Here is a 55,918-nt window from a genome sequence, read left to right as displayed (position 1 = left end):
GGTCACCACCGTAGGCGCCGTCGTAGGCGTTGCATCGGGCAGCACCCCTGCTGCCGACGACAACAACTTCGAGGCGACCGCAGCCGACACCACGCTGCTCGCAGACATCCCCGCGGGCCAGCAGGCCCAGGTCCAGACCGCTTCGCTGACGCAGCAGGCCGACGCCCAGGCGTCCGCCGCCGACGCCGCCGCGAAGAAGTCCGCCGAGGAGACCGCCCGCGTCCAGGCCGCCAAGGACGCCAAGTCCAAGAAGCAGGCCGCCGAGGACAGGCTGGAGCGCGAGCGCCAGGAGAAGAAGGAGCGCGCGGAGCGCCAGGAGCGCGAGGAGCACGCCAGCCGCTCCGAGGTCCGCTCCACCGCCTCCTTCGCCGTGCAGAGCTCGTACACCGTGGCCGAGGTGCAGGCCATGGCGCGGCAGATCGTGCCGGCCGACCAGTTCCAGTGCTTCAGCAACATCGTGAACCACGAGTCGAGCTGGAACTACCGCGCGAGCAACCCGGGCTCCGGTGCCTACGGTCTCGTCCAGGCCCTGCCCGGCTCCAAGATGGCCTCGGCCGGCGCCGACTGGATGACCAACCCGGCCACCCAGATCAAGTGGGGCCTCAGCTACATGAACGGCCGCTACCAGAGCCCCTGCGGCGCCTGGTCCTTCTGGCAGGCCAACCACTGGTACTAGAACCAGGGTTCACCGCTCGACCTCGTGAAGCCCCTCGCCGTCTGCGGTGAGGGGCTTCACGCGTGTACGGTCGTGCGGGACCGCTCCCGGGGGAGTGGTGGGGAGAGCGGACGGGGGTAGAGGAACCGTTATGTCGAAACTGCCGGGGTGGCTCGGACAACTGGGTGCTGAACTGAGCAGGCTGAGCGAGCGTCTCGATGAACGGCGGGCCGAGACGGAGGCCGACGACCTCCTGCCCGGAGACCCGCCCGCTGCGGCCCCGGCGGGGCTCGGCAAGGAGGGCACGCCCTCCGTCGACCGGGTACCCGCCCCGCCCACGTACGCGCCCACCGTCGCCGCGCGGCCCGACCCGGTCGCGGCGATCCCGTGGGGGATGCGGGTCGCCGCCGAGGCGGGCTGGCGGCTCCTGGTACTGGCGGGGACCCTGTGGGTGCTGATGCGGGTCATCAGCGCGGTCGAGCTGGTGGTGCTGGCCTTCGTCGCCGCGCTCCTGGTGACCGCGCTGCTCCAGCCGACCGTCGCCCGGCTGCGGCGCCACGGGCTGCCCAGGGGCCTGGCCACCGCCGTCACCGCGGTCTCCGGCTTCGTCATCATGGGCCTGGTCGGCTGGTTCGTGGTGTGGCAGGTCATGGACAACATCGACACCCTGTCGGACAAGGTGACGAAGGGGATCGACGACCTCAAGAACTGGCTCCTGGACAGCCCGTTCCATGTGACCGACAAGCAGATCAACGACATCGCGAAGAACCTCAGCGACACCGTCGGCACCAACACCGAGGCGATCACCACCGCCGGCCTCCAGGGCGTCACCGTGGTCGTCGAGTTCATGACCGGCGCGCTGCTCGCGATGTTCTCGACGCTCTTCCTGCTCTACGACGGCGCGCGCATCTGGCAGTGGGTGCTCAAGCTGGTGCCCGCCCAGGCGAGGCCCGGCGTCGCCGGCGCCGGGCCTCGCGCCTGGCGGACGCTGACCGCCTATGTGCGCGGCACGGTCATCGTCGCCCTGATCGACGCGATCTTCATCGGGCTCGGGATCTACTTCCTCAACGTGCCGATGGCGGTGCCGCTGGCCGTCTTCATCTTCCTGTTCGCCTTCATCCCGCTCGTCGGCGCGGTGGTCTCCGGGGCGCTGGCGGTGGTCGTCGCCCTGGTCACCGAGGGCGTCTTCACCGCGCTGATGGTGCTGGCCGTGGTCCTCGCGGTGCAGCAGATCGAGGGCCACGTCCTGCAGCCGTTCATCCTGGGCCGCGCGGTGCGGGTGCACCCGCTGGCCGTGGTGCTCTCGGTCGCCGCGGGCGGCATGATCGCCGGGATCGGCGGTGCGGTCGTGGCGGTGCCGCTGGTCGCGGTGACCAACACGGTCGTCGGCTATCTGCGGTCCTACGGGCAGGAGGAGTCGCGCCGCCACTCGCCGCCGCCGCACGGGGCGACCTCGCTGGACGCGGCGCCGACCCCGGCCCCCGGCGCCCCGCCCGAGCGGGTCGAGGAGCCGTCCCCGGACGCCTCGTAACGCGTACGAAGAGAAGAAGGGCCCCTCGGACGGTCGGTCGTCCTCGGGGCCCTTCTCGTATCAGGGTACTGCGGTGCCTACTCGGCGAGCACGGCCTCGGCGTCGAGGGTCACACCCACCGCCTGGATCACCGAGGCGATCTTGACGGCTTCCTGGATGGTCTCACGGTCCACGCCGGCCTTGCGCAGCACCTGCTCGTGGGAGTCCAGGCACTGGCCGCAGCCGTTGATCGCGGAGACGGCGAGCGACCACAGCTCGAAGTCGATCTTCTCCACGCCCGGGTTGCCGATGACGTTCATCCGCAGGCCCGCGCGCAGGTTCCCGTACTCGGGGTCCGAGAGCAGGTGGCGGGTCCGGTAGAAGACGTTGTTCATCGCCATGACGGCGGCGGCCGACTTCGCGGCGGCGTACGCCTCCGCGGAGAGGTTGGCCTTCGCCTCCGGCTCCAGCTCGCGCAGCACCTTCGGCGAGCGCGAGGCGATCGCGCAGGCCAGGACGGTGCCCCAGAGCTGCTGCTGCGGGAGCTCGCTGTTGCCGATGACCGAACCGAGGTTCAGCTTCAGGTCCTTGGCGAAGTCCGGTACGGCGGACTTCAGTTCGTCGAGTGCCATGGTGGTGTCAGCTCACTCGCCCGCGAGGAGCGCGACCGGGTCCAGGGTGTTCTCGCCCTTGGTCCAGTTGCACGGGCACAGCTCGTCGGTCTGCAGGGCGTCGAGGACCCGCAGGACCTCCTTGGGGTTACGGCCCACGGAACCGGCGGTCACCATCGTGAACTGGATCTCGTTGTTCGGGTCGACGATGAAGACGGCGCGCTGCGCGAAGCCGTCCTCGCCCTCGATGCCGAGGTCACGCATGAGCTCGTGCTTCGAGTCGGCCATCATCGGGAAGGGCAGGTCGGTCAGGTCCGGGTGGTCCTTGCGCCAGGCGTGGTGCACGAACTCGGAGTCACCGGAGAAGCCGAGGATCTGGGCGTCACGGTCGGCGAACTCGTCGTTCAGCTTCCCGAAAGCGGCGATCTCGGTGGGGCACACGAAGGTGAAGTCCTTCGGCCACGCGAAGACCACCTTCCACTGACCCTCGTAGGTCTTGTGGTTGATCTGCTCGAACTCCTTGCCGCTCTCCAGCGACACGCAGGCGGTCAGGTCGAACTCGGGGAACTTGTCACCGACAGTGAGCACGCGCTCTCCTTGCAGCTAGGTCCTCCCCTTTTGAGGGAGTTCCTGGGGGTTGGACGATCTCCACCATGGCACAGAGTGCATTGATCGCGGAAATAGCTACACTCGGCCGTGATGATCGGAGGTGCCTATCAGTGGCGCAGAGCAATCCGGGTAACCGGCCCAAACAGCCCAGCCTCTCGCAGCTGCGCGCCTTCGCCGCGGTCGCCGAGCATCTGCACTTCCGGGACGCGGCGGCCGCGATCGGGATGAGTCAGCCCGCCCTCTCCGGGGCCGTGTCCGCGCTGGAGGAGGCACTGGGTGTCCAGCTCATCGAGCGGACGACGCGCAAAGTGCTGCTCTCGCCCGCCGGGGAACGGCTCGCGGTGCGGGCCCGCGTCGTGCTCGAAGCCGTCGGCGAGCTGATGGAGGAGGCCGACGCGGTCCGCGCGCCGTTCACCGGGGTGCTCCGGCTCGGCGTGATCCCGACCGTCGCCCCGTATCTGCTGCCGGCCGTGCTGCGGCTGGTCCACGAGCGCTATCCGGCCCTCGACCTCCAGGTGCACGAGGAGCAGACCTCCTCGCTGCTGGAGGGGCTGGCCGCCGGGCGGCTCGACCTGCTGCTGCTCGCGGTGCCGCTCGGGGTTCCCGGGGTCAGCGAGCTCCCGCTCTTCGACGAGGACTTCGTGCTGGTCATGGACCGCGGCCACCGGCTCGGCGGGCGGGCCGACATCCCCCGCGACGCGCTGCGCGAGCTGCCGCTGCTGCTGCTCGACGAGGGGCACTGCCTGCGGGACCAGGCGCTCGACATCTGCCGCGAGGCCGGACGTACGGAGGGCGCACCGGTCACCACGACCGCGGCCGGCCTCTCCACGCTGGTGCAGCTGGTGGCCGGCGGGCTCGGGGTGACGCTGCTGCCGCGCACCGCGGTCACCGTCGAGACCGCCCGCAACGAGGCGCTGACCACGGGGTACTTCGTGGACCCGGCCCCCAGCCGGCGGGTGGCGCTGGCCATGCGGACCGGGGCGGCCCGGCAGGAGGAGTTCGAGGAGTTCGCGGCGGCGCTGCGCGAGGCGATGCGGGCGCTGCCGGTCCGCGTGACGGCGGGCGGCCGGGCCTGACCGTACGGCTGTACGGACCCGGCCCGGCCGCCCGCCGGGGCGCTACTCGCTGCGCAGCCCGTCCGGGCGCATCATGCGCCACAGCGGCGGCAGGGACAGCAGGGTGACCAGGAGGATCAGCGCCCCGCCCGCTCCCGCCAGGGGCAGGAACGCCAGCCAGTCGGTCACCTGCTTGTCGACCATCCAGCACAGTGCGGCGCCCAGCGCGAGGCCGCCGGCCACCGCGACCGCGAGGCCGATGACCACCGGGACCGCGGTCTGCCAGAGCACCGACCAGCCGAGGGTGACCCGCCGGGTGCCGAAGGCGACCAGCACCGAGAGCAGCCGCTTGCGCTCGCGCAGCTGTTCCAACTGGGAGACCAGCATGGACGCCGCGATCAGCAGCAGCGTGAGGGTGGCGCCGACCTGGAGGCCGGTCTGGACGCTGGCGTACTGGCGGTCGCGTTCGACGGACTGCAGGGTGACCATGCGCATGCCGGGGTCGATCCGGGCGGCCGTGTTGCGTACGTACTCGGCGGCGTCCGGGACGCTGTCGTCGATGCGGATCTGCGAGACGGTGATCGCGCCGGGCAGGGTGGTCGCGTCGATCGCGCCGGGGGTGACCATGATTCCCCAGCGTTCCTCGCCGACCGGGTCCTTGCGGCCGACCACGGTCCTGGCGTCGGCCGGCAGCGTCCAGCGGAGCTTCTCGCCGCCGCCCGAGTCGAACTCGACCTCCTTGCCCTTGCGGGCGGTCCGGTCCATCCAGCCCGCCATGTCCTTGTCGTTCGCGGGGTGCACGACGAAGCTGTCGCCGTCCTCGCAGGAGTCGATGCGGGCGACCTCGCGCAGGGTGGCGCAGTCGCCGACGTCGAAGGAGGTGGTGGGCTGGATCTCCTCGTCGGTGTACTTCCCGGGCTTGCTGGCGTACGCCTCGACCATCCCGATGACGTGGGTGACGCCCTTGGTGGCGCGGAACTCCTTGATGGTCTCCACGGCGGCGTTGCCGCTCACCTGCCCCGACACGGCGTAGAACTGGGCGCGCCTGGGGTCCTGCCCGGTGGCCTTGTTGAAGTCGGCGTTCATCGAGGCGAAGAGCATCTGCACGGCCACCGCGCCGGCCACCGCCACGGTGACGCCGCTGACCGCGCGGGAGGCGGCCCCGCTGTTCAGCTGGAGCCTGCGGGTGGCGAGCTGCCAGGGCACCGGGCCGCCGCGCAGCCGGTTCACGCACGCCTCGACCAGCCACGGCAGCAGCAGGGCGAGCCCGACGAGGACCAGGACCGCGCCGGCGGCGATGGCGTAGGGGTTGGCGACCTCGTACTCGCCGGTCTGGCCGGTGAGCGCGAACACGCCGAGCCCCGCGATCGGGAGGGTCAGCCGCCACCAGAGGCGGCGCTCGCGGGGCCGGCTGTCGCGTACGACGCCGAGCGGTTCGATGACCACGGAGCGCATCGCGCCCAGCGTGACGAGGACCGCGGTCAGCGGGACGGCGACCGCGATGAGCAGGCACAGCAGCGGGGCGGGGGCGAGGTCGGCGGGGAAGGCGCTGACGTCCCAGATCTCGATGAGGCCCACGAAGCGGCGTCCCACCAGGAAGAGGACGAGGCCGATGAGCAGGCCGAGCACGGAGCCGAAGAGGGCCTCGCCCGCCGCGATCCGGCGGGTCGACCGGATGTCCGTGCCGACCAGGCGCAGGGCGGCCAGACGGCGGTCGCGGCGGTCGCCGCCGAAGCGTACGGCGGTGGCGATGAAGATGGCGACGGGGGCGAGCAGCACCACGCAGACCATGATCACCAGCACGATGAGCAGCGGGGCGAGCGGCGGGGTGGAGCCGGGGTCGCCGTATCCGGTGATCCGGTGGCCGCCCGAGGCCGTGCTCAGGGTGTCGCTGCCGGCGTAGAACCACAGTTCACCGGGTGAGCGCAGTCCCTCGTCCGCGATGGTGCCGGTCACCTTGTACGGGTAACGCTCCTTGAGCAGGGCGTTGTCCGGGGAGTCGAGGAGGTCCTTCAGGGCGGGGGAGACCACCATCTCGCCGGCGGCGGGGAGGGAGTCGATGCCCGGCGGGAGCACCGGGTGGTCGCCGTCGGCCCGCATCAGATAGCCGTTGATGGTGCGGTCGTGGTACTCGGTGTCCGCCGCGATCCGCAGGACCGAGGTGTCGGACTTCTTCCCCTGGGCGTCGGGGTTCTCGGAGATCTTGGTCTCGCTGCGGGCCTGTTCGCGGGCGCTGCGCGCGTCGAGGGCGTGCGGCACGGAGGCGGCGAGGAACAGGAGCGTCACGCCGAGGCCGACGCCGACGGCGGTGAGCAGCGTGCGGGTCCAGCCCTCGCGGCCGCCGCCGGCGGCGAACCGGATGCCGAGGGCGAGGTCGCGCAGCCAGGGTGCGGTACGGGAGGGGCGGGCCGGCGGCGCGGGTGCGGGGGCCGGGGTCCGCTTCTCGTCGAGCAGGGTCATATGGCGTGCTCCATGTCACGGGCCCGGCCGTCGCGCACGGTGACGTCGCGGTCGGAGTAGGCGGCCACGCGGGCCTCGTGGGTCACCAGGACCACGGCGACGTTGGCGGAGCGGGCGGCCTCGGTGAGCAGGTGCATGACCCGCTCGCCGTTGAGGGAGTCCAGGGCGCCGGTCGGCTCGTCCGCGAAGACCACCTTCGGTGAGGCGGCGAGCGCGCGGGCCACGGCGACGCGCTGGCCCTGGCCGCCGGAGACCTCGCCGGGACGCTTGGCGCCGATGTCCTCGACTTCGAGGCGCTCCATCCAGGCGCGGGCGGTGCGCTCGGCGTCCTTGCGGCGGGTGCCGTTCAGCCGGAGCGGCAGGGCGACGTTCTCCACGCAGGTGAGTTCCGGGACGAGCTGGCCGAACTGGAAGACGAAGCCGAAGTCGCTGCGGCGCAGGGCGCTGCGCTCCGCGTCGGACATGGCGGACAGCTCGCGGCCGTCGTAGGTGATGGTGCCGGAGTCCGGGGTGATGATCCCGGCGAGGCAGTGCAGCAGCGTGGACTTGCCGGAGCCGGAGGGGCCCATCACGGCGACGACCTCGCCGGGGTGGACGGAGAACGAGGCGCCGTCGAGCGCGGGGGTCGACCCGTAGGTCTTGTGCAGGTCGTGCGCGGAGAGGAGGGAGCCGGCGGGGGTCACGGGGCAACCACTTTCTGGAGCTGGCCGAGGCGGGCGGCGGTCAGTTCCAGCCACCGCAGATCGGCTTCGAGGTGGAACAGCGCGTGGTCGCAGATCAGCTGGTCGGCGAGGTCGCCGCGCCGCTTGCGATCGGTGAGGACGCGCATCAGGCGCAGGTGCTCGGAGCGCTGGGCGTCCAGCACGTCCGAGGCGTTGCGGCCGGTGAGCATGGCGAGGACGACCTTGGTGTACAGGGTCGACTGGAGGTACGGCTCGGGCTTCTCGGGCTGCGCGAGCCAGGTGGTGACGTCGGTGATGCCGGCGTCGGTGATCGCGTAGCGCTTGCGCTCGGGGCCGCCGCCGCTCTCCACACCGTCGACCTCGACGAGGCCGTTCTTCAGGAGTCGGGACATCGTCGAGTAGACCTGCCCGTAGTGCAGGGGGCGGTCGTGCCCGAACTTCTCGTCGAACGTCCGCTTGAGGTCGTAGCCGTGACGTGGACCGGACTCCAGGAGCCCGAGCAAGGTGTGGCCGATAGACATGCCGCACACTCTACATGGTGTGTATACATGCCGTGTATACATGAGGGCCGTCCGGGCGGACGGTTCACGCGTACGGCCCACCCCGCGAGGGGGCGGGCCGTACGGTCACTCGTCGCCCGGCGGCCGGGGCGCGGACCCGGGTGGGCGCCCCCGGCGGGGGATCGGTGCCGCGCCGCCGGGCAGCCGGCCGGCCTCGGCGAGCGCCCGCCGCAGCAGGAACTCGATCTGCGCGTTCGCGCTGCGCAGCTCGTCCGACGCCCAGCGGGCCAGCGCGTCGTGCACGGCGGGGTCCAGCCGCAGCAGCATCTGCTTGCGCTGCCGCGGCCGGGCGCGGGGCGCTTCCCCCGGGTTCTCCTCGGTCACTGGTAGAGCGTGCCCGTGTTGAGGACCGGCTGGGCGGCGCGGTCGCCGCACAGGACCACCATCAGGTTGCTCACCATGGCGGCCTTGCGCTCCGAGTCCAGCTCGACGATGTCCTGCTCGGCGATCCGGGTCAGCGCCATCTCGACCATGCCGACCGCGCCCTCGACGATCTGCTGACGGGCCGCGACGACCGCGCCGGCCTGCTGGCGCTGGAGCATCGCGGAGGCGATCTCGGGGGCGTACGCGAGGTGGCTGAAGCGGGACTCGATGATCCGCACCCCCGCCGCCTGCACCCGGGCGGTCAGCTCCACGGCCAGCTTCTCGGTGATCTCCTCGGCGTTGCCCCGCAGCGACAGGCCGCCCTCCTCGTGGGCGTCGTACGGGTACTCGATGGCGATGTGCCGGACGGCGGACTCGGTCTGGGTGGCGACGAACTCCAGGAAGTCGTCGACCTCGAAGAGGGCCTGCGCGGTGTCCTCGACCTTCCAGACGACGATCGCGGCCAGCTCGATGGGGTTGCCGTAGGCGTCGTTGACCTTGAGGACGGCGGTCTCGTGGTTGCGGACCCGGGTGGAGATCTTCCGGCTGGAGGTCAGCGGGTTCACCCAGCGCAGCCCGTCGGTGCGGATGGTGCCCACGTACCGGCCGAACAGCTGGATGACCCGGGCCTCGCCCGGTGCGACCATCTTCACGCCGCCCATGCAGAAGAACGAGGCGAGGGCGAGCAGGACGCCCAGGACGCAGAGGGGTATGCCCACGGCGTTGTTCCCGCCCGAGCCGATGACGCCTCCGACGATGGCGAGCGCGATGCCGGCGATCGCGCCGAGCACGGTCAGCAGCAGGCCGAGGCCGCCGGCGATGCTGTGCGCCTTCGTCTCGCGGACCTGCGGTTCCGGCATCTCCGGGGTGTCCGGGGTGAGGTCGGCGGGCGGCTGGGCGGCGGTGTTCCCGTCATGCGGATCGGTCATGGTTCCCCCCTTGTGGTGAGCTAGCCGGTCGCTAGCAATGTGATTACACATTAATGGTTCTCACAACCTTGTGCACCCCTCGGGAGTCGGTTCCATCGGGGACGGGTGCTGATTCTCACGTCCGTAAAACGTCGGATCGCCTGCTTTTTGGCCTTGCCAACGGTGTTAGCTGGCAGGTCTGAGCTGATCCGGCCGAGCAGAGAAACGGGAGCGACCAAGCGATGGGTCGAGCGGAAGCGCGACGAGCCCAGCGACGGGCTGCGAAGAGCGGCGGCATACGCCGGCTCTTCACCTGGCGCAAACTACTGGGCACGGCCTTCGGGCTGATCCTCCTGGGCATGGGCGCCTTCGCCGTGCTCTACATGCTCGTGGACGTGCCCGAGGGCAACCGCAAGGCGGAGTTGCAGGCGAACGTCTACAAGTACGCCGACGGCAGCCTGCTGGCCAGGACCGGCTCCGTCAACCGCGAGATCGTGAGCCTCGCCGAGGTGCCCAAGAAGGTCCAGGACACCTTCGTGGCCGCCGAGAACAAGTCCTTCTACAAGGACCACGGCGTCGACTTCAAGGGCACCGCGCGCGGCCTGATCAACACGCTCTCCGGCAAGGGCAAGCAGGGTGGCTCGACCATCACCCAGCAGTACGTCAAGAACTACTACCTCGACCAGGACCAGACGGTCAGCCGGAAGCTCAAAGAGCTGGTCATCTCGCTGAAGCTGGACCAGAAGAAGACCAAGAAGGACATCCTCGCCGGGTACATCAACACCAGCTACTACGGCCGCGGTGCCTACGGCATCCAGGCCGCGGCGCAGGCGTACTACGGCGTGGACGCCAAGGACCTGGACGTCTCCCAGGGCGCCTACCTCGCCGCGCTGCTCCAGGCGCCGAGCCAGTACGACTGGGCCGTCGCGGGTCCGAACGGCAAGCGGCTCGTCAAGGCGCGCTGGGCGTACACGCTGAACAACATGGTCGAGGAGGGCTGGCTCGACTCCGCCGAGCGGCAGAAGCTCACGTTCCCGAAGCCGCACGACCCCAAGCCGCTCAACGGGACGGCCGGCCAGAAGGGCTACATCGTCGACGCGGCCCGCAAGGCGGTGCTCAAGGAGACGGGCATCAGCGAGGACCAGTTCGACCTCGGCGGCTGGACGATCACCGTCAACATCGACAAGAAGAAGCAGCAGCAGCTGGAGAAGTCGGTCGAGACCAAGCTGATCGACAAGCTGGACACCGAGAAGCGCAAGCTCGACCAGGACATCCAGGCCGGCGCCGCCTCCGTCGACCCGAAGACCGGCGCCGTGGTCGCCCTGTACGGCGGCCGCGGCCAGAACGAGCACTGGACGTCCAACGCCTCCCGGCGCGACTACCAGCCCGCCTCCACCTTCAAGCCGGTCATCCTCGCCGCCGCCCTCGACCAGGAGTCGAAGACGCAGGACGGCGAGCGGATCACCGCGAACACCCGCTACGACGGCACCAGCAAGCGCCCGGTCGTCGGCGGCGACCGGTACTTCGCGCCGGAGAACGAGGACGACCGCGACTACGGTCCGATCACCGTCCAGACCGCGATGAACCAGTCCGTGAACTCCGTCTTCGCGCAGATGGGCGTGGACGTCGGCATGGACGAGGTGATGGCGACCGCCGGCGAGCTCGGCATGAACGTGAAGGGCCTGGAAGCCGCACCCGCGATGACCCTCGGCTCCATGGGCGCGAGCCCGCTGGAGATGGCCGGGGTCTACGCCACGCTCGACAACCACGGCAAGAAGGTCACCCCGCAGATCGTGAAGTCGGCCGTGCACCAGGGCGACGCCCCGCTCGACCTGCCCGAGGCGGTCGGCGACCGGGTGATCTCCCGCCAGGCCGCGGACTCCGTCACCTCCGTACTGACCGGTGTGGTCGACGACGGTACGGCCCGCGGGTCGGTCCGCAACGCGGAGGGGCTCTCCGACAAGGACATCGCCGGCAAGACCGGCACCTCCGACGACAACAAGTCGGCCTGGTTCACCGGATACACCTCCAACCTGGTCACCTCGGTCGGCCTGTTCGGCGAGGCCGCCTTCGACCGCACCACCGACGACGGCAAGAAGGTGAAGAAGTACGCGCAGGTGACCCTCCAGGGCGCCGGCGGCGGCGGCCGCGTCAACGGCGGCGGCTTCCCCGCCGAGATCTGGGCCGACTACATGGGGCACTCCGTCGGCAAGGCCCGCGACTTCGACCTCGACACCGAGATGGGCGCCGCGGTCAGCCCGCCGCCCACCTCCCACGCGCCGAGCCCGAGCACCTCGCCGTCCGAGAAGCCCACGCCCTCCGCGACGCCGTCCAGCCAGTCGCCGTCCTCCGAGCCCCCGCCGGTCAGCGAGTCCCCCGAGAGCTCCCCGCCCGCCTCGCCGTCGGGCGAGGCGTCGAGCGAGCCGCCCCCCGGCCCGTCGACCGAGCCGGGCCCCTCGGCCTCGGTCGACCTGCCGGACATCTCCGGGGACAAGGGGCCGGACGACGACGAGCGGTGACACCCTGACGTCCGGCACCTGAAACCGCGAACGGGCGGGGTACGAGGCTTCTCCTCGTACCCCGCCCGTTCGCGTGTCCCGCGCAGCGCTACCCGCGCACCGGCATCTCGAACCACACCACCTTGCCCGTCGACAGGCGGGTCGCCCCCCACCGCCGGGCCAGCCGGTTGACCAGGAACAGGCCGCGCCCGTTCTCGTCCATGTCGCGGGCGCGGCGCTGCCGGGGCAGCTGCGGGGAGTCGTCGCCGACCTCGCAGCGCAGGGTGCTGGTGCGCAGCAGGCGCAGGGTCACCGGACGCTCCGCGTACCGCACGGCGTTGGTGACCACCTCGCTGACCAGGAGCTCCACCGAGTCCGAGAGCTCGTCCAGACCCCACCGGCCGAGCGCCCTGCGGGCCAGCCTGCGGGCCCGGCCGGGGGCCGAGTCGTCCGGCTCCAGGAACCAGTACGCGACGTCGCTCGGCGCGATCCCGTCGAAGCGGGCGGCCAGCAGCGCGATGTCGTCGTCGCGGTCACCGGGGCCGAGCATGTCCAGTACGTCGTCGCACAGGGCCTCCAGCGGCGGCGAGTGGTCCGGGCCGGTCAGCCGGGCGGTCGCGGCGAGCCGTTCGCGCAGCTGCTCGATGCCCGTCCACACGTCCCGCAGCCGCGACTCGACCAGGCCGTCGGTGTACAGCAGCAGCGTCGCGCCGGCCGGTGCGTCCAGCTCGACGGCCTCGAAGTCCACTCCGCCGACGCCGATCGGGGCGCCCGGAGGCACCCGCAGCACCTCCGCGCGGCCGCCCAGGTGGAGCAGGACGGGCGGCGGGTGGCCGGCGTTGGCGACGGTGATGCGGTGCGCGACGGGGTCGTACACCGCGTACAGGCAGGTGGCCATGCGGTCGCTGCCGAGCCGCTGCGCCTGCTCGTCGAGGTGGTGCAGCACCTCCTGCGGGGGGAGGTCGAGCCCGGCCAGGGTCTGCGCGGTGGTGCGGAGCTGGCCCATGATCGCGGCGGACGTCATGGAGTGGCCCATGACGTCACCGACGACCAGGGCGACCCGGCTGCCGGGGAGCGGGATCGCGTCGTACCAGTCGCCGCCGACCCGGGCCGTCTCGGCGGCCGGAAGGTAGCGCGAGGCGAGTTTCACACCGGTCGGCTGGGGAAGCGAGTCGGGCAGCATCGTGCGCTGCAGCTCGTCCGCGATGTACGCCTCGCGCCCGTAGAGCACGGCCTTGTCGATGCCGAGGGCGGTGTGCGTCGCCAGCTGGGCGGCGACCAGGAGGTCGTTGGCCTCGAACGGGGGGCGTTCGGCGCCGCGCTGGAAGACCGCCGCCCCGATCACCCGCCGCCGACCGCGCAGCGGGGCCAGGATCACCCGGTGCCCGGACGGCACCGTGCGGTCCGCGCCCAGCAGCTCGGGCAGCGCGACGCGGGCCGCCGCGGAGTCGCCGAAGACCGGCCGCACCCCGCGCAGCACCTCGGCGAGCGCGCTCCCGGCCTGCACCTCGCACAGCTCGGCCGCGGGCATCAGATCGGCCTGCGGGTCGACGGCGGGCAGCCGCAGCCGCTCCGTCTCCGACAGGCTCTCGGGCTCCTCGTCGGTCAGCCGCAGCCGGTCCGAACGGCGCAGCCGCAGCACGAACGGGTTGACCGGCCGCTCGTCGCCGACGGGCAGCGGGTCGCGGAGGTAGACGAGTATGGCGTCGGAGAACGTCGGCACGCTCGCCCGGCACAGCCCCAGCACGATCTCGTCCAGGTCTATGCCCCGGGCGATCCGCCGGGTCGCGGCGCCCACGAAGCGCAGCCGGTCGCCCTCGCGCCGCGTCGCCGCCTGGGGGTCGGGGGCCGCGGGGGCGGGACCCTTGGCGGGGGCCGGGATCGCCGTGGCGGCAGCGGCGGCCGCCACGGCGGCGTCCCGCTGCCGCGGCCGGGTGCGTTCCTGCGGCCGGGCGGCGAGAGGCTGCCGGCCTTCGTGGGAGGTGGGATGCTCCGTCACGCGTGGGATTCCGTCCGTCCGGGCCGGTGGTATGAGGCGATCACCATGGGGGGCGCTACTGTGCCCCGCCAGGAGCGGCAATGACAACGGCTGACATCGCCTTCCCCGTCGCGCGGGGCCGAAACCGTATGCCCGCTGGGAATGCCGGTGACAACGTTTCCGAGGGGGCGGCAGCGGACAGCGGCCACGTCTCCACCCCCCTCGTAGTGGCTCATGAGATGCGGGTAACTCGGGACGCCGGTGCGACCCGTGAGGCCGCGGTCTGTGCGACGAGCCGATGACTTGTGGTCAGGTCCTTCGCCCCGCCTGCCGGTTGGGGTCGACCCTCTCCTCGGGACGATCCTACGTTTGCCCCCCTGGGGTTGTGAACTGCCACGGGCCGAGGGCGCCTGCGTGAGCCGGAGTGCGTGGGGGCGGGTGAAGGGGGAACGCGGCTGCCGCTGGAGGGAAACGGTCTCACGACGGCATGGCGGAAGCCGGACGGTCCGAACCGTCCGGGCGCCGGTCCCAGTCGTCCGGCAGTTCGGGCACCCGCCACGCCGGGTCGGGCCGCCAGTTCTCCCAGCCGTCCCGGAACGGCGTCCCCCACTCGCGGATCAGCCCGACCGCCGCGCGCCCCGCCGCCCGCACCCGGCGCGCCACGTCCGGCGTGAGCAGGCCCACCCGCTGGGCCTGCTCGAACTCGTCCTCGTCGCGCCAGAGCCAGCTGCGGTCCGGGTAGACGGAGATGTCGAGGAAGTGGTCCTCGGAGTCGACGCCGCCGGCCCAGCGGGTGCGCGGTTCCTCCAGGTTCACGTACCAGCTGCGGAACTGCCAGCCGCGCTCCCAGAACAGCCATACGGACCAGGGGTCGCCGGGTCTGGCCAGCTTCAGCACCCCGTTGCCCAGCCAGGGCGAACGGGCCGTCGTGCGCGGGGCGGTGTACCGGGTGGCGAGCGGCTCGGCGTGCACGTCGGTGCCGTCCGCCAGGACCGGCTTGACGCATTCGGTGCCGGGCGCCACCCACACCGCGAGCAGCTCGTCGGTGTCCTGCACGACCGTGACCGGGCGGCAGATGTGGAACGTATGAGCGGCGGAATCCGGCCGCCGGGGGCCGTTTCCGCGGTAGCGCCACAGGATCTGGTCACCCGGCGCCCAGCGCTCGGTCCCTCCGGTACCTGTCATGGAGGGATCCTACGGAGCGCGCCGCACCCGCCCGACGGCGCCCGTCACGGGCGGGTCATGCGCAGCACGTCCAGGGCCTCGTCGAGCTGCCGCTCGGTCAGGTCCCCCCGCTCCACGTAGCCCGATTCGAGGACCACTTCACGGATGGTCCGGCGCTCCGCGAGCGACTTCTTGGCGACCTTGGCCGCCTCCTCGTAGCCGATGTACTTGTTCAGCGGGGTGACGACGGACGGCGAGGACTCGGCGTACTCCCTGGCCCGCTCCACGTGTGCGGTGATCCCGTCGACCGTACGGTCGGCGAGCAGCCGGGAGGCGTTGGTGAGCAGCCGGACGGACTCCAGCAGGTTCTTCGCGATGACCGGGAGCATCACGTTCAGCTCGAAGTTCCCGGCGGCACCCGCCGCGGCGACCGTGGCGTCGTTCCCCGTCACCTGGGCGGCGACCATGAGCACCGCCTCGGGGATGACCGGGTTGACCTTGCCCGGCATGATCGAGGAGCCGGGCTGGAGGTCGGGCAGGGAGATCTCGGCGAGCCCGGTGCGCGGGCCCGACGCCATCCAGCGCAGGTCGTTGCAGATCTTGGTGAGCGAGACCGCGATGGTGCGCAGCTGGCCCGAGGTCTCCACCAGCCCGTCCCGCGCGCCCTGCGCCTCGAAGTGGTCCCGTGCCTCGGTGAGCGGCAGCCCGGTGACGCGGGCCACCTCCGCGATGACGGCGGCGGAGAAGCCGGGCGGGGTGTTGATGCCGGTGCCCACGGCCGTGCCGCCGAGGGGGAGTTCGGCGAGGCGGGGGAGCGAGGACCTCAGCCGCTCGACGCCGTAGCGGATCTGGGCGGCGTACCCGCCGAACTCCTGGCCGAGGGTGACGGGCGTGGCGTCCATCAGATGGGTGCGCCCGGACTTCACGACCGTCGCGAACTCCTCCGCCTTGCGCTCCAGGGCGGCGGCCAGGTGGTCCAGGGCGGGGATCAGGTCGGCGGTGACCGCGGCGGTCGCGGCGATGTGGATGGAGGAGGGGAAGACGTCGTTGGAGGACTGCGAGGCGTTGACGTGGTCGTTGGGGTGGACCTCGCGGCCGAGGCGTTCGGTGGCGAGGGTGGCCACGACCTCGTTGGTGTTCATGTTCGACGAGGTGCCCGAGCCGGTCTGGAAGACGTCGACCGGGAAGTGCGCGTCCCAGCGCCCCTCGGCGACCTCGTCCGCCGCCTCCTGGACCGCCCGCGCGATGTCCGGATCGAGGACCTTCAGCTCGGCGTTGACCTTGGCCGCGGCGGCCTTGATGCGGGCCAGGGCCTCGATGTGGGCCCGTTCCAGGCGCTGGCCGGAGACCGGGAAGTTCTCCACGGCCCGCTGCGTCTGGGCCCGCCATTTCGCGTCCGCGGGGACCCTGACCTCGCCCATCGAGTCGTGCTCGACGCGGTAGCCCTCGCCCGTTCCCTGATCCGTCATCGTTCAATCTCCTTGAAGTCGCCCGAAAAGATGAGCACTTGTCTCGTTCTGTGTATTCCCCCTCGCCTACCGGCCAGTAAATACCGCGGGCAACCCCACCGGGGGACGGGGCGATGAGGCGCACCGGGCACGGACTCCGTCGGGCCGGCGCGGTCGCCGCGGCCCTCGCGGCGGCGTTCGGCGGGATGACCGCGGCCGCGGCACCGGTAGCCGGGCGGCCCGGTACCACCAGTACCGCATCGACGTCCCTGCCGCCCGAACCGGAGGCCGTCCGCGCCGCGGCGGCCACCCGGCTGCAGGGCGAGCCGGCCGCGCGACCGGCGCAGGACCGGGCTCATCCCGCTCGGCGACGGCGAGATCTCCGGCGAGGGCGTCGGCACGTCCCACGCCTCGTGCTCCGGCGCGTGGCGGGGACCGGCGTCACGCGGGGTCCGCCCTTCCGGCCTTCCGGAGCGAGGCGGTGCGGTCGTACGGGCGCGGGCGGCCGGCCGGTGGGGCAGAGTTTCGTGGTCCCGTACGCACGGCGGTCGTACGGGTGCGGGCGGCCGTACGGCGAGGGCCGGCGCCGGAGCCCGGGCGGGAGCCGGCGGCCCGGGTCGGTCGCTCCCGGGCCCCGGCCCCGGCGGGCGCCGCCCCGGCGCATCCGAGGAATTGGCTGAATCCCGCTGTACGGGCATCCGTGCGGCGCGGTGTCCGGTTCCCGCCCCGCTCGCCCCTCACGGTGCCGACGCGGCCGTGCGCGGGCGGCGCGGCCCCGCCGTGCGGATCAGGAACACCACCGCGACGGCGAGGGCCGCGCCGTGCGACCAGCCGACCACCGCCAGGGGGCTGAAGTGCTCCAGGGCCGCCGCCACGGCGATCATCCCGGCCCCGAAGCGTCGCGGACAGCCCGAAGGCGTGCGCGCGGGGCCCGGCCGGCAGGGTCTGGAGGTGCGAGGTGTACGACACCCCCGTCAGCCCGCGCCCGACCGGGCTGTCCGGTCGGGCGCGGGCCGCTCGACGGCTGGACGCCGCTGGAGGGACGGGTCCCTCCGGCGGCGCGGAAATCAGCCCAGGCCCGGGCCGCGCACCGGGATGCTGGTGAACGTGGGGGCGGGGGCGGGCTCGGTGAAGAAGTCGTTGCCCTTGTCGTCGACGACGACGAACGCCGGGAAGTCCTCCACCTCGATCCTCCAGACCGCCTCCATGCCGAGCTCCTCGTACTCGACGACCTCGACCTTCTTGATGCAGTCCTGCGCGAGCCGGGCCGCCGGGCCGCCGATCGAGCCGAGGTAGAAACCGCCGTGCTCGCCGCACGCGTCGGTGACCTGCTGGGAGCGGTTGCCCTTCGCCAGCATCACCTTGGAGCCGCCCGCCGCCTGGAACTGCGCCACGTAGCTGTCCATCCGGCCGGCCGTCGTCGGGCCGAAGGAGCCGGAGGCGTAACCCTCCGGGGTCTTCGCCGGGCCCGCGTAGTACACCGGGTGGTCCTTCAGGTACTGCGGCATCTCCTCGCCCGCGTCCAGGCGTTCCTTGATCTTGGCGTGCGCGATGTCGCGCGCCACGACCAGCGGACCGGTCAGCGAGAGCCGGGTCTTGACCGGGTACTTGGTCAGCTCCGCGAGGATCTCGTCCATCGGCCGGTTCAGATCGATGCGGACGACGTCGCCCTCGCTCTCCAGGTGCTCGTCCGTGGTGTCCGGCAGGAAGCGGGCCGGGTCCTTCTCCAGCTGCTCCAGGAAGACGCCCTCGGCGGTGATCTTCGCGGTGGCCTGGCGGTCCGCCGAGCAGGACACGGCGATCGCGACGGGCAGCGAGGCGCCGTGCCGGGGCAGGCGCACCACGCGCACGTCGTGGCAGAAGTACTTGCCGCCGAACTGCGCCCCGATGCCGATCTTCTGCGTCAGCTCGAAGACCTTCTCCTCCAGCTCCTTGTCGCGGAAGCCGTGCCCGGTCGGGGAGCCCTCGGCGGGCAGCTCGTCCAGGTAGTGCGCGGAGGCGTACTTCGCGGTCTTCAGCGCGAACTCGGCGGACGTGCCGCCGACGACGATCGCCAGGTGGTACGGCGGGCAGGCCGCGGTCCCCAGCGAACGGATCTTCTCCTCCAGGAACTTCATCATGGAGGCCTCGTTGAGGACCGCCTTGGTCTCCTGGAAGAGGAACGACTTGTTGGCCGAGCCGCCGCCCTTGGCCATGAAGAGGAACTTGTACGCGCCGCCGTCGGTGGCGTACAGCTCGATCTGCGCCGGGAGGTTGGAGCCGGTGTTCTTCTCCTCCCACATGGTCAGCGGGGCCATCTGCGAGTAGCGCAGGTTGAGCTTGGTGTACGCGTCGAAGATGCCCCGCGACAGGGCCTCCTCGTCACCGCCCTCGGTGAGCACGTTCTGCCCGCGCTTGCCCATGACGATCGCCGTGCCGGTGTCCTGGCACATGGGCAGGACGCCCGCGGCGGCGATGTTCGCGTTCTTCAGCAGGTCGAGCGCGACGAACTTGTCGTTGGACGACGCCTCCGGGTCGTCCACGATCCGCCGCAGCTGCGCCAGGTGCGCGGGCCGCAGGTAGTGCGAGATGTCGTGCATGGCCTCGGCGGCCAGGGTGCGCAGCGCCTCCGGCTCGACCTTGAGGAACGTACGTCCGTCGGCCTCGAAGGTGGACACACCCTCGGCGGTGACCAGGCGGTACGGAGTGGTGTCCTCTCCCAGGGGGAGCAGATCGGAGTACGCAAACTCTGGCATTACGGCCATTCCTCACTCGGCAGACAGCGACCGGCCACCCTTGGCCGGCGCACCCACCAGAGTAGGACGCGCCGGGGGTGCCGGGCTTGTGAGGTAGGGCTCACCGTCCGGGGCCGGTCCGGGGTCGGTCCGGGGTCCTCGGGGGTGCGCCGCCCGCCGCGCGGCACCGCCGCCCCCTGTCGCGATCTATCGCGTTTCGGTACGCTGGGACGGTGGACCTCGAGAAGCAGCCCCAGCAGCCCACCGCGCCGGCGGACACCGACGTCATCCGCGCCTCCGACGCGGACCGCGACCGGATCGCGGACATCCTGCGGGAAGCGCTGGCCGAGGGCCGGCTGACCGCCGACGAGCACGCGGAGCGGATCGATTCCGTCTACCGCGCCAAGACCGTCGGCGAGCTCGAACCGCTCGTACGGGACCTGCCGGCGCCGGGCGGAGAGCCCGGGGCCGCCCCCGGCGCCCCGTACGCCCGCGGCCCCGAGCCGGCCGCCGGGCCGGCCGAGAACCTGGTGGCGATCTTCAGCAGTTCGACCCGCAGGGGCCGCTGGCGGGTGGGCCCCCGTACGAACGCCTTCTCGCTGTTCGGCAGTGTGGAAATCGACCTGACAGAGGCGCTTTTCGGCCAGCGTCTCACCGTGATCAACGCGACCTCCGTCTTCGGCAGCGTGGAGATCAGGGTGCCCGAGAACATCTCGCTGCGCGGCAGCGGGACGGGTGTTTTCGGCAGTTTCGAAGTCCGCACCCTGGAATCCGCGGATCCCGAGGCGCCCGTGGTCGTCGTCAACGGGTATTCGGTGTTCGGCAGCGTCGAGGCGAAGCCGAAACGCGGCGCGTTCATCGCGGATCTCCAGGACCGGCTGCGTAAACACCTCGGCCACTGACGGCGTCCGGCAGCGCGCCTCGACGGGGATTCCCCCCGGCCGAAAAGGGACTCGACCGCAATTGCGCGGAACGGACCTGAGTGCCACTCAGTGCATAGGCGTGCGCACAGCGGGTAGGGACTTCTGCATCGTCTCTCGCTCGCGAAGCCGTCGTCAGGAGTGGACCGTGCTGCAACTGCCGCATCAGCCCCTGCAGGTCGCCGCCGTTCCCCCGCAGCGGGTCCCCGCTCGGGAGGACCAGGCAGGCCCCTGGCACTCGGAGGCGGTGTGCCGCCGGGACGAAGCCGGGCTGTTCTTCGCCCCGTCGAAGGAGCCGACTGCCGCCCGCCTCTCGCGCGAGGAGTCCGCGAAGCGGGTCTGCGCGCGCTGTCCCGTGATGGTGGAGTGCCGCGAGCACGCCCTGATGCAGCCCGAGCCCTACGGGGTGTGGGGCGGCCTCACGGCCGCCGAGCGCCGGGTCGCGCTCGCCCGGCGCAGGCGGCGCGAGGTGGAGCTGAAGGCCGCGGGCGCGGCCGGCCGGGTCGCGGCGGCGGGCTGACCGGGCCGCGGCCCCCTGCCCGCCCGTACGAAGAGGCGCCCCCACCGCACATGGGGGGCGCCTCTTCGTACGGGCGCGCGGTGCTACTTCGCGCGGTCGAAGTCGATGGCGCTGTAGGCGCGCAGCTTCGACAGCCGGTGGGTGGAGTTGATCGTCCGGATCGTGCCGGACTTGGACCGCATGACGATGGACTCGGTGGTCGCCGTCTCCGAGCGGTAGCGCACCCCGCGCATCAGCTCGCCGTCCGTGATCCCGGTCGCCACGAAGAACACGTTGTCCCCGCTGACCAGGTCGTCCGTGGACAGCACCCGGTCCAGGTCGTGCCCGGCGTCCAGGGCGCGCTGCCGCTCGGCCTCGTCCTTCGGCCAGAGCTTGCCCTGGATGACGCCGCCGAGGCACTTTATGGCGCAGGCCGAGATGATGCCCTCCGGGGTGCCGCCGATGCCCATGAGCAGGTCCACGCCGGTGCCCTCGCGGGCGGCCATGATCGACCCGGCCACGTCGCCGTCGGAGATGAACTTGATGCGGGCGCCGGTCTCCCGGATCTCCTTGACGATGCCGTCGTGGCGCGGGCGGTCCAGGACGACGACCGTGACGTCCTCGGGCGTGGAGTTCTTCGCCCGGGCGACCCGGCGGATGTTCACCGAGACGGGGGCGTTGATGTCCACGAAGTCGGCCGCCTCCGGGCCGGTGACCAGCTTGTCCATGTAGAAGACCGCGGACGGGTCGAACATCGCGCCCCGGTCTGCGGCGGCCAGGACGGCGATCGCGTTCGGCATGCCCTTGGCGTTCAGGGTCGTGCCGTCGATCGGGTCCACGGCGATGTCGACCTCGGGCCCGGTGCCGTCCCCCACGTGCTCGCCGTTGAACAGCATGGGGGCCTCGTCCTTCTCGCCCTCACCGATGACGACGACGCCGTTCATGGACACGGTGGAGACGAGGGTCCGCATGGCGTTCACCGCGGCACCGTCGGCCCCGGTCTTGTCCCCGCGGCCGACCCAGCGCCCGGCGGCCATGGCGGCGGCCTCGGTGACCCGGACCAGCTCCAGGGCGAGGTTGCGGTCGGGGGCCTCCGGGGAGACCTCCAGCTGGGACGGCAGATGATGCTCGGGCATCGGAGCGCACCTTTCTGTACGGCGACGACCGGATGAGGGTGGTCTGACTCTATCGCCAGGCCGATAAAATGAGCAGACCGGGTCACGTATGAGCGGGACGGCCCCCGATTCGGGCGCGCGGGGGCTGATGCGACGATGGACCCGTGGCAAGCAAGCGAGGCAAGCAGACCGTGCGGGACATGATCCTGTCGTTGTTGGCGATCGCCGCCGTGGCGGGTGTCGTCTACATCTTCATCCCGCACGACGACAAGGCCGATCCGATCAAGGCGGTCGACTACCGCGTCGAACTCCTGACCGCGCGGCGCGCCGCCCCGTACCCGGTGGCGGCCCCCAGCGGCCTGCCCGAGGGCTGGAAGCCCACCTCGGTCACGTACGACCGGGACTCGGGCGACAGCTGGCACCTGGGCTTCCTCGACCCGGACGGCAAGTACGTCGCGGTCGAGCAGTCCACGTCCCCGGCGAAGCTCTACATCAGCCAGGTGAGCCAGAAGGCCGAGGACACCGGGCGCACGCAGGAGGTCGCGGGGCGGACCTGGCGGCGCTGGAAGGGCCCGAAGTACGACGCGCTGGTGCGCGAGGAGAAGGGCGCGACGACGGTGGTGACCGGCTCGGCCCCGGCGGAGCGGCTGGCGGAGATGGCGGCGGCGCTCAGGACGTCCTGACGGCCGCGTACGGATGACGGACACGGGGAAGGCCCCGGAGCGACTGCTCCGGGGCCTTCCCCGTGTCCACCGGCCCGAAAGGCCGTGACTCAGACGGTCTGGACGACCTCGTCGAACGCGAGGCGCGGCAGACGCGGGAACCAGGCGTCCTCGCCCGGCTTGCCGATGTTGACGACCATCAGGACGCTGTGGTCGGCGTCCAGGAACTCCTTCTCGATGCCCGCGGCGTCGTAACCGGTCATCGGGCCGGCGGCCAGGCCGGCGGCGCGGACGCCGATGATGAAGTACGCGGCCTGCAGGGCGGCGTTCAGCGAGGCGGCCGACTCACGGACCGGGCGCTCCGAGAAGAACATGTCCTTGGCCTGCGGGAAGTGCGGCAGCAGGCCCGGCAGCTCCTCGTGGAACTCGTTGTCCGCGGCCAGGATCGCGACCAGCGGGGCGCTCGAGGTCTTGGGCTGGTTGCCCTCGGCCATGTGCTGCACGAGACGCGCGCGGGCCTCGTCCGAACGCACCAGCACGACGCGCAGCGGCGACTGGTTGAAGGCGGTCGGGCCGTACTTGACCAGGTCGTAGATGGCCTGGACCTGCTCGTCGGTCACCGGCTCGTCGGTGAACGTGTTGGCGGTACGGGCCTCGCGGAAGAGGAGGTCCTGGGCGGCGGAGTCGAGAACGAGAGACATCGTGCGTATTACCTTCCGGACGTACACGGGGGATCGAGCGGCGATCCGCGGGGGACCGAGCCACGACGATCACCGTACGGGGAAAGTGCGTTAACATTCAACTAAATCGGAAGTGGGGAGACTCACCCCGATCCGTGGAATACGAACCGGGGCGCGTCCCGCCTCAGCCCGCGTCCGCGTCCGCCGCCGGACCCGAGGCGTCCGGCCCCTCGCCGTCCGGCGGGCCCGCCAGTGCGGCGTCGAGCCTGGCCCGGGCGCCCTCCAGCCAGTGGCGGCACACCTTCGCCAGCTCCTCGCCGCGCTCCCAGAGCGCGAGGGAGTCCTCCAGCGAGGTCCCGCCCGCCTCCAGGCGGCGTACGACCTCGATCAGCTCGTCGCGCGCCTGCTCGTAACCGAGCGTCCCCGTCGCGGCGGCGGCCGCCGTCCCGTCGTCCGTCATGTGATCAACCCTATGCGTCGGCATGTGCCGGTCCGTGCCGGCCTGTACGTCCATCCCCGCGGGGTCACGGGGGCCCGAGCCCTGTGACCCCCGGCCCTACTCCGCGACCCGCACCGCGAACTCGCCCCCCGAGACCCGGGCCCGCAGCGTCTCCCCGGCCCCGCCCGCGTCGGCGGGATCGCGGACCACGTGCCCGTCGGCGCGCTGGAGCACCGCGTAGCCGCGCTCCAGGGTCGCGGCGGGCGACAGGGCGAGCACCCGGGCCCGGGTGTGGGCCAGCTCCGAGTCCGCCCGGTCCAGCAGATGGCCCAGCACCCGGCGGGCCCGCCCGGCCAGCGCCTCGACGTCCGCCGCGCGCTCGTCCACCATCCGCCGCGGATGCTCCATGCAGGGCCGCCCCAGCGCGTGGGCCAGGCCCCGCTCCTCCCGGTCGAGCAGTCCCCGTACCGCCCGCAGGGACCGGTCCCGCAGCTGCCGCACCCGGTCCAGCTCCTCGCTCACATCCGGCACGACCTTCTTCGCCGCGTCCGTCGGCGTGGACGCCCGTACGTCCGCGACGAGGTCGAGCAGCGGGGAGTCCGGCTCGTGCCCGATCGCCGAGACCACCGGCGTCCGGCAGGCCGCGACCGTACGGATCAGCTCCTCGTCCGAGAACGGCAGCAGGTCCTCGACGCTGCCGCCGCCGCGCGCCACGACGATCACGTCGACGTCCGGGACGCCGTCCAGCTCCTTGACGGCCCGCACGACCTGGCTGACCGCGTGCACCCCCTGCACGGCCGTGTTGCGGACCTCGAAGCGGACGGCGGGCCACCGGCGGCGGGCGTTCTCCAGTACATCGCGTTCGGCCGCCGACGCCCGTCCGCAGACCAGGCCGATCAGCTGGGGCAGGAAGGGCAGCGGCTTCTTGCGGTCGAGGGCGAACAGCCCCTCGGCGGCCAGGGACTTCCTCAGCTGCTCCAGCCGCACCAGCAGCTCACCGATGCCGACCGGCCGTATCTCCGTCGCGCGCAGCGAGAGCTGCCCCCGGGGCGCGTACCACTCGGGCTTGGCGAGCACGACGACCCGCGCGCCCTCCGACACGACATCGGCGATCCGGTCGAAGACCTGCCGGAAGCACGTCACGCTCACCGAGATGTCGTGCGACGGGTCGCGCAGCGTCAGGAACACCACCCCGGCGCCCGGCCGCCGGGACAGCTGGGTGATCTGGCCCTCGACCCAGACCGAACCGAGCCGGTCGATCCAGCCGCCGATGAGCCGCGACACGTCACCGACGGGCAGCGGCGCTTCCGGGGAAGTGTTCAGAGCCATGCGAGCGAGCGTAACGGCCGGGACCGACAACGGCCCCTCCCCGCCCGGCGGACCGCGCGCCCCCGCCCCGGTTCACCGCACCCCACCCCGCCGCCCCCGCTGCACCAGCAGCACCACGAGCCCCACCGCCAGCCAGCAGGCCCCCACCACCTGGGCGCTCGCCGTCGCCTCCACGATCACCGCGATCAGCACCCCGGCACCCACCACCGGCACCAGCAGATGCCGCCACCAGTCCGGCGTCCCCTCCATCCGCCGCACCACGAACCAGCCGACCACCGACGCGTGCAGCAGCACGAACGCCGTCAGCGCCCCGATGTCCACGACCGAGACCAGATGGTCGAGCCCGTCGTCGCGCCGGGCCGCCCACACCGCCGCCACCAGCGTCACGACGGCCGCGAGCAGGATCGCCACCCGGGGCACCCCGGAACGGGCGTCGATCCGGGACAGCAGCGCCGGCAGCCGCCGCTCGCGGGCCATCGCGAACAGCAGCCGGCCGGCCGCCGCCTGCCCCGCCAGCGCCGCGAACGCCGCCCCGATCGCCTTGCTCACGGCCACCAGATCGTGCAGCCAGGTCCCCACCGCGGCGTCCACCGTGTCGTAGAAGGCCGAACCCTGCGCCCCCGGATCGGCGGTCAGCTCCGCCGAGGTCATCGGCTCCAGCAGCGCGGCGAGATACGCCTGCGCCACGAACAGCACCCCCGTGAGCACCAGGCAGAACAGCACCGCCCGCGCCACCTGCGCCGAGCCGCCCGTCACCTCCTCCGCGAACGAGGCGATGGCGTCGAACCCGAGGTACGAGAGCACCGCCACGGACACCGCGCCCAGCACCGCCGCCGTGGAGAAACCCGCATCCCCGGTGAGCGGCGTCAGCCAGCCGCGCTGCGCCCCGTCCCGTACGAGCACCACCACCGCGGACACCACGAACACCAGCAGCACCACGATCTCCATCGCGAGCACCGCGAAACCCACCCGGGCGGCGGCGCGCACGCCCCACAGGTTGAGCAGGGTCGTCACGACCACCGCGAGCGCCGTCCACACCCACCGCGAGACCTCCGGAACCAGCGAGTTCATCGCGATCCCGGAGAAGAGGTACGCCACGGCGGGGATCAGCAGGTAGTCCAGCATCGCCATCCACCCGGCGATGAAGCCGGGCCCCTCGCCGAGCCCCTTGCGGGCGTACGCGAACACCGAACCGGCCATCGGCGCGACCCGCACCATCTGGGCGTAACTGAACGCGGTGAACGCCATCACGACGGTCGCGGCGACGTACACCAGCGCGACCGCCCCGTCCGACTTCGCGTCGAGTGTCCCGAACACCCCCACGGGGGCCATCGGGGCGATGAACAGCAACCCGTAGACCACCAGGTCCCGGAACCCGAGGGTCCGCCGCAGCCCGGCCGTCCCCGCGGTGCTGCCGCCGCTCCCGCTGCCGGGTCCCGTACCGCTGTCGGCCATGAGCCGCCCTCCGTCGGTCGCGTGAAGATCGGATCCCCCTCGCTCGAAGATCAGTCTCCAGACCCGCCGCCCCCCGCGCCTGTTCGGTACGGCCTTACGATGGGACGCATGACTGCTACGACCCCCCGACGCGTCCTCCTCGCCGCTCCCCGTGGCTACTGCGCGGGCGTGGACCGTGCCGTGATCGCCGTGGAGAAGGCCCTGGAGCAGTACGGCTCCCCGGTCTACGTGCGCCACGAGATCGTCCACAACAAGTACGTCGTGCAGACCCTGGAGAAGAAGGGCGCGATCTTCGTCGAGGAGACGGCGGAGGTCCCCGAGGGCTCGATCGTGATGTTCTCCGCGCACGGCGTCGCCCCGACCGTGCACCAGGAGGCGGCCGAGCGGAAGCTCGCCACCATCGACGCGACCTGCCCGCTGGTCACCAAGGTCCACAAGGAGGCCGTGCGCTTCGCGCAGGAGGACTTCGACATCCTCCTCATCGGCCACGAGGGCCACGAGGAGGTCATCGGCACCTCCGGCGAGGCCCCCGACCACATCACCCTGGTCGACGGCCCCGAGGACGTGGAGAACGTCGAGGTGCGCGACCCGTCGAAGGTCGTCTGGCTCTCCCAGACCACGCTCTCGGTCGACGAGACGATGGAGACGGTCGGCGCGCTCAAGGAGAAGTTCCCGCTGCTGATCTCGCCCCCCAGCGACGACATCTGCTACGCCACGCAGAACCGCCAGACCGCGGTGAAGCAGATGGGCTCCGACGCCGACCTGGTGATCGTCGTCGGCTCGAAGAACTCCTCCAACTCGGTCCGCCTGGTCGAGGTCGCCCTCGGTGCGGGCGCCGGCGCCTCCCACCTGGTCGACGGCGCCGACGAGATCGACGAGGCCTGGCTGGACGGCGTCTCCACGGTCGGCGTCACCTCCGGCGCGTCCGTGCCCGAGGTGCTGGTCGACGGTGTGCTGGCGTGGCTGGCCGAGCGGGGTTTCGAGGACGTCGAGATCGTGAAGGCGGCCGAGGAGTCGATCGTCTTCTCCCTTCCGAAGGAACTGCGCCGCGACCTGCGCGCGGAGGCGGCGGCCCTGAAGGGCGAGTAGCGGGCGCCTTTGGGCGGCGTTCCGGGAGTGATCGCGCACGGGTGCCCGTACGGTGGATCACATGGAGATCTTCGGCGTGGACATCGGCGGATCCGGGATCAAGGGTGCTCCCGTGGACCTGGACCGCGGAGACCTGGCGCAGGAGCGCCGCAAAGTACTGACACCGCACCCGGCCACCCCCGGTGACGTGGCCGGGTGCGTGGCCGAGGTGGTCGGCCACTTCGACTGGAAGGGCCCGGTGGGGATCACCTTCCCGGGCGTCGTCACGGGCGGCCTCACCCGCACCGCGGCCAACGTCGACAAGGGCTGGATCGACCTGGACGCCGGCACCCTGCTCGGCGACAGGCTGGGCCTCCCGGTCACCGTGCTCAACGACGCGGACGCGGCGGGCATCGCCGAGATGACGTTCGGCGCGGGCCGGGGCCGCAAGGGCACGGTGGTCGTACTGACGTTCGGTACGGGGATCGGCAGCGCGCTCTTCATCGACGGCAGGCTCGTACCGAACACGGAGCTCGGCCACCTGGAGCTGAACGGCCACGACGCGGAGAAGCACGCCTCCACGAAGGCCAAGGAGGACGAGGACCTGGGCTGGCACCACTGGGCCCGCCGGGTGCAGAAGTACCTGGTGCACGTGGAGATGCTGTTCTCGCCCGAACTGTTCATCATCGGCGGCGGCATCAGCCGCAAGGCCGACAAGTTCCTGCCGCTGATCGAGCGCGTACGGGCCGAGATGGTCCCGGCGGAGCTCCAGAACAACGCGGGGATCGTGGGAGCGGCGATGGCGGCGGCCGAGGCCGCGTCGAAGTAGCCGGGCCCGGCCGGGAGGGACCCCTCCCGGCCGGGCGGGCGCCCGCGGAGGCGGCGGAAGCCCGCCGGACGCGGTCTAACGCCGGGAGGGCCTGCGCGGGGCGCGTCCCGCCGGGCGGGCGGCCGGTGACGGCGGCGCGGCGGCGGGGCGGGCGGTCTGCGCGGCCAGCATCATGCGCCGCTGCCGGGCCCGCATCAGCCGGACCTTCCGTACGGAGGCGATGAGGCCGGCGACGAGGGTGCCGCCGTACAGCCAGCCGGCGTGCACGGCGAGCGCGGTGACGACGGCCATGGCCTGGCCGCCGAAGCCGCCGGCGCCGCCGGAGATGGGCGCGACGCCGACGGCGAAGGCGATGGGCACGCTGATCGGCGCGGTCACCAGGTCCGCCGGCCGTACCCAGAGCGCGGTCAGCGCGCTGACCGGCAGGAACAGCACACCGAACACGGCGGCGGAGTCGTCGAACAGCAACCGGTCCAGGCACCCGACGAGGAACATCGCGGCGGCCGCGAAGAGCCCGGCGCCGATTCCGGTGAGCCGGGGATTGGGCAGCCGGCGCAGGGCGAGCACGGCGGGCGAGACGGGCCGCCCGGCGGGGGCGCTCATCACCCGGTGACCGAGGGCCCCCGCGCCGTCGGCCTTCCTGGCTCCCTTGGCCGCCCCCAGCGGGGACGACGGGGCCTGCCGGGTCTGCCTGCGCTGCGGGGGACGTGTCCTGTGCTGCTCCACCGGGACAACGTAGGTCGCCGGGAGGCGGGAACCGGGTGCGGGACACGCCCTTTGGCCGACCTTGGGGATGAGTTCGATGCCACACGGCGCAACGGGAACCGGTCCGGGACGGCCCTTAGACTCGTCCGCATGGTCCGGTCGTCCCGCGGTGAGGTGAGCCCGGGGCTGTGGCGGCGCGAGGCGGGCACGGTGCTGCGGCGGGCCGGGGCGCTCCCGGAGCGGTCGCCGGCCTCCGGTGCCGTCGTCGCGGAGTTCCGGATCGTCCCCGCCCCCACGGAGTGGGCGCGGCACGCGCACCGGCTGCACGAGCTCGTCTGGGTGCGCGGCGGGACGCTGACGTCCCGGGTGGGCGACCGCGTCTTCACCGTGTTCGAGGGGCACGGGCTCTGGATGCCCGCCGGGGTGGTGCACGTGGGCCGGGCGACGGAGGGCGCGCGGTTCCACAGCGCCTTCTTCGCACCCGACCGCACGCCGTTCGCGTTCGGGGAACCCAAGGCGATCGCCATGACTCCGTTGCTCGTATCGCTGCTGACCCATCTCTCGCGCACGGATCTCGGCGAGGCGGCCCGGCTGCGGGCGGAGGCCGTCGTGTTCGACGTGATCGAGCCCTCGGAGCACCAGCTGGCGCTGCGGCTGCCCGGCGATCCCCGGATCGACGCGATCGCCGAAGCCCTGCTGGACGATCCCGCCGACGGACGCTCACTGGAGGAGTGGGCGCGGTGGCTGGGGACCAGCGACCGCACGATCACCCGTGCGTTCCGCCGGTCGACCGGGCTCTCCTTCGCGCAGTGGCGGCAGATGCTGCGGGTGCACCGGGCGCTGACGCTCCTGTCCGACGGCTTCGATGTGAGGTCCGTCTCCGAGCACCTCGGCTACGCGCAGCCCAGCTCCTTCATCGCCGCCTTCCGGCGCGTCATGGGAACCACGCCCGGCGCGTTCTTCGGGGCGGTGGCAGCCTCCGGGGATGTCCGGAATCCCGTATCGGGTGGCGAGAACGCCGGATTGTCTGCATGACAAGCGGAATATAGTCTTCTTCGAGTTAGGTAACCCTTAGTTGTTGCTCGCCGTGCTCAGTGCTGCCCGCGTGCGGGAGAGCGCGCGGCCCGGCCGGTGAAGGCCGGGCGGGGGGTGCCCCACTCCGCGCCCCTCCGATCACCCGGACCTCCTCATGTTCACAAGCCCCTTCCGCCGTGCCGGAAGACTCCCGGCCGGCCCCGCCGGACCGGCAGCCGCGCTCCACGGACGCGACCTGGTACTGCGCTACGGCGGCGAGCCGGTCGTCCACGGCGTCTCGGTCACCCTGGAACCCGGCCGCGCGACCGCCCTCGTGGGGCCGAACGGCAGCGGCAAGTCCACGCTGCTGCGCGCGCTCTCCCGGCTGCACCAGGTGGACGGCGGCCGGGTGACCCTCGGGGCCCCCGACGGAGCGGACGAGCGGGACGCGGCCCTGCTCAGCCCCCGGGGGTTCGCCCGCGAAGTCACCCTGTTCTCCCAGTCGCGGCCCGCGCCCCAGGGGCTGACGGTCGCGGAGGTGGTGGCGTTCGGGCGCCACCCCTACCGGCGCGGCTTCGCCGGACCGACCGCCGAGGACGGTGCCGCCGTCGACCGCGCCATGGGCGTCACCGGTGTACGGGACATGGCGGACCGGCAGGTCGGGGAGCTCTCCGGCGGAGAGATGCAGCGCGTCTGGCTTGCGGCCTGCCTCGCCCAGGACACCGGTGTCGTGCTGCTGGACGAACCGACCAACCACCTGGACCTGCGCTATCAGTTCGAGACGCTCGACCTGGTGCGGGACCTCGTGGAGCGGCACGGCCTCGCCGTCGGGATCGTGCTGCACGACCTCGACCAGGCGTCCCGGGTCGCGGACACGCTGGTCCTCATGCACGCAGGCCGTATCCACGCGGCGGGCGCACCGGCCGACGTGCTCACCGCCGAGAACATCGGCCTGGTCTACGACATCCGCGTCGACGTCGCCCTTGACCCGCGTACGGACCGGCTGCGCATCGACCCCCTCGGGCGCCACCTCTCCTGACGAGGACGCCACCCCTTCCGGAGCAGCCGTGCCGCGCTCCGGCGCACCCTTCGAGAATTTTCCAGAAAGAGGACCCTCCATGAACCGCGCCAGCCGCCTGACGGCCGCAGCCACGACCGGGCTCGCCCTTTTCGCCCTCACCTCCTGCGGTACGACCGACGCCGACGACGTCACGGCCAAGAGCAGCGCCAGTGCCGCCCCCGCGTCGAAGAGCTGCGCCGACGACACCACCACCACGTCGACCGGGCCGGTCTCCCTCACGGACGGCGTCGGCCGGCAGGTGAAGCTCGACAAGCCCGCCAAGCGCATCGCGGTCCTGGAGTGGCAGCAGGTCGAGGACGCGCTGACGCTGTGCGTCACCCCCGCCGCCGTCTCCGACGCGAAGGGCTACAGCACCTGGGTCAGCGCGGAGAAGCTGCCCGGCGGGGTGACCGACATCGGCACCCGCGAGGAGCCCGACCTCGACACCCTGTACGCGGCCGAGCCCGACCTCATCGTCGTGGAGGCGTTCGACGCCAAGGACGAGATGATCAAGAAGCTGGAGAAGCGGGGCGTCCCCGTGCTCGCCACGCGCGGCGCGAACCCGAAGGACCCGATCGGGAACATGCGCCAGGTCTTCAGCATGATCGGCGAGGCCACGGGGCGCACCGAGCGCGCCGACCAGGTGCTCAAGGAGTTCGACGCCCACCTCGCGAAGGCGAAGCAGCAGGTCACCGACGCCGACCTGCCGACGAAGGACTTCGTGTTCTTCGACGGCTGGCTGGAAGGTAACAACCTCACCGTCCGCCCCTACAGCGACGGCGCCCTCTTCACCGAGCTGGGCAAGGAGCTCGGCCTGAAGCCGGCGTGGACCAGCAGCGTCAACAAGGAGCACGGTGACGGGGGAGTCGACCCCGCCTACGGCCTCGCGCAGACGGACGTCGAGGGACTTGTCGCGGTCGGCGACGCGAACCTCTTCTACGCCAACGACGAGGGCGCCGGCGGCTACGTCGCCGCGCTGCAGAAGAACCCGATCTGGAAGAAGCTCCCGGCCGTCGAGGAAGGCCGCGCCCACGCCTTCCCGGCGCGGGTGTGGGGCGCCGGCGGCCCCCGCTCCAACGAGCAGGCGATCGACGCCTACGTCGACGTACTCGAGAAGAAGTGAGCGCCGTACCCACCGAGGGAGCGTCCACGCGTCCGCTCAAGGACCGCGGCGGCGCTCCCGCCGGGGCGGCCGTCCTGGCGGTCCTCCTCGCCGCGACCGTCCTGGTGGGCCTGTGGCACCTGACCCAGGGCACCTCGGGCGTCGGCGTCGGCGACCTGGTGCGCCACCTCGCCGGGGAACGGGACGGCGCCGACGGCGCACCGGTGGGCGAGATCCTCACCGGCTCCCGACTGCCACGCCTGTTCGCGGGCGTCGCGGTGGGCTTCGCCCTCGGCTGCGCCGGCACGCTGCTCCAGTCCGTCACGCACAACGCGCTGGCCTCGCCCGACACCCTCGCGGTCTCGGCCGGGTCCTACTTCGCCGTCTCGCTCGTCGCCGCCTTCGGCCTCGCCGTACCGCTGTGGGCCTCGGGCGTCGTCGCCTTCGCCGGCGGCCTGGCCGCGGCGGCGCTCGTGCTGCTCCTCGCGGGCCGGGCGGCGGGCACCTCGGGCACCCGCCTCATCCTCGCCGGATCGGCGCTGGCGATGGCCCTGGACTCCGCGACCGGGATGCTCCTCATCCTGTTCAAGCAGAACACCACCGGCCTCTACGCCTGGGGGAGCGGCTCGCTCTCGCAGCTGAACATCGACGCGTCGCTGCGCGCCGTCCCCCTCGTCGTCCTGGTGCTCTGCGCCGCCCTGGCGCTGTCCCGGCGGCTGGACGTGATGAACCTGGGCGACGACACAGCGGCCACCCTCGGCGTGCCGATCCGGAGCACCCGGGTGGCCGCCGTGGTCTGCGCGGTCCTCCTGACCAGCACCTCGGTCACCCTCGCGGGCCCGATGGCGTTCGTCGGCCTCGGCGCGCCCGTCCTGGCCCGCCTGATCGCCGGGCGGGTCCGCGCGCTGCGTCGGCACCTGCTCCTGATCCCCGCGGCCGGCCTGGTCGGCGCGCTGCTCATCCTGCTCGCGGACGCGGTCCTGCGCGCGGTGCAGGGCGCGGACGGGGCGGCCTCCATCCCCACCGGGGTGCCGACCGCGCTGCTCGGCTCCGTCGTGATCGTGGTCCTCGCGCTGCGGCTGCGCGACACGGGCCGGATCCAGCAGCCGCCACGGGCCCGGGTCGCCGCACGCTCCCGGCGCGCCTACCTCCTCGTCGTGACCGGCGCGGCGGCCCTGCTGGCCGCGGCCGCTCTCGTCGGGACCCTGGCCGGGAGCCTCTGGCTGAAGACCGGGGACCTCGCCCTCTGGATGCAGGGCACCGCCCCCGACCTGATCGGGGCCGCCCTGGACGACCGGGTGCCCCGGGTCACCGCCGCGGTCCTCGCCGGCATGGCGCTCGGACTCGCCGGATGCGTGGTGCAGGGCACCGTACGCAACCCGCTCGCGGAGCCGGGGATCCTCGGCATCACCGCGGGCGCCGGGCTGGGCGCCGCGGGCGTCGTCACCTCGGGGCTCGGCGGCGGACGGACGGTGCTCGTCGCGGTCGCCGTGGCGGCCGGGCTCGCCACCTTCGCGGTGATCGCCCTGCTGGCCTGGCGCGGGGGCTTCCTGCCCGACCGGTTCGTGCTGATCGGCATCGGCGTCGGGTACGGCCTCAGCGCCGTGACCACCTTCCTCCTGCTGCGCGCCGACCCGTACAACACGCCCCGCATCTTCACCTGGCTCTCCGGCACGACCTACGGCCGTACGTTCTCCGACACCGTCCCGGTCGCCGTGGGCCTGGCCCTCGCCCTTCCCGTACTGCTGTCCATGCGCGAACGGCTCGACCTGCTCGCCGTCGACGAGGACACCCCGCGCATCGTCGGCGTCAGGGTGGAGCGCACCCGCTTCGCGGCCCTGGCGATCGCCGCCGTGCTCGCCGCGCTCAGCGTGATCGCCATCGGTGTCGTCGGCTTCGTGGGGCTCGTCGCCCCGCACCTCGCCCGTTCCCTGGTGGGCGCCCGGCAGGCCCGGGCGATCCCGGTCGCGATGCTGCTCGGCGGGCTGCTGGTGTGCGTGGCGGACGCGCTGGGCCGCACTGTCGCGGCCCCTTCCCAGGTGCCGGCGGGGCTGATGATCGCGCTGGTCGGCGCACCGTACTTCGTGTGGGTGCTGAGGCAGTCCCGCGCGTGATGTTTTCCGGAGTACTCACATGCCGATCCCACAGTCCCGACAGGAAGGGCCCGTGCCGTCCGTGAACAGCATCGTCATGCCGTACGAACCCGGCACCGCGCCGGCCCCGCTCGTCCACCCGGAGGTGGCGGAGCGCTGGGGCGCGGTCGACCGCTCCGCCCACGCCCCGCGCATCGTCGCCGTGCGCGGTGACGGCGAGGAGTGGAGGGGTGCCGCGCTCGTGACCGCCCGCCCGGACACGGCGTATCTGAAGATCGTGGATGCCGTCGGCGACGTACCGGCCGTCATCGAGGCCGTCGCCGCCCACGCCCGCGGCCGGGGGCTCGTCCAGCTGAAGTGGGAGGGGTGGACGGTCACACCGGAGGAGGCCGCCGCCGCGGGCTTCGCCGCCCTGGAACCACCGCTCTCGCAGTCGGAGGGTGCGAACGGCCCGGCCACCGGTTACGTCCGCTGGCTGAACGACGACGCGGTGACCGCGCCTCCGTACTACGGGCAGACCACCCACTTCAGCTGCGGCGCCGTCACCGGCCTCGTCGCGCAGGTGCACGCGGGCGTCCTGCCGCGCGAGGCGCTGGACCGCCGGGCGGAGCTGACGCTGTGGCGGGACGCGACCAACTTCATGGCCTGCGAGCCCGTCGGCCTGGGCGTCGCCCTGCGCCGGGCACGGCCGTCGTCCGGGGTGACGGTCCACCTCGACACGGACCGGCCGGTCATGCTCGACCACCTCGCCCCGGGCGACCAGGAGTGGCGCGCGCTGCTGCAGAGCGTGTCCCGTACGGAGGCCGAGCGCATCGGCGTCCCGGTCGACCCGGGCCACTTCCCCCTGAGCGCGGTCCGGGACGTGATCGGCCGGCGGGATCACGTACTCCTGCTGCTCTCGCTCGCCGCGATGCAGGGGTTCGAGGTCCCGCACTGGGTGCTCTGCCACGGCGTCGTGCCCGGTGCCGTGGTGATCGATGACCCCTGGGCCAACGGCGCGACCGGAGACACCTGGGTCGACGCCCACCTCCTGCCGGTGCCGGACGCGTCGCTGGACGCGATGTCGAGGATGGCGCCGGGGGGCTTTCGCGGGGCGGTGACCCTGCGCTCCGCCCACGAGTAGCCCGGCGCGACCGGCTCGGGACCCGGCCGCTCCCCGTACGCTGTGCCCCGTTCCGACTCCCGACTCCCGATTCCCGACTCCCGAATCCCGAAGAGAAAGCGGCAGTGATGGAGATCCGTCCCACGACCGATGAGGACCTGGAGGTCTTTGTCGAGACCGTCCACACGGCCTTCGGGCAATTCCCGGAGACCCCGATCGCGGACGGCGGACGCTGGTGGTCGGCGCTGGAGATGGACCGCGGCCTGCTCGCCGTGGCACCGGACGGAAAGCCCGTGGGCACCGCCGCCGCGCACTCCTTCGAGCTCACCCTGCCCGGCGGGAAGCCCGTCCCGGCCGCCGGAGTGACGGCCGTCGGTGTCCTGCCCTCGCACCGGCGACGCGGCGTGCTCAGCGCGATGATGCGCCACCAGCTCGCCGAGGTGCGGGAGCGGGGCGAGTTCCTGGCGGTGCTGCTGGCCTCGGAGGCGCGGATCTACGGCCGGTTCGGGTACGGCCCCGCGACGTCGACGGCGCGGCTGACGGTGGCGCGGCACAGGGCGGAGGCGGCGGAGCCGCGGGGGGCGGGAGCGCCGGAGGGAGGCGGCCCCGGTGCTCCGGACACCCCCGGCACCGGTTCCGTCGAGGTGCTGCGGCGGGCCGAGTGCGGCGAGATCCTCGAAGCGGTCTACGACCGGTACCGCCGCGCCCAGCCCGGCGCGCTGTCCCGGCCGCACCGCTGGTGGGACCTCGGCGCGGGCCAGCCGCCGGTTTCCCGGGCACCTCGCCACGTCGCCGTCCACCGGAACGCGGACGGCGACGCGGACGGGTACGCCAGCTACTCCATCGGCCCCGTCGGCGACCAGAACACCCTGACGGTCGACGAGACCATCGCCGTCGACGACGCGGCCTTCACCGCCCTGGCCCGGTACGCCCTCGGGCACGACCTGGTCTCCCAGGTCGTGTTCCGGCACGTCCAGCCCGAGCATCCGCTGCGCTGGCAGCTCGCGGACGTCCGGGCCGGTGAGGTCGGCGGCCACACCGACTGGCTCTGGGTACGCCTCCTCGACGTACCGCGTGCCCTGACGGCGCGCGGCTGGTTCACGGAGGGGGAACTCGTGCTGGAAGTCGACGACCCCTTCCTGGGCGAGCAGGGCCGCTACCTGCTGACCGTCCGCGACGGCGGGGCGGAGTGCGTGCCCACGGACCGGCAGCCCGACCTGTCCCTGGACGTACGGGACCTGGGCTCGGTCTACCTCGGCGGTACCCGCCCGAGCACGCTGGTGCGCGCCGGACACATCCGGGCGCACCGCCCGGGCGCCGCTATGCTCGCGGACGCGCTGTTCGGGAGCGACCTCTCCCCGCACTGCCTGCACTGGTTCTGACCGCTTCCGGCCGCCTCGGCGGCAGAGGCCGGATGTGTCGATCGGGAGTTCGAAGGAGATCTACTCGCCCGTGTCCCTGTACCGTGATACGCGCACGTGGACGATGGCGCGCTCGGGCTGCCGTGCGAACGGGAAGCCGGTGAGCGTGCCAGGAGTCGCGGCCGACCCCACCCTTCTTGATCCTGAGCGGACGTTTGTGGCATGAGTACTAGTATCGGAATCGTCGGACTGCCGAATGTCGGCAAGTCGACCCTGTTCAACGCCCTGACCAAGAACGACGTGCTGGCGGCCAACTACCCGTTCGCCACGATCGAGCCGAACGTCGGCGTGGTCGGCGTCCCGGACCACCGTCTGGAAGCCCTGGCGAAGATCTTCGGCTCGCAGAAGGTGCTGCCGGCGACGGTGGACTTCGTCGACATCGCGGGGATCGTGCGCGGCGCGAGCGAGGGCGAGGGCCTGGGCAACAAGTTCCTCGCGAACATCCGCGAGTCGGACGCGATCTGCCAGGTCATCCGCGCGTTCAAGGACGAGAACGTCGTGCACGTCGACGGCAAGGTCTCGCCGAAGGACGACATCGAGACGATCAACACGGAGCTGATCCTCGCGGACCTCCAGTCCGTCGAGAAGGCGGTCCCGCGCCTCCAGAAGGAGTCCCGCCTCCAGAAGGAGAAGGTCGCGGTCCTGGCCGCGGTCGAGGAGGCGCAGAAGATCCTCGAAGCGGGCGACACCCTCTTCCACGCGGGCATCACGGCCTCCACGGAGAAGGGCCGCCTCCTCCACGAGCTGCACCTCCTCACGACCAAGCCCTTCATCTACGTGTTCAACGTCGACGAGGACGAACTGGTCGACGAGGACTTCAAGAACGAACAGCGCGCCCTGGTCGCCCCGGCCGAGGCGATCTTCCTGAACGCCAAGATCGAGTCCGAGCTGATCGAGCTGGACGACGACGAGGCCCTGGAACTCCTCCAGTCCATGGGCCAGGAGGAACCCGGCCTCGCCACCCTCGGCCGCGTCGGCTTCGACACCCTGGGCCTCCAGACGTACCTCACGGCAGGCCCCAAGGAAACCCGCGCCTGGACGATCAAGAAGGGCGCCACGGCCCCCGAGGCGGCCGGTGTCATCCACACCGACTTCCAGAAGGGCTTCATCAAGGCGGAGATCATCTCCTTCGACGACCTGGTCGAAACCGGCTCGGTCACCGAGGCCCGCGCGAAGGGCAAGGCCCGCATGGAGGGCAAGGACTACGTGATGCAGGACGGCGACGTGGTGGAGTTCCGCTTCAACGTGTAGTCGTTCACTTGCTGCACGTGACCTGATTGGTCAAGTGTGCAGGTCAGAAGGGGTCGGACTCGGTCGAGTCCGACCCCTTCGTTGTCGCCGGGTGGGATGGGTGCTGGATATTCTGGCGTGGGGTCAGTGGTGATCAGGTCCCGTAAACGGTGGACCGGTGGCCGACGTGCACGACCCAGATCACCAGTTCCCCGTTGTCGATCGTGTAGACGACGCGGTAGTCGCCGACGCGGAGGCGGCGACGTTCGGGCTGGGAGACGAGTGCGGTGGTGTTGAAGCCGAGAGGGTCGGTTTCCAGCTCGGTCAGCTTGGCCAGGATGCGCAGCGCCACGTCGCGAGGGATCTTCCGGAGCTCGGCCTGGGCCTCGGGTCGGAAGACGGTTCGGTACTCACTCACTGCGCGCCAGCGTCTCCCTCATGATGTCCTCGATCGGGATGCCGGGTGCCGGATTGGCCATGCGCTCGTCGATGATCCGGTTGATCTCACGCTCTTCCCATTCCTGGTACTTGCGCAGCACCTCAATGGACACCACGGCGGCGACTTCCTTGCCCCGGCGCGTGATCACCGTGGGTACGTCGTCGCGGTCCGCGCGCTCCACGACCTCCGCCAGGTGAGCGCGCACGTCGCGGATGGACTCTATGGGTAGCGGCTGCGTCATGGGCCCAAGGGTACCGAGTGTCTCGTGTGTACACAAAGGATGTCGTGGCGGTGGACAGGCTCCCCTCGTCGCGGTTGCGTGTGCTGGATGTGCTGGATGAACTCGCACCGTGCTGATCGGTGCTGGATGGCCACTTTCAGAACCGCGTTTTCGCAGGTCGGAGCTCTGTGCTGAACGTTCCGCTTCAACGTGTAGCCGCTGACATGTCACCACGTCGCTGATCTGGCAAACGCCCAGGTCGGAGAGGGCCCGACTCTTTGGAGTCGGGCCCTTGGTTTTTTCCCGTGCTGGGATGGGAACGCCCGTGCTGGGTTTCGGACAGTGTGCTGCCCGGTGCGACGGGTGAGCAGGTCAAGAAGATCTCCTCATGGGCGGCCATCCTCTTCACCCCGACCCTGATCGCCTCTGTCTACGGCATGAACTTCGACCACATGCCGGAGCTGCACTGGACCTGGGGATACCCGTTCGCGGTCGCCCTCGTGATCAGCTTCGGCGCCGGTCTCTGGGGTGTGTTCAAACGGCGGCGCTGGCTCTGAGGCCGGGGCACTCACCCGCGTGGGCCGGACAGTGCTGACGGCCCGGAGGGCCGCGCGAACCGGGTGAAGTGCTCCAGGGTCGCGATGTCGTCGACGGCCTCCCGGCCGGTGACGTGGGAGATGTCGGCGCCCTGCGGCAGGCATTCGACGGGGACTTCGGGCTTCTCGCCTGTCCGGCTGCGGGGAGGGCCGGCACCTCGATCGGTCACGTGAGCCCGTTGACGGGACCCAGACGCGGAGCGGCGGAGCTCGTCGGTACAGGCGGTCGACCAGGACAGCTTGCATGCGAGGAGAGCCGGGCGGTCCAGCAGCGGCTGAGAGACCTGCCGTCCCGCGCCGGGGTGTACTTCCTGCTTTTTGCCGTGCTGGATGAATTGATGAACCGTCAAGGCGGGTGTGTCGAGGGGGCCCGCGCGGGCCCCCTCGGAGGCGATGGGGAGGGTGACCGGCCTGCGTATATCCGTGATAAATTTTGGATACAAGAAGGGTGGGGAAGGGAGGACCGGATATGGGTAAGACCTTGATCGAGATTGATGAGCGGGCGCTGGCGGTGGCGCAGCGGGCTTTCGGCACGAAGACGAAGAAGGACACGGTCAATCGTGCGCTGAGGGAGATCGGTGACCGGGTCGAGCGGCACGAGGCGAGGCTGGCGGCCGAGCGTATTGCGGCCGAGGCGCTGGATCTGGATGTATTGATGGACAAGGGGCAGTACCGGCCCGGTACTGGTGCAGACGAGGGCCGGGCTGCGTGAACTATCTGGCCGACACCTCGGCTGTGGCACGTTTTCTGCAGCGCGGCGCGGACGCCTGGGGCTGGGGGGAGGCGTTGGATTCCGGGTTGGTCGGCATGTGCGAGATCACGGAGATCGAGGTGCTGCGTTCCGCCAGGTCGGCGAGTCACCACAAGCAGATGCAGGAGTACCTCAAAGGGTTCTATGCCTGGGCCCCGGTTCCGGACGGCGTCTACGGGCGCGCGCGGGAGGTGCAACAGATCCTGGTCGCGCACGGTGAGCACCGCAGCGCCGGTCCGGTCGATCTCCTGGTCGCGGCGGTCGCCGAGCTGTCCGGTGTCGCGTTGCTGCACTGTGATCGGGACTTCGAGGCGATCGCGCGGCACACCGGTCAGCGCACGGTGATGCTCGTGGACGGGGGGCTGTGTTGACGTACAACCTCGGTCCCTACGTCACCCGCCCCCAGCCCCTGCCGCCCGGCGTGCCCCACAGTGTCTCTCCCCGCACCCGGCCCTGCATCCACGCTCGGCGACAGCCCTGTATCGCGACCACTCACACCCGGAGCAGCTCATACGTCCTTGATCTGTACGCGGTCGCCGCAGAGATTCGACCAGTCGTCGCGGTCCGAGGTCAGTACGAGGACGGGTGCCGGGGAGTGGAGCGCCATCGCGGCGACGAGGGCGTCAATGGCGTACTTGTGGCCGTGCAGGCCGCCGGCGTCGCTCAGTAGCTGCACCGCGGTGAGACTGTCCGCCTGGGTGACGTCTTGGACCTGAAGGCGGGTGGAGTGACCCCCGAGATCCGACGCCGGCGGAGGTCGACCTCATTGCGGCACACATATCGCCGCAGTACCGGCTCGCGGTCTATTTGCAGGCGGACAGCGGCCAACGTCCCAGCGAGGCCCTCGCCTTCTCCACCGAATGTCGACGGCCCGGATTCGTCAGGATCCGCTGGCAAGTCAGCTCCATGGCCCACCGCGCGGACTGCCGCATGGTCTTCGTACCGCTCAAGAACCGGACGGAGAGTGAATACCGCGATGTTCCGACCGTTCTCTTTGTTGATCAGGAGATGAACGCTCACCTGTCGACGTGGAAGCCGGTGCCCGTGATCTTCATCGGGCAGAAGAGCAAGCGGTGCAGGCTCGAAGCCTTCTTCTCCCCGCGTTCCCAGGGCAAAGGCGCGATGCCCACCGCGTCCACGTACGGCTACCACTTCAAGAAGGAGTGCCAGTCGGCCGGCCTGGTCGGCCCGGACGGCAAGGCGACATACACACCCGGCAGCCTGCGGCACTTCTTCGCCTCGACCGCCTTGACCCACGGTGTCCCGATCCACGAGGTCTCACGCTGGCTGGCCCACCGGTCGGTCAAGACCACGATCGACATCTACGGGCATCTGCTGCCGAGCGCCTGGGGCCACTGTCGGACGGTCCTGCAGAACGCGATGCGGCCGGCACCCCTCATCGCGGCGGACCGGGCCGTGGCGCCGGTCGGATCCGGCGTCAGCGTGCAGGCGACGAGTGGGGGCGACCGGCGGGGCGACTGAGCTGCACGGTGCTGGGATGGAACTCCCGTGCTGGGATGGTGCTGGGATGGCTGACCCCTCGTCACCTGTCGTCATCCCTGGCCCTCCGGACCGTCCTGGGGCGTGGATGGGCCGCCAGTGCCAGGTTTCCACTCCGATGAGCCTTCCCGAGGCCACGAGTCGATCGTTGTGAGGAGTCCAGGTCGTGCTCCCGATGCCGATCGAGGCACTCTCGACACGCTCCAGTATTTTGATATCACTTCTGAGGTCTAATTGATATCGTTATTGGGGCGTCGAGCTGTGGAGGGACAACTGATGGCCAGGACTGTGATCGATCTGGATGAGGAGATCGTCGAGCAGGCGATGCGGGTGTACGGGGTGAAGACGAAGGCCGCCGCAGTGCGGGCGGCCATGGAGGAGGGGGTGAGGCTGCGGCTGCGCCGGGAGTTGTTCGATGCCATTGACGATGGTGAGTTCGAGGACACGTTCGCGGAGATTCGCTCGCAGACGGGGCCGCGGAACCCGGACGGCTCGCTGAAGCGCGAAGGCGGGGCCTCGGCGGCGTGAAGGGGCGCTACCTCATCGACAAGTCCGCGCTGGCCCGCCGGGGCGAACCGGCGGTGCGGGCACGACTGGATGTGCTGGACCGCGACGGGCTCCTGGCGGTGTGCGCCCCGACCGAGTACGAGGTTCTGTACTCGGCGCGCGGAAAGCCCGAGGCGCTGCGCCTGCGTACCCTGCTCCGAGGATTCGATTACCTGCCCTGCAATGACGAGGAGTTCGACCGGGCACTCGAGATCCAGGCCCTGGCCCTGAATGCCGGCTTTCACCGGGCGCTCTCGCTGGCCGACGTCCTCATCGCGGCAACTGCCGAGCGGCATCGGGCCACGCTCCTGCATTACGACGGCGACTTCGACATGATTGCTTCGGTGAGCGGACTGCAGGCCGAGTGGGTCGTGGAGCCCGGCACCGCCGACTGAGCCGGGGACGTTCATGCCATGCCGGGGCATGCTTCGACGGGTGAGACCCTGTTCCTCCAGATCGGCCGGCACTTCACCGCTGGTGAGGCGGGCCTGGGCAACCTGCCCCTCGCGGTGGGAACCGCGATCGGCGTCGCGGTCTTCGGCTCGGTGGTCTTCGCCCAGGTCAGGACCGGCGACTTCACCGGCGGCTTCCACCACGCGCTGATCGTTCAGGCGTGCCTGCCGGTGGCCTTCTTCGCGATCACCTTCCTGCTGCCCGAGAAGGGCCGCCCCGAAGAAGAACAGCACGGCACCACCTCCGAGGCCACGGCCGACGACTCCGGCACCAAGCCGCACGCCACCGTCTGAGACCCGGCCGGGGACCGTGCGCGCCGAGCGGTCCCCGGCCGGCCCGGACGAGTCCCGCCCCGGTCTGCCGCCCGGTACGCGAGAAGACGAGGAAGCCGAAAGGGCGCGTCAGGACACACCGGAACGTGCTGATCGCGGGAGCCGGCATCGCCGGCCCGGCACCCGTCCGGCCGTCGCCGACGGGGCGTGTGAGGTGCGCTCGGCCGTGCTCACTTTTGACTGTGGCGGTTGGGCGGGGGCCGGGATACTCGACGCGGCCGGGGGCTCCCGGTGCAGGGCTTTACGTTGCTTCACACTCTGGAGAGTTTCATGCCTCAGGCAGTCGGCACCTTCGAGACGGAATGGGACGAGCGCGTGCACGACGAGGAGGGGGGAGTGTCGCGTTTCAGTGCCACCGTGAGCAAGGTCTTCCGCGGTGACCTCGACGGTACCGCTTCCCTCCAGGTGCTGCGCACGGTGGGCCAGGTGCGGACGTCGGCCGGGTACGTGGCGATGGAACGGGTCGACGGCACGCTCCACGGCCGGAGCGGAACCTTCGTCCTGCAGCACAACGGGACGATGTCGGCCGGGAACCTCGCGCTGAGTGTGGTCGTGGTGCCGGACTCCGGAACGGGGGAGCTCAAGGGGCTGGCCGGTGGGATGACGATCGTGAACGCCGATGGGAAGCACTCGTATTCGTTCGACTACACCCTCGCGGACTGACCCCGTGGGCCTCGCGAGCTAGGAGTTTCGCGTGACTGAATCCGAGATTTTCGCCGCTCTGACCCGGAACCTGGTCGATGTGCTGCCCGAGCTGCTGGGCGTGCACATCACACCCGACCTCACGATGAGGGAGCTCGGGGCCAACTCCATCGACCGCATGGACGTACTGATCGGTACCCAGGAAACGCTCGGCGTGCAGGTTCCGGTGAGCGGGTTCGGAGCCGCCCAGGAATTGGGGGCGCTGGTGGCGGTTTTCGCCGAGTACATGCAGGCGTCGGCGGACACATCGGCAGGCGCAGGCCGACCGGCATGAACGTGGCCATCAGCGGGGCCGCCGTGCTCACCCCGCTTGCCGAGGAGCTCGACGACTTCCTGGCCTCGCTGCTCGAGGGCCGCAGCGCGGTGTCCGCGGGCGGTGCGGACGAGACCGCGGGGACCGGGCAGCCGTTGCCCATGGCGCGGCTCGGTGAGTTCGGGACGGCCGAGTGGGCGGTGCGGCATCTCGACGGCCTGCCGCGGACTGTCATGTCTCTGCGCGGAGTCGTGGGACGGGCGGCGCTGCCGGCGCGGACCGCGGCCTGCGTGGCGCTGAAGGCCGTACTCGACGCCGGACTGCCGATGGCCGAGGACGGCGGAGACGATCGGCATTTCTGGGGCCGACGCGCCGCCGTGCTCGTCGCGGGCAGCCAGCTCGCCCTGGCGCACCAGGCGAAGACGGCGCTCGCTCATCGCCGCACACCCGCCGGACTCCGCGCCTCGTACGCGCTGACGCACATGGACGTCGACGTCGTCGGCGCGGTCAGTGAACTCCTCGGTGTGCGCGGCGAGGGCTGTGCCATCGGCGGAGCCTCCGCCAGCGGTTCACTGGCCCTGATCCACGGGGCGCGGATGGTGTCCGCCGGCTGGGCGGACCACGTGGTCGTCGTGGCGCCGGTGGCCGAGCTCTCCGCTGTCGAGGTGGAGGCGTTCCGCCGCAGTGGAGCCCTGGCGCACGAGGGGTTCCCGGACAGCCCCGAGCGCATGTGCAGACCGTTCGACGAGGAACGCAGGGGTTTCGTACGCGGGGAGGGCGCCGCCGCGGTGGTCCTCGAGCCGGTGCGGGCCGTGCGGGCCAGGGGCGGGGAGGTGAAGGCCGAGATCATCGGTCACGGACAGCGGCTGGACGCGCGCCGGGGCACCGCCCCCAGCTCCTCGGGCCAAGTCGCGGCCATGCGCGCCGCGTTGGAGTCCGGAGGGCTGCGGCCCGACGAGGTGGACTACGTGAACGCGCATGGGACGGGCTCGGTGCTCGGGGACGAGACGGAGGCCGCCTCGCTGCTCGAAGTGTTCGGCGAGGCGAGGGGTGTGCGCCGGCCGGCCGTCAACTCCAGCAAGCCCTTGATCGGGCACTGCCTGTCCGCGGCGGGACTCCTGGAGGCGGTGGCCACCGTGCTGCAGGTGCGGGCGGGCGTCTGCCATCCGAACCCCAATCTGGACAAGCCGTTCGAACCCCGGCTGCCCCTGGTCGGCCGGACGCGGGAACGGCGGCCGCTGCGTACGGCGCTCAGCAACAGTTTCGCTTTCGGCGGTATCAACGCGTCCGTCGCGTTTCGCGCATAGCCATGGTGTGGAGGCATCCTCGTGACCGAAGCTCGATATGGCTCCATCGGCTCGGAGCTGAGTGCGGTGCAGGTGTGGGTCTGCAGCAACGAAGACCTTCCGATGGCCTTTGCGGAGACGCTCGCCTGTCATTGGCTGGACGAGGGGGAGCGGCAGACGGCGAGCCGGTTCATCTTCGACCGGGACCGTGACCAGTATCTGGTGGCGCATACTTTTGTGCGCCGCATCCTCAGTCTCGAACTCGGCGTCCCGGAAGCGGAGCTGAGTATCGGGCGTACGGCGAAAGGCCGCCCGTTCCTCCAGGGTGAGGACACCGTCGCCCGCCGTTCCCGTCTGCGTCCCGACTTCAACCTCTCGCACACCCGGGGCGTGAACGCGGTCGCCGTCGGGTACGGGAGACGCGTCGGCATCGATGTCGAACGGGTCGACCGCACGTCGAGGAGCCGGCTCGACCTGTTCTCGGGAGTGTTCTCCGACCGTGAGCAGCGCTGGCTCGGCGCACTGCCGGAGGAACGCCGGCCGTACGCCCTGCTCCGGCTGTGGACGTTGAAAGAGGCGTATACCAAGGCGCGCGGGCTCGGCATGAGCCTGCCCTTCGACTCGTTCGACTTCACGTTGTCCGCGGAGCGGGGCGTCCTCGAATTCAGACCGCCGCCCTGTGACGAGGCCGGACTGTGGCGGTTCGTCGAGCTGCAGCCCTCGCCGAGGGCGCTGGTGGCCTTGGCGATCGATGTGAGCGGAGGCGTTCCGGCTCGGAAGGTCGAGATACGGCACGGGTTCCCCTGGAAATCACCCGACCCCGTCCTGGTGACGATGCCGCAGTCCCTGGTCGTCGCCGAAGAGCACTACTGACCGCTGTCACACAGTCCTTGCCGAGATGGGAGAAGGCGTGACCATTCGTCTGTACGACACCGGCGCCCGGCAGATCCGTGACTTCGTCCCGCTCACGCCGGGCCGCGTCTCGGTCTACCTGTGTGGCGCGACGGTGCAGGCCGCCCCGCACATCGGGCACATCAGGTCGGGGCTGAACTTCGACATCCTGCGCCGCTGGTTCACGTACCGCGGCTATGAGGTGACGTTCGTCCGGAACGTCACGGACATCGACGACAAGATCATCGCGAAGGCGGCCGAGCAGGGCCGGCCGTGGTGGTCGATCGGGTACGAGAACGAGCGGGCGTTCAACGAGGCCTATCACGCGCTCGGCTGTCTGCCGCCCACGTGCGAACCGCGCGCGACCGGGCATGTCACCGAGATGGTTGAGATGATGCGCGGCCTCATCGAGCGCGGGCACGCCTACGAGGCGGACGGCAACGTCTACTTCGACGTGCGCTCGTACGACGGCTATCTGCACCTGTCCCGCCAGGAGCTGGACCATCTGAGGCAGCCGTCCGGCGACGGGGAGACGGGTAAGCGGGACCCCCGTGATTTCGCGTTGTGGAAGGCGGCCGGGTCAGGCGGTCCCGACTGGGAGACGCCGTGGGGCCGCGGCCGTCCCGGCTGGCACCTGGAGTGCTCGGCGATGGCCCACAAGTACCTCGGCTCCGCCTTCGACATCCACGGCGGCGGGCTCGATCTGATCTTCCCGCACCACGAGAACGAGATCGCCCAGGCCAGGGCGTACGGCGACGACTTCGCGAAGTACTGGCTGCACAACGCCTGGGTGACCATGGCGAACGAGAAGATGTCCAAGTCCCTGGGCAACTCGGTGCTCGTCAGCGAGATGGTGCGGCGATGGCGGCCGATCGTGCTGCGCTACTACCTCGGCACCCCGCACTACCGGTCGATGATCGAGTACAGCGAGGAGGCCCTGCGCGAGGCCGATTCCGCGTTCGCGCGGATCGAGGGCTTCGTGCAGCGGGCCACCGATTACGCCGGTCAGCCGGTCACGCCCGCCGGGGTGCCGGCCGCGTTCGCCGAGGCCATGGACGACGACCTCGGGGTGCCCCAGGCGCTCGCCGTCGTGCACACCACCGTCCGGCAGGGCAACAGCGCGCTCGCGGCCGACGACAAGGAAGCCGCCCTGGCCCGCCTCGCCGAGGTGCGCGCCATGCTCGGCGTCCTCGGGCTCGACCCGCTCGACGCGCACTGGGCGGGCCGGGGCGACCGCGGCGAGCCGGTGTCCGGAAGGAGCGCGCAAGGGGTGACCGACACTCTCGTACGTCTGGTCCTCCAGCAGCGCGAGGCGGCCCGGGCCCGCAAGGACTGGCCCGCCGCGGACACCATCCGTGACCGGCTCGGCCAGTCGGGACTCGTGATCGAGGACGGCCCGGACGGGCCGCGCTGGCACTTCGGCTGAGCGCGCCCGCGGAGCGGAGTACAGGAAGACCCCGCCAGGACTAAAGGTCGGGCTGGCTCAATGTCTTGTGCCAGAAGTCATCGGCCGATATTGGGGGGCACCGTGTCCGTAGCGAGAACCCGTTCGGATCGGGTCGCACACGTGGTTGGGTCTGCAACGCAAAGGTCGCTGGAATCAGTGCTCCTCGATATGGCCCTGGCGTCACCGGATGTGCAAGTACCGGTGCGCGACAACATCTACAACTGCGGTGACCACGACGAGTCCATCTACTTCCTGGTGCGGGGCATGGTCAAATCGATGGCGTGGTCGCGCGGCGGTAAGCGATGTATGCTCGCGATCCACTCCCGCGGTGAATTCTTCGGCGAAGTCGGCCTGCTCGGCACTCCGCGTCCGGATACGGCGATCGCGATGAAGCCCAGCGTGGTGCGCAGGATTCCCAAGGCGCGACTGATCGCCTCGCTGCGGGGCGGTGACGTCTTCGACGACTTCAGCCTCCGGCTGATCGCGCGGATCGCGGAGCGACAGCGGGTCATCATCAACATGGCCACCATGAAGTGCGAGAACCGCCTCGCCGTCACGCTTCTCGAACTCGCCCGGAAGATGGGCACCAGGGATGCGCGCGGCCTGGTCATGGAATGCATCACGCACGAGGACCTCGGCCTGATGGTCGGCACCACCAGGTCCCGTATCGGATTCTTCCTGAAGACGTTCCGGGACACGGGCCTCGTCGATCTCAACGGGGATGGCACCATGGTGATTCATGAGCGCAGGATGCTCGCGTATCTGGCTCAGGAAGTCTGACTGGGGAGATGGGCGTGTCCGAAAGTAAAGTGACGAACCGCGAGCTCAATCGCACCTTGCTCGCCAGGCAGGGGCTCCTCGCCCGATGGGAGCGGCGGTCCGTCACCGACGCCGTCGAGGCGATCGGGGCCATCCAGTCCCAGAACTGGGCGGCGGTGCCGGTCGCCCTGTGGTCGCGACTCGCGGACTTCAGCACACAGGACCTCCACGGGGCCCTACGGGACGGCCGGCTGGTCACCGGAACGCTTCTGCGCCGCACCCTGCACACGGTCACGGCGCGGCAGCATCCCGAGTACGCCGCCGCCGCCGAAGCCTTCGGCGCGCTCGACTGGCGCCGGACCAAGGCGCCGTTGGCGCCGGAGGGGGCCGTGCGGCTGCGGGCCGCGCTGTGGGAGTTCGCCGCCGTCGCCCGTAGCGGTGGCGAGCTCGCGGAGTTCCTCGACAAGTGGGTCGCCGGGAACCCCGGCGTGCTGGACGAGCAGGAGGTGGCGGCGCAGCGCGCCAAGGAGTGGCGGCCGGTCCGGACCACCTGCGACCTGGTGCGGGTGCCCGCGGACGGCCGTCCGTGGAGTACGACGCCCCAGCACCAGAAGGCCGCGCCCCGCCCGTCCTTCGCGCCGGACGCGCCCGACGCCGACTCCGCCCGGCGGACGCTGGTGCGCCGGCACCTGACGGCCTTCGGGCCTGCGGGCCTCGACGACCTGGCCTACTGGCTGGGCGCGAAGGTCACGCAGCTGCGCCCCGTCCTCCAGCAGCTCGGCGACGAACTGCGGCTCCACGAAGACGAGTCGGGCCGCACTCTGTACGACCTGGCGGCACTCGACACCACACCCGGCGAGGTGCCCGCACCGGTACGCCTGCTCCCGGCTTTCGACAGCACCCTGCTCGCGTACGCGCCGACCCGGCGGGAGCGCATCCTGCCGGCCGAGTACCGGGACCTCGTGTACGTCAAGGCGAATCTGCAGGTGAAGCCCACGCTCCTGGTCGACGGGCTGGTCGCGGGCACCTGGGAGGCACGAGTCGCACGCAAGGAAGCGGTGGTCACCGTCCGGCTGTTCGCGGACCTGACGGCGAAGCACCGCGCGGAGCTGGCCGAGGAGTGCGAAGCGTTGGCCCGCTTCACGTACCCGGACGCCGCGACGCATGCCGTGGAGATGGAGGGCTGACGGGCCCGGCCGGGGGGCGGGGCCGGGTGCGGAGACCGACGGCGGGTGACGCGGGAAGAGGATTCATCCCGCGTCACCCGCCGTCAGCTTGCGGCCAGGGTGGGGGCGCCGGGCTCCGTCCGGTCGCCGCGATCCTGCCCGGCGGCAGTCACCAAGGACCGTGTCCAGGGGTGCCGGGGGGACGTCAGCACCTCGCTCACCGGTCCCTGCTCGCAGGTGCGCCCTTCGTGGAGGACGAGCGCACGGTCCGCGGCGGAGGCGAGAACCCCCAGATCGTGGGTGATCAGCACGACACTGAGGCCCAGTTCCCCGCGCAGTCCCGTCAGCAGTTCGAGAATGGCCGCCTGGACCCGTACGTCCAGACTCGACGTCATCTCGTCGCAGATCAGCACCTCGGGGTTCACGGCGAGCGCGCGGGCGATCGAGACCCGCTGCCGCTGACCGCCGGACAGCTCGTGCGGATGGCGCCCGGCGAGCGCCGGGTCGAGTTCCACCTGGGTGAGCAGCTCCTTCATCCGCTCGGCTGCCGCCGAGGGCTCCATGCCGAGCAGATGACGCAACGGGCGCAGGAGCGTACTGCCCACCGTACGGCGGGGGTTGAGGGAGCCGCTGGAGTCCTGGGGCACCAACTGGATCCGCCGGCGCAGTTCCGGCGAGCGGCCCCGCAGCGCCGTCGGCAGCACCTCGCCCTCGAGTGACACCGTGCCCGTGTCGGGGACATGGGCGCCGATGAGACAGCGGGCGATGGTGCTCTTGCCGCTGCCGGAGACCCCGAGCAGCGCCACGGATTCGCCGCGGTGGACCTCGAAGGAGACGCCGGACACCACCTGGCGGCGCTGCTTGCCGCGCCCGTGCCCCGCGCTCAGGCCGGTCACCCGCAACAGGGGCGTGGTGGATTCCGGGGCAGGGGGGCGGAGCGCCGCACGTGCGCGGGTGGCGCCCTCCAGGGACGGCGTCGCCCGGATCAGTTCGCGGGTGTAGGCGGCTGCCGGCTGGTCCAGGGTGCCGGGCAGGGGGCCCTGTTCCACGATCCGGCCCCGGCGCATCACGACGAGGCGGTCGGCGGTTCCCGCCACCGACAGGTCATGGGTGATGAGGACGAGAGCCAGGTCGCGCGCGCGGGCCAGGCGGTCGATCTGTTCCATGACCGCCCGTTGGGCATGGACGTCGAGCCCCGTGGTCGGTTCGTCGAGGACGAGGACGTCGGGCATCGAGGAGGTGCTGCGTGCCAGGGCGAGCCGCTGCTGCTGTCCGCCCGACAGCTGGTGCGGGAAGCGGCGCTGGAAGGGCACGTCACCGGGCAGCGCGACCTCGGCGAGGCGGCGTGACACCTCGGCCGTCGACGACGTGGCGGACAGCTCGGTGAGCTGCCCGCGTACGCGCAGGGTGGCGGTGAGCGCGGTGGCGGGGTCCTGGGGGAGGTAGGAGACGACCCGGCGGCGGTGCCGGCGCAGGGCGGCGCCGCGCAGGGCCAGCACGTCCTGGCCGTCGACCACGACCTGCCCGGCGGTGGCCCGCAGGCCCGGTCGCAGGGCGCCGAGCAGGGCGAGCGCGAGAGTGGTCTTGCCGGAGCCGGACTCGCCGACGACGCACACCCTCTCCCCGCGGCGCACGGTGAGGGAGACGGCGTCGAGGACGGGCGGCCCGCCGGGAGCGGCGATGGTGAGCCCGGACACCTCGATCAGCCCGGAGCCGTCCGCCGACGGTCCGGCAAGCGGTCCGGCGGACGTCGCGACGGCCTGTTCGGCGAGGGGCCCAGGGCGGGGACGCGTGGTCTTGTTCAATGTCCGATCCTTGCTGAGAGCCGGTCCAGGAGGCGGTTGGCCGAGACGGTCAGCGCACTCAGGAGGACAGCGGGAGCCAGCACACCCCAGGGGTTCAGCGAGATCCCCTGCATGTTCTGGCTGATCATCGCCCCCCAGTGGGGAGCCGCGCTGCCGAACCCGAGGAAGCCCGCCGACGCGGTCAGGGTGATGGCGATCGCGAGACGGGTGCCGGCGTCCGCGAGCACGGGCCGCACGATGTTGGGCAGCACATCCCGCAGCAGTACGGACGCGGTGCTCTCACCGAGCCCGACGGCCTGTTCGACGTACGAGTTCTGTCTGACCTGGGCGGTCGAGGCAGCCGCCACCCGGGCCACGAACGGGACGCCGACCACGGCCACGACCGTGATCAGGGTGAGGGGCGAGTTGCCCCAGCCGTTGAGGAGCACAAGGAGGACGAGGACCGGAGGCAGCGCCAGGAACAAGGTGTTGAGCTGGCCGATCGCCGTCTCCAGGCGGCCCCCGAGATACCCCGCGAGCATGCCGAGCAGCGTACCGAGCACAGCGGTGAGCAGGGTCGCGATCACCGGTACGAGGACCAGCTCACGGCCGCCCGCCAGCAGCCGGGCCGCCACATCACGGCCGGACTCGTCGGCGCCGAGCAGCAGACCGGCCCGCGCGGCCGCGTACGGTTCGGCGATGATCCGCTCGGGGTCGGGCCCGACGACCCACGGGCCGGCCACCGCCACCAGGGCGACGAGGAGGCCGGGCAGCACGCCGAAGGCGGCCAGGACGCGGCGCAGTGACGTACGGGGACGGGGAGCCGGGCCCTCGCGGGGCGTACGGGACCGCGTCCCGGGGCGTTCGTCGGGTGTGCGGGGGAGCGTCCCCGGGCTGTCCTGCAGGGAAGACTTCATACCGCGGCCGTCCTCAGTCTGGGCGTGGCGAGCAGAGCGATGACGTCGGCCGTGGCCAGAGCCAGGATGATGACGCCGGCGAGGAGCAGGCCGACCCCTTCGAGCACCGGGGTGTCGTGGTGGCGCACCGCACCGACGAGCACCCCGGAGAGCCCGGGATACGAGAACACCTGCTCCACCACGGCCGTACCCCCGAACAGGCCGCTGACGAGCCAGGCGAACGCATGGGCGCACGGCGGCACCACGGCCGGCAGCAGATGCCTGCGCAGGACGACGCTCTCCGGCAGCCCGGCCAGGCGCGCCGCTTCCACCGAGGGGAGGGAGTCGGCGTCCATCACGGTGGAGCGCACCAGGCGGGCCGCCCAGGCGATGGCGAAGACCGAGAGCGCCGCGACGGGCAGGATGAGGCCCTCCGGCCGGTCCCAGACCCGGCCGCCGATCGGCGGCATCACCACCGACGGCAGCAGGCCGAGCATGGAGCTGAACACCAGGGCCAGCAGGCTCGCGGTCACGAACTGCGGGATGGACACCAGCGTCACCGAGGTGCCCGAGAGCATCCGGTCGGTCCGCGAGCCGGGCCGCAGTCCGGAGAGCGTGCCGAGGACGAGCGCCAGGGGCACGGCGATCGCCGCCGAGAGGAGGACGAGCAGGGCCGTCTCCATGAACGGCTCGGACACCAGCTCGGCGACCGGCTGCCGGCTGAACATACTGGTGCCCAGGTCCCCCTGGACCGCCGCGAGGAGCCACTCGGCCCACCGCAGCGCCCAGGGCCGGTCGAGGCGCCACTCGGCGCGCAGAGCCTCGACCTGCTCAGGGGTGGTGCTCGTGCCGAGCGCCGCGGCGGCGGCATCACCCGGCAGCACCTCCGAACCGGCGAACAGCAGGAACGAGACGGCGAGGAACAACGCGCAGGCCGCGAGCAGCCGCCGCACCGCGAACCGGGCGATGGTCATGAGATCGTGGCGCGGTCGAACATGGCCGCCGACTGGTTGACGTACACACCCTCGATGCCCTTGCGCGCGGCGTCCGGCTGCTCCTGGAATCCCCAGAGGACGTCGCCGCCGTTGTCGTAGAACTCCTGCTGCAGAGCGTCGAAGGCCTTCGCGCGGGCGTCGTCGTCGGTGGTGGTCTGGGCGATCGCGAGCCGGCGCCACCAGTCCTTGCCGGTGCCGGTGACGTTGAACGGGGCCTTCTGGTGGGTGACCGTCGCCAGGTGCACCGAGGCGGGACGGTTGATGTAGTAGAAGGCCTGGAAGGGGTGCGTGGCCAGGGACTTGAGGTCCGCGTAGTACGAATCGGCGGGCACCTCGTCGAGAGTCAGCTTCACGCCGGCCTCGGCGAGCTGCTGGGCGAACAGCCGGCTCGCGCTGAGCATGCCGGGCACGATCTCGGAGGTGCGCAGCGTCAGTTCGCTCACCCCCGCCTTCTTGAACAGGCGGCGCGCCTCGGCCACATCGCGCTTGCGCGGCGCGAGGCCGGGCGCGTATCCCGGCAGGTCCTTGCCGATGACGTCGTCCGCGGGCGTCCCGAGCCCGAGCAGCGACTTGGCGACCAGCGCCTCACGGTCCACGGAGAGCCGCACCGCACGCCGCACCCGCGGGTCGTCGAAGGGGGCGAGCCGCTGGTTCATGGCGAAGGACAGGCCGTTGGCGTTGGCCACGCCGGTGCGCACGATGCTCAGCGCCTGGTTGGCGCGCTCGGCGCGTGCCGAGGCCGCGCCGATGCCCACGGCGTAGTCGACCTGGCCGCTCTTGACGGCGTTGAGCCGGGCCGTGGGGTCGGCGATCCGGGTGATCTCCAGGGTCTGGATGGTGGGCTTGGTGCCCCAGTAGTCCGGGTTGGCGACCAGCCGCACGGTGCGCTCGTCGCTGGTGCTCAGCTTGTAGGGGCCCGAGCCGATCGCTTTGGCGAAGTCCTTGGTCCCGTCCGGGAAGACCACGGAGAACACCACGAGCGAGCTCTCCTTGAAGTCGCCCCGGGGACGCTTGAGCGGTATCTCCACGGTGTGCTCGTCCACCACCTTGATGGCGTCGGTGTCGACGTCGGCATAGACCGACGCGCGGTTGCTCGGCGGGGTGGCGAGGGTCTTGATGCTGTACGCGACGTCGGCGGCCCGTACCGGGCGGCCGTCGTGGAAGGTGGCGTTCTTGCGCAGCCGTACGGTCCAGCGGGTGGCGTCGCCGTTCGGCTCGACGGACTCGGCGAGGCCGTAGGCGTAGCGGCCGTCCTTGAGGACCATGAGCGAGTCGTAGACATGGCGCAGGGCGATGAGGCTGGCGCCGATGCTGCTGGAGCGCGGGTCGAGGCCGCTGCTGTTGGTGGCGTCCGCCGCGGCGACGCGCAGCAGGGAGGTGGTCTTCGCGCTGCTGCTCTTCGCGTCGTCCGAGCGGCCGCAGCTCGCCAGCGCGCCGGTGCCCATGACGGCACCGACGGCGGCGCCGAACTGCAGGACGCGGCGGCGGTTGAATTCTGGGTTCCTGGTCATGAGTGGAGCTCCTCCGTAGTGGTTCGGCGGTTCGTCCGGGCGTGGGACCGTCGGTACGCGCCGCCGTAGGTCTGGGAAGCCGTGTGCACGGCGGGGGATGCGGGCTCAGGTCCGGGGAGTGAACGACACGGGCAGGGCGGTGAGGCCGCGCATGATCCGGGTCGGGCGCCAGCTCAGCTCCTCGGCGGGGCAGCCGAGCGCGATGTCCGGCAGCCGGCGGAGCAGCGCGCCCACGGCGACCTGGCCCTCGAGGCGGGCGAGCGGCGCACCGACGCAGTGGTGGATGCCGTGGCCGAAGGCCAGGTGGGGGTTGTGGGTGCGCGCCACATCGAGCTCGTCGGGCCGGTCGAACTCCGCACCGTCACGGTGTGCCGAGGCGATGGCCGCGGTGACCACCGAACCCGCGGGCACGATCGTTCCGGCGATCTCGATGTCCTCGACCGCGACCCGCATCGTGGACAGCTCCACCGGGGGGTCGAAGCGCAGGAACTCGTCCACGGCCGTCGGCAGCAGCTCCGGCTTGTCCTTGAGCAGCTCCATCTGATCCGGATGCGTGAACAGCGCGAGCATCCCGTTGTTGATCAGGTTGACGGTGGGTTCCTGGCCGGCGCTGAGCAGCAGCATCGCGGTGGAGATCAGCTCGGTCTCGGACAGCCGGTCCTCCGCGTCGCGGGCCGCGATCAGTCCGCTGAGCACGTCCGGCTGGTCCGCGGCGTTGTCCGGATCACCGAGTGCGGCGCGCTTCTCGGCGAGCAGCTCGGTGAAGAACCGCCGCATCAGGGCGTAGCCCTCCTGCGGGCCCATGGTGTTCTCGTCCACCTGGTCGGGCGCGGTCAGCATCGCGGTGGCCCACAGCCGGAAGTCGCTGCGGCGCTCCGGCGGGACCCCGAGCATGTCGCAGATGACCGCGACGGACAGGGGGTGGGAGAAGTCCTCCACCAGGTCCGCCTCGCCGCGTTCCACGATCCTGTCGATGAGCTCGTCGGCGATCTCCTCGACCCGCGGCCGCAGTTCCTCCACCCGGCGCATGGTGAAGGCCTTGCCGACCAGGCGGCGCAGCCGGGTGTGGTCCGGCGGGTCGGTGTTGAGCAGGTGGTAGAGGTAGTCGGCCTTGTCGTCCTTGTCGCTGGTGACGTATCCGGCGCTGCGGAGCTTCTCGTAGGCCCGCTTGGGGTCCTTGGAGAGCCGCTCGTCGGTGAACGCGTCGCGCGCCTGCTCATAGGTGAGGATCAGCCAGCGCTCCAGGCCGTTGGGCTCCCTGATCTGCTGGACCACGCTCCGCTCACGCATCTCGGCGTACATCGGATACGGATCGACACGGGGGCCCGTGGGCAGGACAGGGGGTTCTTCGGCGCTCTGCGGGGACTGCGTCATCTGTGTCTCCAATCGGTGGCAGACCCGTCGGGCCGGTCCACACGGGCCGTGCTCGGTGGCGGGCCGGGCGGTGGCGCC

Annotated in this window: 54 protein-coding genes and 4 pseudogenes (1 of these 58 only partly in view); 31 read left to right on the top strand and 27 right to left on the bottom strand. The window is 71.4% G+C overall.

The window, feature by feature from the left end; all coding sequences use genetic code 11:
* Together ABZ564_RS06285 and ABZ564_RS06280 are read left to right on the top strand one after the other, a co-directional pair.
* Positions 1-676, top strand: the 3' portion of a protein-coding gene (locus tag ABZ564_RS06285) for a transglycosylase SLT domain-containing protein (RefSeq protein ID WP_360850295.1). 47 nt of this gene lie to the left of the window's left edge; 676 of the gene's 723 nt are visible here — the last part of the coding sequence; the start codon falls outside the window, past its left edge; the stop codon is at positions 674-676.
* A gap of 130 nt (positions 677-806) precedes the next feature.
* The gene (locus ABZ564_RS06280) at positions 807-2,186 is read left to right on the top strand and encodes an AI-2E family transporter (protein ID WP_360850292.1); all 1,380 of its coding nucleotides are present in this window, start codon (positions 807-809) and stop codon (positions 2,184-2,186) included.
* Between the two features lie 77 nt (positions 2,187-2,263).
* Here ABZ564_RS06280 and ABZ564_RS06275 read toward each other — a convergent pair whose 3' ends face one another.
* Positions 2,264-2,797, bottom strand: coding sequence for an alkyl hydroperoxide reductase (locus ABZ564_RS06275; RefSeq protein ID WP_360850289.1), 534 nt, complete (start codon positions 2,795-2,797; stop codon positions 2,264-2,266).
* Positions 2,798-2,809: 12 nt separating this feature from the next.
* A complete protein-coding gene (locus ABZ564_RS06270) occupies positions 2,810-3,364 on the bottom strand; it encodes a peroxiredoxin (protein ID WP_360850287.1) in 555 nt (184 codons plus the stop codon).
* A gap of 131 nt (positions 3,365-3,495) precedes the next feature.
* On the opposite strand from ABZ564_RS06270, the gene ABZ564_RS06265 reads away from it, so the two are divergent.
* The gene (locus tag ABZ564_RS06265; RefSeq protein WP_360850284.1) at positions 3,496-4,461 is read left to right on the top strand and encodes a hydrogen peroxide-inducible genes activator; all 966 of its coding nucleotides are present in this window, start codon (positions 3,496-3,498) and stop codon (positions 4,459-4,461) included.
* Positions 4,462-4,503: 42 nt separating this feature from the next.
* On the opposite strand, the gene ABZ564_RS06260 is transcribed toward ABZ564_RS06265, so the two are convergent.
* The 5 genes from ABZ564_RS06260 to ABZ564_RS06240 all read right to left on the bottom strand — a co-directional run bounded on the left by ABZ564_RS06260 (position 4,504) and on the right by ABZ564_RS06240 (position 9,435).
* Positions 4,504-6,900: an FtsX-like permease family protein gene (locus ABZ564_RS06260; RefSeq protein ID WP_360850281.1), complete on the bottom strand. Its 2,397-nt coding sequence runs from the start codon at positions 6,898-6,900 to the stop codon at positions 4,504-4,506.
* Positions 6,897-7,583 carry an ABC transporter ATP-binding protein gene (locus ABZ564_RS06255; RefSeq protein WP_360850277.1) on the bottom strand — a complete coding sequence of 229 codons (687 nt, stop codon included), beginning with the start codon at positions 7,581-7,583 and terminating at the stop codon, positions 6,897-6,899. Before ABZ564_RS06255 ends, ABZ564_RS06260 begins: the two co-directional genes overlap by 4 nt.
* Positions 7,580-8,104 (bottom strand): PadR family transcriptional regulator, encoded by a 525-nt coding sequence (locus ABZ564_RS06250; protein WP_360850274.1) that lies wholly within the window; start codon positions 8,102-8,104, stop codon positions 7,580-7,582. Before ABZ564_RS06250 ends, ABZ564_RS06255 begins: the two co-directional genes overlap by 4 nt.
* Positions 8,105-8,209: 105 nt before the next feature.
* A complete protein-coding gene (locus ABZ564_RS06245; RefSeq protein WP_360850271.1) occupies positions 8,210-8,467 on the bottom strand; it encodes a hypothetical protein in 258 nt (85 codons plus the stop codon).
* Positions 8,464-9,435: an SPFH domain-containing protein gene (locus tag ABZ564_RS06240; protein WP_360850268.1), complete on the bottom strand. Its 972-nt coding sequence runs from the start codon at positions 9,433-9,435 to the stop codon at positions 8,464-8,466. Before ABZ564_RS06240 ends, ABZ564_RS06245 begins: the two co-directional genes overlap by 4 nt.
* A 221-nt stretch (positions 9,436-9,656) precedes the next feature.
* Here ABZ564_RS06240 and ABZ564_RS06235 point away from each other — a divergent pair, with 221 nt between their 5' ends.
* Complete coding sequence (locus tag ABZ564_RS06235) at positions 9,657-11,933, top strand: transglycosylase domain-containing protein (RefSeq protein ID WP_360850265.1); 2,277 nt, start codon at positions 9,657-9,659, stop codon at positions 11,931-11,933.
* A gap of 88 nt (positions 11,934-12,021) precedes the next feature.
* On the opposite strand, the gene ABZ564_RS06230 is transcribed toward ABZ564_RS06235, so the two are convergent.
* The 3 genes from ABZ564_RS06230 to ABZ564_RS06220 all read right to left on the bottom strand — a co-directional run bounded on the left by ABZ564_RS06230 (position 12,022) and on the right by ABZ564_RS06220 (position 16,523).
* Positions 12,022-13,911 carry a SpoIIE family protein phosphatase gene (locus ABZ564_RS06230; protein WP_360850262.1) on the bottom strand — a complete coding sequence of 630 codons (1,890 nt, stop codon included), beginning with the start codon at positions 13,909-13,911 and terminating at the stop codon, positions 12,022-12,024.
* 456 nt (positions 13,912-14,367) lie between these two features.
* Complete coding sequence (locus ABZ564_RS06225) at positions 14,368-15,075, bottom strand: DUF402 domain-containing protein (RefSeq protein WP_360850259.1); 708 nt, start codon at positions 15,073-15,075, stop codon at positions 14,368-14,370.
* A 44-nt stretch (positions 15,076-15,119) separates the two neighbouring features.
* A complete protein-coding gene (locus ABZ564_RS06220; protein WP_360850256.1) occupies positions 15,120-16,523 on the bottom strand; it encodes a class II fumarate hydratase in 1,404 nt (467 codons plus the stop codon).
* 113 nt (positions 16,524-16,636) lie between these two features.
* Between ABZ564_RS06220 and ABZ564_RS06215 the strand changes: the two are divergent.
* Positions 16,637-16,904 (top strand): annotated as a pseudogene (locus ABZ564_RS06215) (hypothetical protein); the annotation flags it as partial.
* A 335-nt stretch (positions 16,905-17,239) separates the two neighbouring features.
* Here the strand turns inward: ABZ564_RS06215 and ABZ564_RS06210 are convergent.
* Positions 17,240-17,483, bottom strand: a pseudogene (locus ABZ564_RS06210) (MFS transporter); the annotation flags it as partial.
* An 86-nt stretch (positions 17,484-17,569) separates the two neighbouring features.
* Positions 17,570-19,246 (bottom strand): fumarate hydratase, encoded by a 1,677-nt coding sequence (locus ABZ564_RS06205; protein ID WP_360850253.1) that lies wholly within the window; start codon positions 19,244-19,246, stop codon positions 17,570-17,572.
* 203 nt (positions 19,247-19,449) lie between these two features.
* On the opposite strand from ABZ564_RS06205, the gene ABZ564_RS06200 reads away from it, so the two are divergent.
* On the top strand, positions 19,450-20,118 hold the full coding sequence (locus ABZ564_RS06200) for a DUF1707 domain-containing protein (protein WP_360850250.1): 669 nt from the start codon (positions 19,450-19,452) through the stop codon (positions 20,116-20,118).
* 166 nt (positions 20,119-20,284) lie between these two features.
* Positions 20,285-20,656: a WhiB family transcriptional regulator gene (locus tag ABZ564_RS06195; RefSeq protein WP_360850247.1), complete on the top strand. Its 372-nt coding sequence runs from the start codon at positions 20,285-20,287 to the stop codon at positions 20,654-20,656.
* A gap of 83 nt (positions 20,657-20,739) precedes the next feature.
* Here ABZ564_RS06195 and glpX read toward each other — a convergent pair whose 3' ends face one another.
* Positions 20,740-21,771, bottom strand: a complete 1,032-nt coding sequence (glpX, locus tag ABZ564_RS06190; protein WP_360850244.1) for a class II fructose-bisphosphatase — start codon at positions 21,769-21,771, stop codon at positions 20,740-20,742.
* Between the two features lie 143 nt (positions 21,772-21,914).
* Here glpX and ABZ564_RS06185 point away from each other — a divergent pair, with 143 nt between their 5' ends.
* A complete protein-coding gene (locus ABZ564_RS06185; RefSeq protein ID WP_360850241.1) occupies positions 21,915-22,433 on the top strand; it encodes a DUF4245 domain-containing protein in 519 nt (172 codons plus the stop codon).
* Between the two features lie 89 nt (positions 22,434-22,522).
* Here the strand turns inward: ABZ564_RS06185 and ABZ564_RS06180 are convergent, their stop codons facing one another.
* From ABZ564_RS06180 to ABZ564_RS06165, 4 genes are all read right to left on the bottom strand, one after another.
* Positions 22,523-23,113 carry a malonic semialdehyde reductase gene (locus ABZ564_RS06180; protein WP_360850238.1) on the bottom strand — a complete coding sequence of 197 codons (591 nt, stop codon included), beginning with the start codon at positions 23,111-23,113 and terminating at the stop codon, positions 22,523-22,525.
* Positions 23,114-23,276: 163 nt separating this feature from the next.
* Positions 23,277-23,552, bottom strand: a complete 276-nt coding sequence (locus ABZ564_RS06175) for an exodeoxyribonuclease VII small subunit (protein ID WP_360850235.1) — start codon at positions 23,550-23,552, stop codon at positions 23,277-23,279.
* Between the two features lie 96 nt (positions 23,553-23,648).
* Positions 23,649-24,860 (bottom strand): exodeoxyribonuclease VII large subunit, encoded by a 1,212-nt coding sequence (gene xseA / locus ABZ564_RS06170; RefSeq protein WP_360850232.1) that lies wholly within the window; start codon positions 24,858-24,860, stop codon positions 23,649-23,651.
* Between the two features lie 72 nt (positions 24,861-24,932).
* Positions 24,933-26,315, bottom strand: coding sequence for an APC family permease (locus tag ABZ564_RS06165; RefSeq protein WP_360850229.1), 1,383 nt, complete (start codon positions 26,313-26,315; stop codon positions 24,933-24,935).
* A gap of 108 nt (positions 26,316-26,423) precedes the next feature.
* On the opposite strand from ABZ564_RS06165, the gene ABZ564_RS06160 reads away from it, so the two are divergent.
* A complete protein-coding gene (locus ABZ564_RS06160) occupies positions 26,424-27,404 on the top strand; it encodes a 4-hydroxy-3-methylbut-2-enyl diphosphate reductase (protein WP_360850226.1) in 981 nt (326 codons plus the stop codon).
* Between the two features lie 61 nt (positions 27,405-27,465).
* Complete coding sequence (gene ppgK / locus ABZ564_RS06155) at positions 27,466-28,212, top strand: polyphosphate--glucose phosphotransferase (RefSeq protein WP_360850223.1); 747 nt, start codon at positions 27,466-27,468, stop codon at positions 28,210-28,212.
* A 75-nt stretch (positions 28,213-28,287) separates the two neighbouring features.
* Here ppgK and ABZ564_RS06150 read toward each other — a convergent pair whose 3' ends face one another.
* Entirely contained in the window at positions 28,288-28,815 is a 528-nt protein-coding gene (locus ABZ564_RS06150) for a DUF6542 domain-containing protein (RefSeq protein ID WP_360850394.1), read from the bottom strand.
* A 252-nt stretch (positions 28,816-29,067) separates the two neighbouring features.
* Between ABZ564_RS06150 and ABZ564_RS06145 the strand changes: the two genes are divergently transcribed.
* The 7 genes from ABZ564_RS06145 to ychF all read left to right on the top strand — a co-directional run bounded on the left by ABZ564_RS06145 (position 29,068) and on the right by ychF (position 37,960).
* A complete protein-coding gene (locus ABZ564_RS06145; protein WP_360850220.1) occupies positions 29,068-29,952 on the top strand; it encodes an AraC family transcriptional regulator in 885 nt (294 codons plus the stop codon).
* Positions 29,953-30,106: 154 nt separating this feature from the next.
* Positions 30,107-30,970, top strand: coding sequence for an ABC transporter ATP-binding protein (locus ABZ564_RS06140; protein WP_360850217.1), 864 nt, complete (start codon positions 30,107-30,109; stop codon positions 30,968-30,970).
* Between the two features lie 79 nt (positions 30,971-31,049).
* Positions 31,050-32,114, top strand: a complete 1,065-nt coding sequence (locus ABZ564_RS06135; protein ID WP_360850214.1) for an iron-siderophore ABC transporter substrate-binding protein — start codon at positions 31,050-31,052, stop codon at positions 32,112-32,114.
* A complete protein-coding gene (locus ABZ564_RS06130; RefSeq protein ID WP_360850211.1) occupies positions 32,111-34,207 on the top strand; it encodes an iron ABC transporter permease in 2,097 nt (698 codons plus the stop codon). The genes ABZ564_RS06135 and ABZ564_RS06130 overlap by 4 nt, the downstream gene beginning before the upstream one ends.
* 19 nt (positions 34,208-34,226) lie before the next feature.
* Positions 34,227-35,309 carry a peptidase C39 family protein gene (locus ABZ564_RS06125; RefSeq protein ID WP_360850208.1) on the top strand — a complete coding sequence of 361 codons (1,083 nt, stop codon included), beginning with the start codon at positions 34,227-34,229 and terminating at the stop codon, positions 35,307-35,309.
* A 107-nt stretch (positions 35,310-35,416) separates the two neighbouring features.
* Positions 35,417-36,670, top strand: a complete 1,254-nt coding sequence (locus ABZ564_RS06120) for a GNAT family N-acetyltransferase (RefSeq protein ID WP_360850205.1) — start codon at positions 35,417-35,419, stop codon at positions 36,668-36,670.
* Between the two features lie 201 nt (positions 36,671-36,871).
* The gene (gene ychF / locus ABZ564_RS06115) at positions 36,872-37,960 is read left to right on the top strand and encodes a redox-regulated ATPase YchF (protein WP_360850202.1); all 1,089 of its coding nucleotides are present in this window, start codon (positions 36,872-36,874) and stop codon (positions 37,958-37,960) included.
* A gap of 133 nt (positions 37,961-38,093) precedes the next feature.
* On the opposite strand, the gene ABZ564_RS06110 is transcribed toward ychF, so the two are convergent.
* The gene (locus ABZ564_RS06110) at positions 38,094-38,357 is read right to left on the bottom strand and encodes a type II toxin-antitoxin system RelE/ParE family toxin (RefSeq protein ID WP_360850198.1); all 264 of its coding nucleotides are present in this window, start codon (positions 38,355-38,357) and stop codon (positions 38,094-38,096) included.
* Complete coding sequence (locus tag ABZ564_RS06105) at positions 38,350-38,619, bottom strand: type II toxin-antitoxin system Phd/YefM family antitoxin (RefSeq protein WP_007266282.1); 270 nt, start codon at positions 38,617-38,619, stop codon at positions 38,350-38,352. Before ABZ564_RS06105 ends, ABZ564_RS06110 begins: the two co-directional genes overlap by 8 nt.
* A 344-nt stretch (positions 38,620-38,963) precedes the next feature.
* Between ABZ564_RS06105 and ABZ564_RS06100 the strand changes: the two are divergent.
* Positions 38,964-39,155: pseudogene (locus tag ABZ564_RS06100) on the top strand (CorA family divalent cation transporter); the annotation flags it as partial.
* Positions 39,156-39,166: 11 nt separating this feature from the next.
* Here the strand turns inward: ABZ564_RS06100 and ABZ564_RS06095 are convergent.
* Positions 39,167-39,364, bottom strand: a complete 198-nt coding sequence (locus tag ABZ564_RS06095; protein WP_360850195.1) for a hypothetical protein — start codon at positions 39,362-39,364, stop codon at positions 39,167-39,169.
* Between the two features lie 299 nt (positions 39,365-39,663).
* Between ABZ564_RS06095 and ABZ564_RS06090 the strand changes: the two genes are divergently transcribed.
* The gene (locus ABZ564_RS06090) at positions 39,664-39,906 is read left to right on the top strand and encodes a type II toxin-antitoxin system VapB family antitoxin (RefSeq protein ID WP_360850192.1); all 243 of its coding nucleotides are present in this window, start codon (positions 39,664-39,666) and stop codon (positions 39,904-39,906) included.
* Positions 39,903-40,316, top strand: coding sequence for a PIN domain nuclease (locus tag ABZ564_RS06085; RefSeq protein ID WP_360850189.1), 414 nt, complete (start codon positions 39,903-39,905; stop codon positions 40,314-40,316). Before ABZ564_RS06090 ends, ABZ564_RS06085 begins: the two co-directional genes overlap by 4 nt.
* A gap of 137 nt (positions 40,317-40,453) precedes the next feature.
* Here ABZ564_RS06085 and ABZ564_RS06080 read toward each other — a convergent pair.
* A pseudogene (locus tag ABZ564_RS06080) lies at positions 40,454-40,669 on the bottom strand (DNA-binding protein); the annotation flags it as partial.
* Between the two features lie 83 nt (positions 40,670-40,752).
* On the opposite strand from ABZ564_RS06080, the gene ABZ564_RS06075 reads away from it, so the two are divergent.
* The 11 genes from ABZ564_RS06075 to ABZ564_RS06025 all read left to right on the top strand — a co-directional run bounded on the left by ABZ564_RS06075 (position 40,753) and on the right by ABZ564_RS06025 (position 49,301).
* Complete coding sequence (locus ABZ564_RS06075; RefSeq protein ID WP_360850186.1) at positions 40,753-41,427, top strand: tyrosine-type recombinase/integrase; 675 nt, start codon at positions 40,753-40,755, stop codon at positions 41,425-41,427.
* Positions 41,428-41,721: 294 nt separating this feature from the next.
* Entirely contained in the window at positions 41,722-41,973 is a 252-nt protein-coding gene (locus tag ABZ564_RS06070) for a type II toxin-antitoxin system VapB family antitoxin (protein ID WP_360850183.1), read from the top strand.
* The gene (locus tag ABZ564_RS06065) at positions 41,970-42,386 is read left to right on the top strand and encodes a PIN domain nuclease (protein ID WP_360850180.1); all 417 of its coding nucleotides are present in this window, start codon (positions 41,970-41,972) and stop codon (positions 42,384-42,386) included. The genes ABZ564_RS06070 and ABZ564_RS06065 overlap by 4 nt, the downstream gene beginning before the upstream one ends.
* Positions 42,387-42,404: 18 nt before the next feature.
* Complete coding sequence (locus ABZ564_RS06060) at positions 42,405-42,737, top strand: hypothetical protein (protein ID WP_360850177.1); 333 nt, start codon at positions 42,405-42,407, stop codon at positions 42,735-42,737.
* A gap of 309 nt (positions 42,738-43,046) precedes the next feature.
* Positions 43,047-43,439: a DUF3224 domain-containing protein gene (locus tag ABZ564_RS06055; RefSeq protein ID WP_360850174.1), complete on the top strand. Its 393-nt coding sequence runs from the start codon at positions 43,047-43,049 to the stop codon at positions 43,437-43,439.
* A 31-nt stretch (positions 43,440-43,470) separates the two neighbouring features.
* Positions 43,471-43,752, top strand: coding sequence for a phosphopantetheine-binding protein (locus ABZ564_RS06050; RefSeq protein WP_360850171.1), 282 nt, complete (start codon positions 43,471-43,473; stop codon positions 43,750-43,752).
* The gene (locus ABZ564_RS06045; RefSeq protein WP_360850168.1) at positions 43,749-45,038 is read left to right on the top strand and encodes a beta-ketoacyl synthase N-terminal-like domain-containing protein; all 1,290 of its coding nucleotides are present in this window, start codon (positions 43,749-43,751) and stop codon (positions 45,036-45,038) included. The genes ABZ564_RS06050 and ABZ564_RS06045 overlap by 4 nt, the downstream gene beginning before the upstream one ends.
* Before the next feature lie 21 nt (positions 45,039-45,059).
* Positions 45,060-45,890 (top strand): 4'-phosphopantetheinyl transferase superfamily protein, encoded by an 831-nt coding sequence (locus tag ABZ564_RS06040; RefSeq protein WP_360850165.1) that lies wholly within the window; start codon positions 45,060-45,062, stop codon positions 45,888-45,890.
* Positions 45,891-45,927: 37 nt separating this feature from the next.
* The gene (cysS, locus tag ABZ564_RS06035; protein WP_360850162.1) at positions 45,928-47,334 is read left to right on the top strand and encodes a cysteine--tRNA ligase; all 1,407 of its coding nucleotides are present in this window, start codon (positions 45,928-45,930) and stop codon (positions 47,332-47,334) included.
* Positions 47,335-47,511: 177 nt separating this feature from the next.
* Positions 47,512-48,135 carry a Crp/Fnr family transcriptional regulator gene (locus ABZ564_RS06030; RefSeq protein WP_360850159.1) on the top strand — a complete coding sequence of 208 codons (624 nt, stop codon included), beginning with the start codon at positions 47,512-47,514 and terminating at the stop codon, positions 48,133-48,135.
* A gap of 14 nt (positions 48,136-48,149) precedes the next feature.
* A complete protein-coding gene (locus tag ABZ564_RS06025) occupies positions 48,150-49,301 on the top strand; it encodes a winged helix DNA-binding domain-containing protein (protein ID WP_360850156.1) in 1,152 nt (383 codons plus the stop codon).
* A gap of 83 nt (positions 49,302-49,384) precedes the next feature.
* Here the strand turns inward: ABZ564_RS06025 and ABZ564_RS06020 are convergent, their stop codons facing one another.
* The 5 genes from ABZ564_RS06020 to ABZ564_RS06000 all read right to left on the bottom strand — a co-directional run bounded on the left by ABZ564_RS06020 (position 49,385) and on the right by ABZ564_RS06000 (position 55,840).
* Positions 49,385-51,085 carry an ABC transporter ATP-binding protein gene (locus tag ABZ564_RS06020; protein ID WP_360850153.1) on the bottom strand — a complete coding sequence of 567 codons (1,701 nt, stop codon included), beginning with the start codon at positions 51,083-51,085 and terminating at the stop codon, positions 49,385-49,387.
* Positions 51,082-51,981 carry an ABC transporter permease gene (locus ABZ564_RS06015; RefSeq protein WP_360850150.1) on the bottom strand — a complete coding sequence of 300 codons (900 nt, stop codon included), beginning with the start codon at positions 51,979-51,981 and terminating at the stop codon, positions 51,082-51,084. The genes ABZ564_RS06020 and ABZ564_RS06015 overlap by 4 nt, the downstream gene beginning before the upstream one ends.
* Entirely contained in the window at positions 51,978-52,934 is a 957-nt protein-coding gene (locus ABZ564_RS06010) for an ABC transporter permease (protein ID WP_360850147.1), read from the bottom strand. Before ABZ564_RS06010 ends, ABZ564_RS06015 begins: the two co-directional genes overlap by 4 nt.
* Entirely contained in the window at positions 52,931-54,466 is a 1,536-nt protein-coding gene (locus tag ABZ564_RS06005) for an ABC transporter substrate-binding protein (RefSeq protein ID WP_360850144.1), read from the bottom strand. The genes ABZ564_RS06010 and ABZ564_RS06005 overlap by 4 nt, the downstream gene beginning before the upstream one ends.
* 105 nt (positions 54,467-54,571) lie before the next feature.
* Complete coding sequence (locus ABZ564_RS06000; protein ID WP_360850141.1) at positions 54,572-55,840, bottom strand: cytochrome P450; 1,269 nt, start codon at positions 55,838-55,840, stop codon at positions 54,572-54,574.
* Positions 55,841-55,918: the final 78 nt, after the last annotated feature.

Source organism: Streptomyces sp. NPDC019224 (genome assembly GCF_040632605.1).
Taxonomy (GTDB): Bacteria; Actinomycetota; Actinomycetes; order Streptomycetales; family Streptomycetaceae; genus Streptomyces.
This window is presented reverse-complemented; position numbering and strand designations above follow the sequence as displayed.

Coding starts and splice junctions, on each gene's coding strand:
- ABZ564_RS06280 (WP_360850292.1), top strand. CDS start 807: ATGTCGAAACTGCCGGGGTGGCTCGGACAACTGGGTGCTGAACTGAGC.
- ABZ564_RS06275 (WP_360850289.1), bottom strand. CDS start 2,797: ATGGCACTCGACGAACTGAAGTCCGCCGTACCGGACTTCGCCAAGGAC.
- ABZ564_RS06260 (WP_360850281.1), bottom strand. CDS start 6,900: ATGACCCTGCTCGACGAGAAGCGGACCCCGGCCCCCGCACCCGCGCCG.
- ABZ564_RS06250 (WP_360850274.1), bottom strand. CDS start 8,104: ATGTCTATCGGCCACACCTTGCTCGGGCTCCTGGAGTCCGGTCCACGT.
- ABZ564_RS06240 (WP_360850268.1), bottom strand. CDS start 9,435: ATGACCGATCCGCATGACGGGAACACCGCCGCCCAGCCGCCCGCCGAC.
- ABZ564_RS06235 (WP_360850265.1), top strand. CDS start 9,657: ATGGGTCGAGCGGAAGCGCGACGAGCCCAGCGACGGGCTGCGAAGAGC.
- ABZ564_RS06225 (WP_360850259.1), bottom strand. CDS start 15,075: ATGACAGGTACCGGAGGGACCGAGCGCTGGGCGCCGGGTGACCAGATC.
- ABZ564_RS06220 (WP_360850256.1), bottom strand. CDS start 16,523: ATGACGGATCAGGGAACGGGCGAGGGCTACCGCGTCGAGCACGACTCG.
- ABZ564_RS06205 (WP_360850253.1), bottom strand. CDS start 19,246: ATGGCCGTAATGCCAGAGTTTGCGTACTCCGATCTGCTCCCCCTGGGA.
- glpX (WP_360850244.1), bottom strand. CDS start 21,771: ATGCCCGAGCATCATCTGCCGTCCCAGCTGGAGGTCTCCCCGGAGGCC.
- ABZ564_RS06180 (WP_360850238.1), bottom strand. CDS start 23,113: ATGTCTCTCGTTCTCGACTCCGCCGCCCAGGACCTCCTCTTCCGCGAG.
- ABZ564_RS06175 (WP_360850235.1), bottom strand. CDS start 23,552: ATGACGGACGACGGGACGGCGGCCGCCGCCGCGACGGGGACGCTCGGT.
- xseA (WP_360850232.1), bottom strand. CDS start 24,860: ATGGCTCTGAACACTTCCCCGGAAGCGCCGCTGCCCGTCGGTGACGTG.
- ABZ564_RS06165 (WP_360850229.1), bottom strand. CDS start 26,315: ATGGCCGACAGCGGTACGGGACCCGGCAGCGGGAGCGGCGGCAGCACC.
- ABZ564_RS06160 (WP_360850226.1), top strand. CDS start 26,424: ATGACTGCTACGACCCCCCGACGCGTCCTCCTCGCCGCTCCCCGTGGC.
- ppgK (WP_360850223.1), top strand. CDS start 27,466: ATGGAGATCTTCGGCGTGGACATCGGCGGATCCGGGATCAAGGGTGCT.
- ABZ564_RS06150 (WP_360850394.1), bottom strand. CDS start 28,815: ATGAGCGCCCCCGCCGGGCGGCCCGTCTCGCCCGCCGTGCTCGCCCTG.
- ABZ564_RS06145 (WP_360850220.1), top strand. CDS start 29,068: ATGGTCCGGTCGTCCCGCGGTGAGGTGAGCCCGGGGCTGTGGCGGCGC.
- ABZ564_RS06140 (WP_360850217.1), top strand. CDS start 30,107: ATGTTCACAAGCCCCTTCCGCCGTGCCGGAAGACTCCCGGCCGGCCCC.
- ABZ564_RS06135 (WP_360850214.1), top strand. CDS start 31,050: ATGAACCGCGCCAGCCGCCTGACGGCCGCAGCCACGACCGGGCTCGCC.
- ABZ564_RS06125 (WP_360850208.1), top strand. CDS start 34,227: ATGCCGATCCCACAGTCCCGACAGGAAGGGCCCGTGCCGTCCGTGAAC.
- ABZ564_RS06120 (WP_360850205.1), top strand. CDS start 35,417: ATGGAGATCCGTCCCACGACCGATGAGGACCTGGAGGTCTTTGTCGAG.
- ychF (WP_360850202.1), top strand. CDS start 36,872: ATGAGTACTAGTATCGGAATCGTCGGACTGCCGAATGTCGGCAAGTCG.
- ABZ564_RS06105 (WP_007266282.1), bottom strand. CDS start 38,619: ATGACGCAGCCGCTACCCATAGAGTCCATCCGCGACGTGCGCGCTCAC.
- ABZ564_RS06090 (WP_360850192.1), top strand. CDS start 39,664: ATGGGTAAGACCTTGATCGAGATTGATGAGCGGGCGCTGGCGGTGGCG.
- ABZ564_RS06070 (WP_360850183.1), top strand. CDS start 41,722: ATGGCCAGGACTGTGATCGATCTGGATGAGGAGATCGTCGAGCAGGCG.
- ABZ564_RS06060 (WP_360850177.1), top strand. CDS start 42,405: ATGCCGGGGCATGCTTCGACGGGTGAGACCCTGTTCCTCCAGATCGGC.
- ABZ564_RS06055 (WP_360850174.1), top strand. CDS start 43,047: ATGCCTCAGGCAGTCGGCACCTTCGAGACGGAATGGGACGAGCGCGTG.
- ABZ564_RS06045 (WP_360850168.1), top strand. CDS start 43,749: ATGAACGTGGCCATCAGCGGGGCCGCCGTGCTCACCCCGCTTGCCGAG.
- ABZ564_RS06015 (WP_360850150.1), bottom strand. CDS start 51,981: ATGAAGTCTTCCCTGCAGGACAGCCCGGGGACGCTCCCCCGCACACCC.
- ABZ564_RS06010 (WP_360850147.1), bottom strand. CDS start 52,934: ATGACCATCGCCCGGTTCGCGGTGCGGCGGCTGCTCGCGGCCTGCGCG.
- ABZ564_RS06005 (WP_360850144.1), bottom strand. CDS start 54,466: ATGACCAGGAACCCAGAATTCAACCGCCGCCGCGTCCTGCAGTTCGGC.
- ABZ564_RS06000 (WP_360850141.1), bottom strand. CDS start 55,840: ATGACGCAGTCCCCGCAGAGCGCCGAAGAACCCCCTGTCCTGCCCACG.